The following is a 56780-nucleotide window of genomic DNA, read 5'->3' as shown; positions in this document are numbered from 1 at the left end:
CCGGAGAGCGGTGAATCAGCGTGCACGTCGTACTCGCCGGTGGGGGGACCGCCGGCCATATCGAGCCCGCGCTCGCCCTCGCGGACGCCTTGCGTAGGCAGGACCCGACCGTGGGGATCACGGCCCTCGGTACGGAGCGCGGCCTGGAGACGCGACTCGTCCCGGAGCGTGGATACGAGCTGGAGCTGATCCCGGCCGTACCGCTGCCGCGTAAGCCCACTCCCGAGCTGATCACCGTGCCCGGGCGGCTGCGCGGCACCATCAAGGCCACCGAACAGATCCTGGAACGCACCAAGGCGGACTGCGTGGTCGGCTTCGGCGGCTACGTGGCGCTGCCCGCCTACCTCGCCGCCAAGCGCGCCGGGGTACCCATCGTCGTCCACGAGGCCAACGCACGCCCAGGGCTCGCCAACAAGATCGGTTCGCGGTACGCGCACTCCGTCGCCGTCTCCACCCCCGACAGCAAGCTGCGCGGCGCGCGCTACATCGGCATCCCCCTGCGCCGCGCCATCGCCACCCTCAACCGCGCCGCCGTACGTCCCGAGGCGCGCGCCGCGTGGGGGCTCTCGCCGAACCTGCCCACACTGCTCGTCTCCGGCGGTTCGCAGGGAGCGCGCAGGCTCAACGAGGTGGTGCAGCAGGCGGTTCCGCACCTCCAGCGCGCCGGTATCCAGATCCTCCACGCGGTCGGGCCCAAGAACGAACTCCCGCAAGTGGACCACATGCCCGGAATGCCGCCCTATGTCCCGGTACCGTATGTGGACCGGATGGACCTCGCGTACGCTGCTGCCGACATGATGCTCTGCCGCGCGGGCGCGATGACCGTCGCGGAACTGTCGGCCGTCGGGCTGCCCGCCGCCTACGTCCCGCTGCCCATCGGCAACGGCGAACAGCGGCTGAACGCCCAGCCGGTCGTCAAGGCGGGCGGCGGACTGCTCGTGGACGACGCCGAACTGACGCCGGAGTGGATCCAGGGCAATGTGCTCCCGGTCCTCGCCGATCCGCAACGGCTCACCGGCATGTCCCGCGCGGCAGCCGAGTTCGGCCGCCCGGACGCCGACGAGCTGCTGGTCGGCATGGTGTACGAGGCAATCGCCGCACGCCGTCAGGGCTGACGCAGCGCGGGCGCGGAGCGGCGGCGGAGAGAAGGCAGGGACACCCTGTGATCAAAGCAGCCAGAGCGACCAGAGCGAGCGAGGCCGGCGCACGCGTGAAGAGCGCGGACAGGGGCAGGCGCGAGGGCGGCGCCGGCCCCCGTCCCCCCGCCGACCCGGGCGGCCCCTCACGGCCGGCGCGTAGCCGGCTCAGACCGCGACTGCCGCGCCGCCGCACGCTGGTGATCCTCCTCGTCCTCGCCGTCCTCCTCGGCGGCTTCGGTGTCTGGTCGCTCTACGGCTCGTCCTGGCTCCGCGTCGAGCGCGTCACCGTCAGCGGCAACCGCGTGCTGAAGGAGGGCGAGGTCACCCGCGCGGCCTCGGTCCCCGTCGGGGCGCCGCTCATCACCGTCGACAAGGGCGCGGCCCAACGGCGGCTGCGCGCGGCACTTCCGCGCATCCGGGACGTTCAGGCCGTACGCTCATGGCCGCACGAGATCATCCTGAAAGTGACCGAAAGGCGTGCGGAACTGGCGATGGAAAGCGCTGGAAAATACGTCGAAGTGGACGAGGACGGCGTGCGATTCGCCACAGTGGGCAAGCGACCCAAGAAGGTTCCGCTTCTCGTGATGGAACCGGAGAGAGGTGAGAGTCTGCGGCACTTCGGAGCGGCCAGACTCCGCCGCGAAGCAGCGCGTGCCGCCGCGGCACTTCCGGATTCCGTGCACCGCGACACCCGTACCGTACGGGTCAGCTCCTTCGATGACATCACCATGGAGCTGACCGGTGACCGCACGGTCCGCTGGGGCAGCTCGGAACGCGGCGCGGCCAAGGCGACCTCGCTCAAGGCCCTCATGAAAGCGACCCGGCACGCCACCCACTTCGATGTCACCGTGCCCAGCGCCCCGGCGGCATCCGCCAGTTGACGTCCCCAGCCGCTGGTGAGCACTCTGTACCGCCATGACAGGCCCTCACCGCACAGGGCTTCGCCTCCTCCTGGGGGATAACCTCCGTGTACCGGCCCTGTGTCGGCGAAGGAGTGGCACTCGCGCGATCCGCAGGCCGCGTCAGTTGACGCGTATCAACCCAGGTGAGCACCCTGGATGGCTAGTGCAAGCCCTGATCACATAGGGTGAAAAGAAAAACGGGAGGTTCGGCGTGTTCGTTGAACACCCACCGCTTGTCGACTTAGTGTCCGTTCACGAGAGTCCAAGTAAGACAGGCACTGGTAACCCTAAACTTCACGCTTAGGGTTCGGGTCGGCGTTCGAACCGCCCCACAGGGATACGTAACTCGAGGCGAGAGGCCTTCGACGTGGCAGCACCGCAGAACTACCTCGCAGTCATCAAGGTCGTCGGTATTGGCGGCGGTGGCGTGAATGCCATCAACCGGATGATCGAGGTCGGTCTCAAGGGCGTCGAGTTCATCGCGATCAACACTGACGCGCAAGCCCTGTTGATGAGCGACGCCGACGTCAAGCTCGACGTAGGCCGTGAACTGACTCGCGGCCTCGGCGCCGGCGCCAACCCGGATGTCGGCCGCAAGGCGGCCGAGGACCACCGCGAGGAGATCGAGGAGGTCCTCAAGGGGGCCGACATGGTCTTCGTGACCGCGGGCGAGGGCGGCGGCACCGGCACTGGTGGTGCCCCCGTCGTGGCGAACATCGCCCGCTCTCTCGGCGCCCTGACAATCGGCGTCGTCACCCGGCCGTTCACTTTTGAGGGACGTCGCAGGGCCAACCAGGCAGAGGACGGGATCGCGGGTCTGCGCGACGAGGTCGACACCCTCATCGTCATTCCCAACGACCGGCTTCTCTCCATCTCCGACCGCCAGGTGAGCGTGCTCGACGCGTTCAAGTCGGCGGACCAGGTGCTGCTCTCGGGCGTCCAGGGCATCACCGATCTCATCACCACCCCGGGCCTCATCAATCTCGACTTCGCCGACGTCAAGTCCGTGATGTCCGAGGCCGGGTCAGCACTCATGGGGATCGGCTCGGCACGCGGCGACGACCGCGCGGTGGCCGCTGCGGAAATGGCGATCTCCTCACCGCTCCTGGAAGCGTCGATCGACGGTGCCAGGGGCGTTCTGCTGTCCATCTCAGGTGGCTCCGACCTCGGTCTCTTCGAGATCAATGAGGCCGCCCAACTGGTGAGCGAGGCAGCGCACCCCGAGGCGAACATCATCTTCGGGGCCGTGATCGACGACGCGCTCGGCGACGAGGTGCGGGTCACCGTCATCGCCGCCGGTTTCGACGGCGGTCAGCCGCCTTCGAAGAAGGGCGAAAAGGCGCTCGGTTCGTCGTCCTCGACCTCCTCTTCCTCGTACAAGGAGGAGTCCACCTCCACGCCCAGCGCGGACACCGAGCCCGAGCGCCCTTCGTTCGGCGGCCTGGGCACGGTCGCACCCCGCGAGGAGGAGAAGCCCGCACGTGCCGAGCCCGCGCCCGTGAGCGAGGTCCCGCCGCCCCCGGCCAGCTCGCCGCAGGTGCCGCCGGCCCGTCCGTACCAGGACAGCCAGGCGGAGGAACTGGATGTGCCGGACTTTCTGAAGTGATAGGCCAGCAAGAGACGGTCAGCGGCGCGCACTTCGCTTTCACCGACAGGTGGGGCGGGGTGAGCGCCGCTCCGTATGAGGCGCTCAATCTCGGCGGCGCCGTCAGCGACGAGGCGGACGCCGTACGGACCAACCGCGCGCTGGCGGCGGGAGCACTGGGCCTCTCGCCCGACCGGGTGGTGTGGATGAATCAGGTGCACGGGCGCGACGTCGCCGTCGTGGAAGCGCCGTTCGAGGACGAGGCACCGCCCGTCGACGGCATCGTCACCGCCCGCCGCGGTCTCGCCCTCGCCGTGCTCACGGCCGACTGCACCCCCGTACTTCTCGCCGACCCGGTCGCCGGCGTCACCGGCGCAGCGCACGCGGGAAGGCCGGGAGTGGTCGCCGGGGTCGTGGGCGAGACGGTCGCCGTGATGACGAAGCTCGGCGCCGAGCCGGAGCGGATCATCGCCCGTACGGGGCCCGCCGTTTGCGGTCAGTGCTACGAGGTCCCGGAAACGATGCGGGCCGAGGTCGCGCGCGCCGTGCCCGAGACATACGCAACGACGCGTTGGGGAACTCCCGGCGTGGACATGGCCGCCGGAGTACGGGCCCAGCTCACTCAGGCGGGTGTCACAAGATGGGAACAGTCTTCCGTATGCACCCTGGAATCGAGTGATCACTTCTCGTACAGGCGGGACAACACCACTGGGAGGCTTGCGAGTTATGTCTGGATCGAGGGGAACTGAGCGGTGACGGCTGACATGGCACCCGACTCCCCCGAAGCGGCTCGCAAAGCGGAGCTGACCAAGAACCTCGCCCGGGTGGAGGAGCGCATCCAGAGCGCTTGTGTCGCGGCGGGGCGTAAGCGCGAGGACCTCACGCTCGTCGTCGTCACCAAGACCTACCCGGCCAGCGACGTCCGGCTGCTGGCCGAACTCGGGGTGCGGCACGTCGCGGAGAACCGCGACCAGGACGCGGCGCCGAAGGCGGCTGCCTGCGCCGACCTCCCGCTGGAGTGGCACTTCGTGGGCCAGCTCCAGACCAACAAGGCCCGTTCCGTCGCCGGTTATGCCGACTACGTGCACTCCGTCGACAGGCTCAGGCTCGTCACCGCGCTCTCGGCCGCCGCGCTGCGTACCGAGCGCGAACTCGGCTGCCTGGTGCAGGTCGCTTTTGACGCGGCGTCAGGAACGGTCGGCGAACGGGGCGGCACGGCGCCCGACGGTGTGACCGCTCTGGCCGAAGCGGTGGCCGGGGCCCAAGGGCTGCGCCTGGACGGCGTGATGACAGTGGCTCCGCTGACGGGCCCTTACGCGGGGAGGGCGGAAGAGGTATTCGAGCAACTGAGGGAAATCTCAACCGGCCTGCGAGCGGCGCATCCTGCTGCGAACATGGTCTCGGCAGGGATGAGCTCTGATCTCGAAGAGGCGGTGCGGGCCGGTGCGACACATGTGCGCGTCGGCAGCGCGGTACTCGGAGACCGACCCCGGCTCGGGTAACGTCGCCAAGCAAGTCGGACCACAGCAGAATATATGGTCATTTCCGCCGGGAAAGGCCGAGCGGAGAGACTGCGTGGATCCTGGGGCACCGGTGACGGTGACGGAGTCGATCCACCACAGAGCGGAGGACGCAGAGAATGGCCGGCGCTATGCGCAAGATGGCGGTCTACCTCGGCCTCGTGGAGGACGATGGGTACGACGGCCGGGGGTTCGACCCCGATGACGAGTTCGAGCCCGAGCCAGAGCCCGAACGGGACCGTCGGCGGTACCAGTCGGAACAGTCACACCATTCCCTTCAGAAGACCGATCCCCACGAACCCACTGACTCGGCACGGGTGGTTCACCCCCCGGCGCAGCGGGAACGGGAGCAGACGCCGCCCCCCGCGGTTGTTGCCGAAAGCGGACGAGCCGGGAGAATTGCTCCGGTGTCATCCATCACACCTGACCGTCAGAACGTGGAGAAGAGCGCGCCGGTGATCATGCCAAAGGTCGTGTCCGAGCGAGAGCCGTACCGCATCACCACGCTGCACCCACGGACGTACAACGAGGCCCGTACCATCGGGGAACACTTCCGTGAGGGCACTCCGGTGATCATGAATCTGACGGAGATGGACGACACCGATGCGAAGCGACTTGTCGACTTTGCGGCTGGTTTGGTCTTCGGTCTGCACGGCAGTATCGAGCGAGTGACGCAGAAGGTGTTCCTGCTGTCTCCTGCTAACGTCGATGTCACGGCGGAGGACAAGGCCCGCATCGCAGAGGGCGGGTTCTTCAACCAGAGCTGAGACGCAGGATCAAGGGAACAGGCCGCGAGGCCGCACGAGTACCCAGGGGAGAGGGACGCGCAGATGAGAACCGCACTGGACGTGGTCCAAGTCGCGCTGTACTGCTTCCTACTCGTGCTGATCTTCCGGCTGGTGATGGACTACGTCTTCCAGTTCGCCCGCTCATGGCAACCCGGCAAGGCGATGGTGGTCGTTCTAGAGGCGACCTACACTGTCACCGATCCGCCACTCAAGCTCTTGCGGCGGTTCATCCCGCCGTTGCGCTTCGGGGGCGTGGCGCTCGACCTGTCCTTCTTCGTGCTCATGATCATCGTCTACATCCTGATCAACGTCGTGGCCAGGCTGTGAACGATCGGAATGGTCTTGCCGATATGCCGACGACTTACGTTGAGGTGAAGAGATGCCACTGACCCCCGAGGACGTGCGGAACAAGCAGTTCACGACCGTCCGTCTCCGTGAAGGCTATGACGAGGACGAGGTCGATGCTTTCCTCGATGAGGTCGAAGCCGAACTGACCCGTCTGCTCAGGGAGAACGAAGACCTGCGAGCCAAGCTGGCCGCTGCCACACGCGCTGCCGCGCAGAACCAGCAACAGGGCGGCGGGATGCGAAAGCCACCTGAACCTCAGGATCGGCAGCAGCCTCCGCAGCAGCAACAAGGCGGGGCCCCTGTGCCCGCCGCCATATCAGGACCGCAGCCCGTGCCGCCGCAGCAGCAACAGCAGCAGCAGGGCATGGGTGGTCCGCCGCAGCTTCCTGGTGGACAGCCGGCGCTTCCCGCCGGCCCCGGCGGTCATGGTGGTCCTGGTGGCCCCGGTCCGCAGGGTGGTCCGATGGGCCCTGGTGGCCCTGGTGGCCCTGGTGGTCCCGGTCCGCAGCAGCAGCAGCAACAGGGCGGCCCCATGGGGGGTCCTGGCGGTCCCGGTGGTCCTGGTGGACCGCAGGGTGGCCCGCCGCAGATGCCAGGACAGAACAACGACAGCGCGGCGCGTGTGCTGTCCCTGGCGCAGCAGACCGCCGACCAGGCGATCGCGGAGGCCCGTTCAGAGGCCAACAAGATCGTGGGCGAGGCACGCAGCCGCGCCGAGGGTCTGGAGCGGGACGCGCGTGCCAAGGCCGACGCGTTGGAGCGGGACGCGCAGGAGAAGCACCGTGTGGCGATGGGCTCCCTGGAGTCCGCGCGCGCCACGCTGGAGCGCAAGGTCGAGGACCTGCGCGGTTTCGAGCGCGAGTACCGTACGCGGCTGAAGTCGTACCTGGAGAGCCAGCTGCGCCAGTTGGAGAACCAGGCGGACGACTCGCTGGCTCCGCCGCGTACGCCCGCGACCGCTTCGCTGCCGCCGTCGCCCTCCATGGCACCGGCGGGTGCGGGTGCTCCCGCCGGCGCGAGCAACGGTGGCGGTTCGATGGGCGGCCACCAGTCGATGGGCGGCAACGGGCACTCCATGGGTGCGCCCGCTCCCGCGCAGCACTCGCAGGGTGGGCCCTCCTATGGCGGGCAGCAGCAGATGTCGCCGGCCATGACGCAGCCGATGGCTCCCGTGAGGCCGCAGGGTGGGCCGCAGCCGGCTCAGCAGGCGCCTTCACCGATGCGGGGCTTCCTCATCGACGAGGACGACAGCTGATGCGCTGAGCGTCGCGAAAACGGGCCGGGCCCGAGAGCATTCAGCTCTCGGGCCCGGCCCGTTTTGTGCGGTCTGTCTCTCCCCCGGGGCGAGCCCGGGGGAGAGCGGGCTTCTTACTGCTTGCGCAGGTCGAAGGTCAGGGAGAGCGGCTCGTCGTGGAACGTGGGGGGCTCGGGGGTCGCCTGGGTGAAGGAGGTCGCCAGGACCTCTTCGGCGATCAGGGCCTCGTGTTCGACGAGGGCCAGCGCGACCTCCTCGTCCGCCGACTCCCAGCGCAGGGCGATGCGGTCGGCGACATCGAGGCCGGAGTTCTTACGGGCCTCCTGGATGAGCCGGATCGCGTCGCGGGCGAGGCCGGCGCGGCGCAGGTCCGGGGTGATCTCCAGGTCCAGGGCCACGGTCGCTCCCGGGTCGGAGGCCACGGACCAGCCCTCGCGCGGGGTTTCGGTGATGATGACCTCCTCGGGGGCGAGGGGGATCGTCTGGCCGTTGGCCTCGACCGTGGCGGAGCCCTCGCGGAGGGCGATGGACAGGGCAGCCGCGTCGGCCTCGGCGATGGCCTGGGCGACGGCCTGGGTGTCCTTGCCGAAACGGCGGCCCAGGGCACGGAAGTTGCCCTTCGCCGAGGTGTCCACGAGCGAGCCGCCCACCTCGGAGAGCGAGGCCAGTTCGGCGACGTTCAGCTCCTCGGTGATCTGGTCGCGCATCTCGGGGGAGAGGGTCTCGAAGCCCTGGGTGGCGATCAGTGCGCGGGACAGCGGCTGGCGGGTCTTGACGCCGGACTCCGCACGCGAGGCGCGGCCCAGTTCGACGAGGCGGCGCACCAGCAGCATGTCCTGGGACAGTTCGGGGTCGATCTTCTCCAGGTCGGCCTCGGGCCAGGCGGCGAGGTGGACCGAGTCGGGGGCGCCGGGGGTGACCGGCGCGACGAGGTCCTGCCAGACGCGCTCCGTGATGAACGGGGTGATCGGGGCCATCAGCTTGGTGACCGTCTCGATCACCTCGTGCAGCGTGCGCAGCGCGGCCGGGTCGCCCTGCCAGAAGCGGCGGCGGGAGCGGCGGACGTACCAGTTGGACAGGTCGTCGACGAACGTGGAGAGCAGCTTGCCCGCGCGCTGGGTGTCGTAGCCGTCCATGGCGATCGTCACCAGGTCGACCAGGGCGTGCAGTTCGCTGAGCAGCCAGCGGTCCAGCAGGGGGCGCTTGTGGGGTGCCGGGTCGGACTCGGAGGGTGCCCACTCGGACGTACGGGCGTAGAGGGCCTGGAAGGCGACGGTGTTCCAGAAGGTCAGCAGGGTCTTGCGGACGACTTCCTGGATGGTGCCGTGGCCCACGCGGCGGGCTGCCCAGGGGGAGCCGCCAGCGGCCATGAACCAGCGGACGGCGTCGGCGCCGTGCTGGTCCATGAGCGGGATGGGCTCCAGGGTGTTGCCCAGGTGCTTGGACATCTTGCGGCCGTCCTCGGCGAGGATGTGGCCGAGGCAGACGACGTTCTCGTAGGACGACTTGTCGAAGACGAGGGTGCCGACGGCCATCAGCGTGTAGAACCAGCCGCGGGTCTGGTCGATGGCCTCCGAGATGAACTGCGCGGGGTAGCGCTGCTCGAACAGCTCCTTGTTCTTGTACGGGTATCCCCACTGCGCGAAGGGCATCGAGCCCGAGTCGTACCAGGCGTCGATGACCTCGGGGACGCGGTGTGCCTCCTGCTGGCAGCCCGGGGTGGGGCAGGGGAAGGTGACCGCGTCGATGTAGGGGCGGTGCGGGTCGAGGCCCGACTGGTCGGTGCCGGTCAGCTCGCCCAGCTCGGCCAGGGAGCCGACGCAGGTGAGGTGCTCGTCCTGGCAGCGCCAGATGGGCAGCGGGGTGCCCCAGTAGCGGTTGCGGCTCAGCGCCCAGTCGACGTTGTTGTCGAGCCAGTCGCCGAAGCGGCCCCGCTTGACGGAGTCGGGGAACCAGTTGGTCGCCTCGTTCTCCCGCAGGAGGGCGTCCTTGATCTGGGTCGTGCGGATGTACCAGGAGGGCTGTGCGTAGTAGAGCAGCGGCGTGTGGCAGCGCCAGCAGTGCGGGTAGCTGTGCTCGTACTCGACGTGCGCGAACAGGAGTCCGCGCGCCTCCAGCTCTGCGACCAGGTCCTCGTCGGCCTTCTTGAAGAACTGGCCGCCGATGAGCGGCAGTTCGGGCTCGAAGGTGCCGTCGGCGCGCACCGGGTTCACGACGGGCAGGCCGTACGCGCGGCAGGTGCGCATGTCGTCCTCGCCGAAGGCGGGGGACTGGTGGACCAGGCCCGTGCCGTCCTCGGTCGTGACGTAGTCGGCGTTGACGACGAAGTGGGCGTCCGGGATCTCGACCAGGTCGAAGGGACGGCGGTACGACCACCGCTCCAGCTCGGCGCCGGTGAAGCGCTGCCCGGTGGCCTCCCAGCCTTCGCCGAGGGCGCTTTCGAGCAGGGCTTCGGCGACGACGAGCTTCTCGGTGCCGTCCGTCGCGACGACGTAGGTGACCTCCGGGTGCGCCGCGACCGCGGTGTTGGACACCAGGGTCCACGGGGTCGTCGTCCACACCAGCAGGGACGCCTCGCCGGCCAGCGGGCCCGAGGTGAGGGGGAGGCGGACGTAGACGGAGGGGTCGACGACCGTTTCGTAGCCCTGCGCGAGTTCGTGGTCGGACAGGCCGGTGCCGCAGCGGGGGCACCAGGGGGCGACGCGGTGGTCCTGGGCGAGGAGTCCCTTGTCGAAGATCTGCTTCAGGGACCACCAGACCGATTCGATGTACTCGGGGTTCATCGTGCGGTAGGCGTCGTCGAGGTCGACCCAGTACCCCATGCGCGTCGTCAGCTCGGCGAAGGCGTCGGTGTGCCGGGTCACCGACTCGCGGCACTTGGCGTTGAACTCCGCGATGCCGTAGTCCTCGATGTCCTGCTTGCCGTTGAAGCCCAGCTCCTTCTCGACGGCCAGCTCGACGGGGAGCCCGTGGCAGTCCCAGCCCGCCTTACGGGCCACGTGATAGCCGCGCATGGTGCGGAAGCGGGGGAAGACGTCCTTGAAGACGCGGGCCTCGATGTGGTGCGCGCCCGGCATGCCGTTGGCTGTCGGGGGGCCTTCGTAGAACACCCACTCAGGGCGGCCCTCGGACTGTTCGAGACTGCGGGCGAAAACCTTGCTCTCGCTCCAGAAGCCGAGGACAGCGCGTTCCAGCGCTGGCAGGTCGACCTGTGCGGGCACCTGGTTGTATTGCATCGTCGGGACTTCCTCCGGCGGACCGTTGTGAAGAGGCGCTGACGTCGTCTCTTCGTCTTCCGTCGGAGGGACGAGTGCTTCTGCCTGCCGGCAGCGGACCCGCGGTACCACCCTCCTTGGCAGTGGGCCGTGCCCACCGCCCCCTCATTGAGGTAGCGCTGCCGGGTCTACTCGCTCCGGGGAGCTTTCTTCCGGCGGCTCCGGGGTGATCTTCACGCCGCGCTCGCCCCCGGGCTCTCACCGCCCCCGGGTCGCTCATGGCCGCTCACGGACGTTACTCGTCCCCTTCAACGCCTCTCGCCGCCCCCCAGTGTACGGGGCGGCGCGCGAGGCGGCCGAGCGGTTTTCGAGCCGCCGCGCGGGGCACAACGCTTGCAGATCGGCGTGCCCCGTTGCCGTGCGCTTGAAGTCGATTTATCGTTCCGGACACGTTTCGCGAGCAAGATCACAAAATCTGAAGGGGCCGCGGTCATGGTGGCGGAAGAGAGCGCCGCGAAGAAGACGGCAGCGAAGAAGACCACACACAAGGCCGCGGCAGCGAAGAAGACCACCTCTGCGGCCGGGACGTCAGCCCCCGGGGAGGCGGAGGCACCGGCGAAGAAGGCGGCGAAGAAGGAGCCGGCCAAGAAGGCGGCAGCGAAGAAGGCCCCGGCCAAGAAGGCCGGGGCGAAGAAGTCAGCGGCGAAGGCGTCGGCGGAGAACGCGGCGCCCGCGTCCGAGGACGCAGCGAAGACGACGGGAGCCAACACGGTGGCTGCGAAGAAGACTCCGGAGGCGACACAGGCCGAGGCCGTGCCCCCGGCGCGGGCGGCCGATGGCCAGATGCCCCCGGGGGAGCTGGCCGTACGTCCCGGTGAGGACCCCTGGACCCCTCAGGAGGTCGAGGAGGCGCGGGAGGGGCTGCGCGGTGAAGTGGTGCGACTGCGCCAGGAGATCACGGCCTCCGAGGAGGCACTGACCGGTCTGATGCGGGATTCGGGGGACGGCGCGGGGGACGACGACGCGGACACGGGAACCAAGAACGTCACGCGCGAGCACGAGATGTCCCTGGCGGCCAACGCGCGCGAGATGCTGTACCAGACGGAACGCGCCCTGGAGCGGCTGGACGCGGGAACGTACGGGCTCTGTGAGAACTGTGGCAAGCCGATCGGGAAGGCCAGGATGCAGGCGTTTCCCCGGGCGACGCTGTGCGTGGAGTGCAAGCAGAAGCAGGAGCGCCGCTGACCGTGCTCGTACGTCTGTGTCGTACCCTCAACACGTGACAGAGGTGGAACGGCCCAGCGGAGCACCCGGTGAGAGCGCGGAGGGTGCGGACGGCACGGACGAGGGGCAGCAGGGGGAGACACCGGAGCAGGCGAAGCGCACACGTCGTATCGGTGTGCTGATCCTGGTCGCGGGGTTCGCCTTCGCGCTGGACCTGATCAGCAAGCTGATCATCGTGGCCGAGCTGGAGAACCACGCGCCGATCGACCTGATCGGTTCGTGGCTCCGGCTGCGCGTGATCCGTAACGCGGGCGCCGCCTTCGGTATCGGTGAGGCGCTGACGATTCTGCTGACGGCGATCGCCGTCACGGTCGTCGTCGTGATCGCGCGGATCGCGCGGAAGCTCTACAGCACGCCATGGGCGATCGCGCTCGGGCTGCTGCTGGGGGGCGCGTGCGGCAATCTGACGGACCGGATCTTCCGTTCGCCCGGTGTCTTCCAGGGCGCCGTCGTCGACTTCATCGCACCCAAGGGGTTCGCCGTCTTCAACCTGGCGGACTCCGCCATCGTGTGCGGCGGCATCCTGATCGTGCTGCTGTCCTTCCGGGGCCTCGACCCCGACGGGACCGTTCACCGGGACTGAGCGCCCGGCTCCGGCACGTGGACGCTGACGCGGTAGGAGCCGCCCGCCCCTTTGCCGTGGCCGGTGACCTCGACGCGGGTGCCGCCCTTGAAGGTGTGGCTCTCGCCTGGTGCGAAGGGCGCGTCGGACAGTTCGGCCAGCTCGGTCGGCAGGCGGTCGGCGCAGCCTGCGCCTCCGGCGCTGTGGGGGCGTGAGTCGACGACGCGGACCGGGCCCTCGCCCGTGGGCACGCGCGAGTCGACCCTGTACAGGAGGACGCCCTCGGCGCAGATGTCCCGGTCGAGTCCTGAGCGGGTGCGTGCCTCGGCGACGATCGCGCTGTGGCGTCCCGTACGGATGACGGTGATGCCGGCGCCGGGGGAGCTGACCGGGGCGAGGGTGTGTTCGGTCGTGCCGGGCGTGGTCACGCAGCCGACGCGCGAGGGTGTGAGCCAGCCGAACTTCCACTTGTGCCAGCCGAGCAGGTCCGAGATGCCGGCCATGCTCATGGTGTCCCAGCCGCCCGCGTACTCGACCGAGGCGCCCCCGGCGACGTTGTAGAGGTCCGGAAGCCCGTAGAGGTGGTTGGCCTCGTGGACGAAGTTGCCGCGCTGCCAGAGTGCCGAGTCGTCGGCGCGGCCGAATATCAGCGCGGCCCCGTTGACATGGGCGCCGCCGGCGCGGAGGCCGCCGAAGGTGTGGGCCTGGGAGACGGTCGGGGGAGCGGGGACGTTCGAGTCGGCGACGACGAACACGAGATCGGCGCCGCCCACGTCGGCGCCCTGGGCCTCCGCCGCCTTCAGCGCGTCCCGGACATAACCGCTCATGAGGTTGGTGGGGATGCCGCGGGTTATGCCGTAGGAGGACCACGGCCGCGGCATGCGTATCCACTCGCGGGTGGTGCTGGTCTCCAGGCGGTACTTGCCGAAGGAGGCGCGGTCGAGGAAGCGGTCGCCGTATCCCGTGAAGAAGCCTGCGCGGCGGGCCGCCGGGGTGGCGGCGGGCAGGTCGCTGAAGTCGACCATGAGCATGAGGGCGCGTTTGTTGCCCTGAGGGCGAACGTAGGCCGGGTTGAGCGGGCCCTCGTCGGTGCCGGGGCCCGGCGCTATGGCGCAGGGGCCCGATATGCCTTCCGCCACAGCCGTGTTGACGGGCGTGAGCGTGAGCGCCGCCGTGGTGAGGGCCGTCGCGAGGGCGAGTGCCGGGCGGTGCCTGACGCGGCGGCGGGCGTGTGTGCGGTCGAGAGGGCGCCTGTGGTGCCGGGCGGGGGCCTGAGATGTCCTTCGCGGCGTCATGCTCGGTTCCCTCCGGTTCCCTCGCTCTCCCCCGGACGTAGTCACACCGTCGGGCGGGGAAGGGGGGCGCCGCACCCCGGGGTGGGCCGCGCGGGTGAGGCGGGAGGGCGGCTGTCCGGCATACTCGATCAGGTGAGCACGCTTCCTGAGACACGCACCCTGCCCGTACCGGACGGCCTCGAAGGTGAGCGCGTCGATGCCGCGCTCGCCCGGATGTTCGGTTTTTCACGTACGAAGGCGGCCGAGCTGGCCGCGGGCGGGAAGGTGTTGCTGGACGGGGCCCCCGCCGGCAAGTCCGACCGGGTCCAGGGCGGTCTGTGGATCGAGGTCGAGATGCCTCCAGGACCGCAGCCCGTGCAGATCGTCGCCGAGCCCGTCGAGGGGATGGAGATCATCCACGACGACGACGACATCGTCGTGATCGACAAGCCGGTCGGCGTCGCGGCGCACCCCAGTCCCGGCTGGAGCGGTACGACCGTCATCGGCGGTCTCGCCGCCGCCGGATACCGGATCTCCACCTCGGGCGCCGCCGAGCGCCAGGGCATCGTGCACCGGCTGGACGTCGGTACCTCGGGGCTGATGGTCGTGGCCAAGTCCGAGCGCGCGTACACGCTGCTCAAGCGGCAGTTCAAGGAGCGCGTCGTCGACAAGCGCTACCACGCGCTCGTCCAGGGGCACCCGGACCCGCTCAGCGGCACCATCGACGCGCCCATCGGGCGGCATCCGCAGCACGACTACAAGTGGGCCGTCGTCGCGGAGGGCAAGCCGTCGGTGACGCACTACGACCTGATCGAGGCGTTCCGCGCCGCCAGCCTGCTGGACGTGAAGCTGGAGACGGGGCGTACGCACCAGATCCGCGTGCACATGGCGGCGCACCGGCACCCCTGTGTGGGTGACCTCACATACGGGGCCGACCCGACGCTGGGCAAGCGGCTCATGCTGGAGCGGCAGTGGCTGCACGCGGTACGGCTCGGCTTCGAGCACCCGTCCGACGGGCAGTGGGTCGAGTACGAGAGCGGCTATCCCGCCGACCTTCAGGTGGCGCTGGACAGGGTGCGGGCGGAGAGCGCCTGATCCATGGACCAGCTCGCCCTCTTCTTCGCACTGCTGCTGGCCGCCGTCGTCATGGTCCCCGTCGGGGACAAGATCGGGCTGCCCTCGCCCGTGCTGATGACGATCTTCGGCGGCGTGCTGGCCCTCATCCCGACCATCCCGAATGTCTCGCTCCCGCCGGAGTACATCCTTCCGCTCGTACTGCCGCCGCTGATCTACGCGGCGGCGCAGCGCACGTCCTGGCGGCAGTTCGCGGCGAACAAGCGGCCGATCTTCCTGATGGCGGTCGCGCTGGTCTTCGTGACGACCGCCTGTGTCGCGGCCGTCGCCAACGCGCTGGTGCCGGGGCTCGGGATCGCCGGGGCCGTGGCGCTGGGCGCGCTGGTCGCGCCGCCCGACCCGGTCGCGGCGACCGCCGTCGCGGGCAACGTCGGACTGCCGCGGCGGCTCGTCTCCGCGCTGGAGGGCGAGGGCCTGTTCAACGACGTGACCGCGATCACCCTCTACCACGTGGCCATCGCAGCCGCCGTGACCGGCACCTTCTCGCTGCCCGTCGCCGCGGGTGAGCTGGTGCTCTCCGGGGTCGTCGCCGTCGCCGTCGGGCTCGCGCTCGGGTGGGGGGCCAGCAAGCTGCTGGGGTACCTCGGCGACGCGACGCTCCAGACCGGGCTGACGCTGCTGGTGCCGTTCGCCTCGTATGTGCTCGCCGAGGAGCTGAAGGGTTCTGGCGTGCTCGCCGTGCTGACCACGGCGCTCTACCTCTCCTCCAGCAAGGCCGTGGACGCGGACGACGTACAGGGGCGGCTCGCGGGACAGACGTTCTGGTCGATCGTGGACACGCTCGTCACCGGTGTCGCCTTCGGGCTGATCGGGCTCGAACTGCACACCATCGTCGGCACCATGCGCGAGGACTGGCACCAACTGCTGCCGGCGGCGCTGGCTGTGGTCGCCGTCGTCGTGATCCTCCGGCTGCTGTGGCTGCTGCCCGCCGCGTGGCTGGCGCAGCGGCTGCACAGGCTGAAGGACGTGGACGAGGACATTCCGCGCAACTGGCGCGAGACCGTGGTCGTGTGGTGGTCCGGGATGCGCGGGGTGGCCTCGGTCGCGCTGGCGCTCGCCGTACCGCTGTCCGTCGACCCGGGAGCCGGAGGCGGCGCCTTTCCGGGCCGGGACGCGATCATCTTCATCGCGTTCGCCGTCGTCATAGTGACGCTCATCTTCCAGGGGCTCACCCTGCCGTGGCTCGTACGGCGGCTGAAGGTGCGTGCCGACAGCGCGGTGGAACGGGAGCTGGAGCGCCAGCTCGCCATCCGGGTCGCCAAGGCGTCGCGGCGCAGGCTGAGGGAGATCGAGGAGGTCGAGGACCTTCCCGAGGAGGTCTCCGAAGCGCTGGCGCGGCGCGCGTGGGACGTCAGCGTGCGGATCTCGCCGGAGATCGTCGACGAGGAACGGCGTGCAGCGCACGTACAGCGCGTTGCCCGGCTGAAGAAGATGCGTGAGCTGCAGGGCGAGCTGCTCTCCGCCGCGCGGCACGAGGTGCTGGCGGCGCGCGGCGAGGCGGGCATCGACCCCGAGGTCGTCGACCGGGTGCTCCACCAGCTCGACCTGCGCAGCTACCGGGGCACGTGAACAGGCCGCCCCGGTGGCCAGGGGCCACCGGGGGAGACCTCCGGCAGCCCCGGTCCTGGTGCCTCCTCAGAGGTGCTTGTCGGGGCGGGTGACGCGGATTCCGGGGAGCGCTTCGGGGTGGTGGGTCCTGAGCCAGTCGAGAAGCTGCTCGCGGACGGCGCAGCGCAGCGTCCACAGGTCGTCGGAGGTGCGGGCCGTCATCGCGGCGCGTACCTCGATGGTGGTGGGTGTGGTGTCCGTGACGACGAGGCTCCAGCTGCGGCCGTCCCACTCGTCGCTGGCACGCACCAGTTCCTCGGTCTTGTTACGCAGCTCGGCGACGGGCGCGGCGTGGTCGAGCTGGAGGTAGACCGTGCCGGTCTGCTGGGGGCCGCCGCGTGACCAGTTCTCGAAGGGCTTGCTGGTGAAGTACGAGACCGGCATGGTGATGCGGCGCTCGTCCCAGGTGAGCAGGACGAGGTAGGAGACGGTGATCTCGTCGACCGTTCCCATCTCGCCGTCCACGACGACCTCGTCCCCGATCCGCACCATGTCGCCGAAGGCGATCGAGAGCCCGGCGAAGAGGTTGCCCAGCGTGGACTGGGCGGCGATACCGGCGACGATGCCGAGTACACCGGCCGAGGCCAGCATGGAGGTGCCGAACGTCTTCATGCCGGGGAACTGGAGCAGCACGGCCGCGACGGCGATCACCGTGACGACGGCGGTGACCAGGCGCTGGATCAGCGTGAGCTGGGTCCGTACGCGCCTGCCGCGTGCGGCGTCGTGGGTGGTGCCCGCGAACCGTGTGGCGATCGTCTCCGTTATGGCCGCGACGATTCTCAGGATGAGCCAGGCCGTGGCCCCGATCAGGATGATCGTCAGCCACAGGTTGACGCCGTCCCTGTGGTCCTTGGCCAGGTGTGTGTTGTCGAAGAATGCGCTGACCAGCGCCACGAACAGCAGGGCCTGGAGCGGTACGCGCCAGCGCCGCAGGAGGCCCCACATCGGGGTTTCGGGGTGCCGTGTGTCGAGGCGGACCAGCAGCCGGTCGACGGCCCAGGCGAGGACGTACGCCAGCACGATCGCGCCACCGAAGACGATGACGGGTCGTAGCACGTTCTCCATGGTCGTCTTTCTCCTCGGGGACGGGATGCCGCACGCCCGCCCACCTGGGCGGTCGTGCGGTGGCCGTGTGACGGCCACCGCTGACCGTACCTGGCACCATGTGGGGGAACCGGCTTCAGGCGCTTACCCGAGGCCCTTTGTGAAGGATGTGACACCTGTGGCAGCGGCACCGATCATTCTGTTCCACTCCGTGTACGGCCTGACGCCGGACGTGCACGCGGCGGCCGGGCGGCTGCGTGCCGCGGGGCACGAGGTGCACACTCCGGACCTCTTCGACGGGCGCACGCCGGCCACCGTGGAGGAGGGCAGGGACCTGAAGGACGCGATCGGCAGGGACGCGCTGCTCAAGGCGGCCGTCACGGCCTCGGCCCCGTTCGCCGCGCAGGGTCCCGTCTACGCGGGCTTCTCGCTCGGCGGCTCGATCGCGCAGAACCTCGCCCTGGCGGACGAGAAGGCACGCGGGCTGCTCCTTCTGCACGGCACCTCGGACATCGCCGATGACGCCTCCGTCGACGAGCTGCCCGTACAGCTGCACGTCGCCGACCCCGACCCGTTCGAGTCGCACGACTGGTTGAACGCGTGGTACCTGCGCATGCGGCGCGCGGGCGCCGATGTCGAGGTGCACCACTATCCGGGAGCCGGGCACCTGTACACGCACGCACAGCTGGACGACTACGACGAGGAAGCGGCCGAGCGCACCTGGCACACGGCGCTCGCGTTCCTGGAGAGCCTGTAGAGCGTTCCCGGCGACCGGCAGGGCGCCTTTTCGCGGGGCGGGGGAACGCCCTCGCCGACCAGTAGGACGTCATTTGCGAGCCTGTAGCGCGTCGTCTTTCCTGAGAGCCAGTAGGACGCCGTTCCTGTCGGTGCGCTGGGAGCCGGCGGCTCAGCGTGAGCAGCGGCCGATGACGCGGTCCGTCTTCGGGGCACAGATGTAGACGCGGTCGGCGCTGTTGTGGCTCACGTAGCGGCCCGCGCACTGGTTGGATCCTGTGAGTCCGTTCTTGGAGCACCAGGCCGCGGCCCGGTGGCCGTCGGGGAAGCCGTGGGGCGACACCGAGTGGTAGAACATCCAGTAGCCGGGGCGCAGAGAGGCGAACTTGTCGCTGTCCACATAGCGCACCGCGTCCGTCTTGGCGTTCAGCGCCGCACTCATCTTGTCGCGGGCTTCCGTGCCCTCGCTCTTGGCGACCGAACCGAGCTGCGCCACCCAGGAGTTGGCGAGGCCGATGCCGGGCCTCGCGGTGCCGTTGCCCGGGCCCTTCGTGGGCTGTGAGGGCCCCTTCGTCGGCTTCCCGTCGTTCCCGGGGGAGGCGGAGGAGCCGGGGGAGGCCGGGGCGGAAGTGGCGGGCCCCGCCGAGCCGTCGGCCGCGTCGCCCGTGTCGTCACCCGTGTCGCCGCCGGGGCGCGTCAGCGCGTAGGCGCCGCCCGCGATCAGTGCGGCGACCACGACGACGCCCACGGCGGTGAGTGCCGTACGCCCACGCCGTTTCCCGGGCCCGTCGCCACCTGGCGCCCCGTCGCCTCCCGCTGTTCCGTCGCCTCCCGCTGTTCCGGCGCCGTGCGGCGGTCCGAACGCGGGGTGCGCCTGGCCCTGCGGGGGCGTGCCGGGCTGGAGTTGGCCGTGCGGCGGTGTGCCGGACTGGCGGTGGCCGGGCAGGGCAGGGCCGGCCTGGGACGTTGTGGGGGCCGTGTGGAGCCCCTGAGCGCTCATGTCGACCCGTGTGGGCGTGGCGGGCGCGACAGCGCGGCCTTCCGCCACGTCCGCCAGCATGCGGCTCAGCTCCTCGGCACCGGGCCGCACGGTGGTGTCCCGTACGAGTACGGCCTCCAGGACGGGGGCCAGGGCGCCGCTGCGTACGGGGGGCGGAACGGGGTCGTCCAGTACGGCGGCGAGCGTCGCCAGCGTCGTCGTACGGCGTAGCGGGCTGCGGCCCTCGGTGCACACGTACAGGGTCATGGCCAGTGACCACAGGTCGCTGGCCGGGTCGTCGTCGCTGCTCCTGATGCGCTCGGGCGCGATGTACTCGGGGGAGCCGAGGAACTCTCCGGTCGCCGTGACGCTGGCCGAGCCCTGGAGGGCCGCGATGCCGAAGTCGGTGAGGACGGCCGAACCGTCCTCGCGCAGCAGCACGTTGGCCGGCTTGACGTCCCTGTGCTGGATTCCTGCCGCATGCGAGGTGCGCAGCGCTCCCAGTACCTCAAGGCCCATGCGTGCGGCCTCTCGCGGCTCCAACGGGCGCTCTTCCAGGCGTGCTTCGAGCGAGCCGGGGACCAGCTCCATCACCAGCCACGGATAGGGGCCCTCGTCCACGATGTGGTGGATCGTCACCACATGCGGGTGGCTGAGCCTGGCCAGGGCGCGTGCCTCGCGCAGGACGCGCTCGCGCAGCGCCCGCCTGCCCTGGGAGTCCTGCCGCCGGGGATCGCCCCACCCCGGTTCGCCCGGGGCTGGTTCCTCGCCTTCGGCCAGTGGCGGCCGTACTTCCTTGATGGCCACCTCGCGGTGCAGCGCGGTGTCGCGCGCCCGCCATACCGTGCCCATGCCGCCCGCACCGAGTTTTTCCAGCAGCTCGAAACGGCCGTCGATGATCTGTCCGCGCTCTCCGCGTGCTCCCTGTGTGCCCCCAGCCATGGGGGTCAGCGTACGGGCTGGCCCGTACCGCGGCAGCGGTGACCGCCGGCCCCCGCCGTACGAGGGGCACGGGCGGCGGGGGGCGGCGGTGCCTGCGGTGCGCGGCAACGGGCAGGCCACGAAGGGGAAGTGGCCTGCCCGTGGCGCGTCGGTCACCGCGTGACCGCTACATGTTCGCCTTCTCTACTTCTTCTCTTCCTTCTTCTCCTCCGGCTCGCCGCCCGACTTCAGGTCGACGCCCATCTTCTTCAGCTCGGCCGGGAGGTTCTGCGGTTCGACCTTCTTGCCGTCGATCTTGACGGTGGGCGTGCTCTGGACCTCGGCGCCCTTGAAGCTGGAGATCATGTCTTTGGCCCACTTGTCGTACTTGCTGCTCTTGACGGCCTTCTCGAAGGTCTTGTTGTTCTTCAGCTCGGGGACCTCGTCCGCGACCTTCAGCAGGTACTTGTTGTCGGCGAACTTGTCCTCCTGCTCCGCCGGGTGGAACTCCTTCGAGTACAGGGTCTCGTGGTACTCCGTGAACGCCTTCAGGCTCACGGCCTTCGCCGCGCCCAGTGCACGGGTGGCGTTCTTGGAGCCCTCGCCGCCCATGTTGTCGTCGATGATCGAGCCGAAGTGCAGGCGCAGCTTGTACTTGCCGTCGTCGGCGCCCTGCTTGAGCGTCTCGCCCATGGTCTGCTCCAGCTGTGCGCACGCCGGGCAGCGCAGGTCCTCGTAGAGGTCGATCGTCTTCTTGGCCTTGGCACCGCCGGCCGTGACGGCCATGTCGGTTCCGCTGGAGTCCTTGTCGTTCATGCCGGCGACGAAGACGGTGATACCGGCGACGACGGCGAGCACCGCCACCACCGACGCCGCGACGACGAGCTGCCGCCGGGTCTTCTCCTTCTTCGCCTGCTTCTCCCGCTCGACACGCAGCCTCTCGCGGGCCACGCGCTTGGCTTCCTGGCTGTTGCGCTTGCTCATGACGTTTCTTCTCCGTGTGTACGTACGCGAATGCGGACCGTGTTCAAAGCCGCTCAGGCGGCGAGTACGGGCGGACCGCGGCGCGCTACGGAGTGGGTGAGCAGCGGCAGTGCGAGGGGTGTACGGGCGTCCGCCGTGCGCGGCATACGGGCGGGGATCACGCGCTGGCCCGCCGTACGGCAGACCGCGACCGCGAGGCGGAGCGGGCGGAAGGCGGTCGCGGCGACCGCGCGCATCAGCCGGGCCACGGCGGCCTCGCCCCGCCGCAGCCAGAAGGCCGCCAGCAGGCCGACGCCTATGTGCGCGGCGAGCAGCACCCAGGGGACAGCGGGTCCCGCCGTGCCGTCGGTGCCCAGCGGCAGGGCGCCGCCCCCTCCGCCGCCGGTCGCCATCCGCGCCAGCGGGGTACCCACGCTGCCGCCGCCGCACAGCAGGTCGAAGCCGACCGAGCGCAGGGGCCCGGCGACGGGGCCGCCCGCCTGCCCGTAACAGGCGTGCTGGCCCGTGGTGAAGACCGTGTCGGCCGCCAGCTCCAGCGGGATCAGCAGCGAGGCGATACGCCCGAAACCGCGCTCACGGCCCGCGAGGGCGAAGGCCAGCAGGAAGACGCCGGCCGAGACGGCGAGCAGCGGGGTGAGGGGCACGGGGGAGCCGGAGAGCAGCACATGGGCGCCGGCGGACAGTGTGACGCAGAGCGCGGTGAAGACCGCAGCCCGTGCTGTCCGTATGCCTGCCGCTCCCATGTCCATCGCCGCCCGAGTCTGCCACGGGATCACATAAGTGGTCCCTAAAGGGTGGGCACTCTCTGCTGTCCACTCCGTACGGTGCGCGCTTGTGCGGTACGGCCGGGCTCGGAGGCGCCTCTGTATCCGGGGCGCCCCCAGGCGCCGACTGCTCCGGCGCTGCGCTCTCCGGTGCTGCGCGAAGAGAGTGCCCCTGGTGGTGCTCTCCCGGCCGCCCTGTCCCGTTGTGGCTTGGCGCGTAGTTCCCCGCGCCCCTTTGGGGCGCCGTTGGCTAGACGCCCCGGATGCGGCCGTTGCGGAAGAGGTCGACGAAGATCTGGTGGTCGCGGCGGGCCGTGGCTCCGTAGTCGTGTGCGAAGTCCACCAGCATGGTGGTGAAGCCCTCCTCGTCGGCCCCGATGACCTCGTCGATGGCGCGCTCCGTGGAGAACGGCACCAGGCTGTGCCCCGACTCGGCCTCGTCCGCCGCCGCGTGCATGGCCGCCGTCGCGCGGCCCAGGTCGGCTGTGACCTGCGCGATCTCGGCCGGGTCAGCCAGATCCGACCAGTCCAGGTCGACGGCGTACGGGGAGACCTCGGCCACCAGTTGTCCGGAGCCGTTCAGCTCGGTCCAGCCCAGCCACGGGTCGGCGTGCGCCTGGAGCGCGCGCTGCGAGATCACCGTGCGGTGGCCCTCGTGCTGGAAGTAGTCGCGTACGGCACGGTCGGTGATGTGCTGGGAGACGGCCGGTGTCTGGGCCTGCTTCATGTAGATCACGAGGTCGTTCTCCAGCGCGTCGCTGTGCCCCTCCAGCAGGATGTTGTACGAGGGCAGGCCCGCGCTGCCGATGCCGATGCCCCTGCGGCCGACCACGTCCTTGACCCGGTGCGCTCCGGGCCGGTCGCGTGCCTCGCCGTGCGGGAGCGTCTCCAGATACGCGTCGAAGGCGTCCAGCACGGTCGCGCGGGTGTCCTTGTCCAGCTCGATCGCGCCGCCGCCCGGGGTGAACCTCCGCTCCCAGTCGCGGATCTCGGTCATCGTGCCCAGCAGCCCGAAGCGGGTGTTGGCGCGGGCGTCGCGCAGCGCGTCCAGTACGGGGCCCCGCGCGGTGTCCAGGGTGAGTGCGGGGGGCTCGTTCTCGGGGGCGCCCGAGGCGAGCGCCCGTATCCGCTCGCGGTAGGCCGTGGCGTACGTCGTCACCAGGGTGGTGATCTGCGCGTCGCTGAACGCCTTGCTGTACCCGAGGAGCGCCACGGAGGCGGCGAAGCGCTTGAGGTCCCAGGTGAAGGGGCCCACGTACGCCTCGTCGAAGTCGTTGACGTTGAAGAGCAGGCGGCCGTTGGCGTTCATGTAGGTGCCGAAGTTCTCGGCGTGCAGATCGCCGTGCATCCAGACGCGGCTGGTGCGCTCGTTCTGGAACGGGCCCTCGTTCCGCTCGCCGTCCAGGTCGGCGTAGAAGAGGCAGGCTGTGCCCCGGTAGAAGGCGAAGGCCGAGGCCGCCATCTTGCGGAACTTCGTCTGGAAGGCGGTGGGGTCGGCCTGCAGAAGGGTGCCGAAGGCCGTGTCGAAGACCTCCAGGATCTGCTCGCCGCGTTCTTCTGTCGTGCCCGCCTTGATCATGGGTGCGCTCCGGTGTGCGGTTCGGTTCGTACGGAGGGGCCAACGTGTACGGGTCCAGGGTGGTGCCCGGGGCGCGGGGATTGTCAGTGGCGGGTCGTAGACTCCTCACTCGCCCCAGAAGCCCGTGCCCGGAGGTGGCCTTCGTCGTGAGTGAGCAGCCCTTCACGCATCTGCATGTGCACACGCAGTATTCGCTGCTGGACGGGGCCGCCCGCCTCAAGGACATGTTCAACGCCTGTAACGAGATGGGCATGTCCCATATCGCGATGACCGACCACGGGAACCTCCACGGGGCGTACGACTTCTTCCATTCCGCGAAGGCCGCCGGGGTCACACCGGTCATCGGGATCGAGGCGTATCTGGCGCCCGACCACCGCAGGAACACCCGCCCGGTCAAGTGGGGCACCCCGCACCAGAAGCGCGACGACGTCTCCGGCAACGGCGCCTACACCCACATGACGATGTGGGCGCGGAACTCGACGGGGCTGCACAACCTGTTCAGGGCCCAGTCCCGGGCGAGCCTGGAGGGCTTCTTCCGCAAGCCCCGTATGGACCGCGAGCTGCTCGCTGAGTACGCGGACGGGCTGATGGCGACGACCGGCTGCCCCTCGGGCGAGGTCAGCACGAAGATCCGGCTGGACATGGAGGACGAGGCCCTCCAGGCGGCGGGGGAGTACCAGGACATCTTCGGCAAGGAGAACTTCTTCGTCGAGCTGATGGACCACGACATCCAGATCGACAAGCGGGCGCGTGCCGGCCTGGAGCGGATCGCGCGCAAGATCAACGCCCCGTTCGTGGTCACCAACGACTCGCACTACACGTACGCGAGCGAGTCGGCAGCGCACGACACCCTGCTGTGCATCCAGACGGGCAGCAACCTCTCCGACCCCGACCGCTTCAGCTTCGACGGCTCCGGCTACTACCTCAAGTCCGCGGCCGAGATGTACGCCATCGACTCCTCGGACGCGTGGCAGGAGGGCTGCCGCAACACGCAGCTCCTCGTCGCGCAGCGCGTCGAGACCGAGGGCATGTTCGAGCCGAAGAACCTGATGCCGAAGTTCGACGTCCCCGAGGGGTTCGACGAGGTGTCGTGGTTCCGCGAGGAGGTGCGCCGCGGCATGGCGCGCCGCTACCCCGGCGGCGTCCCGCAGGACCGCCAGGAGCTGGCGGACTACGAGATGAAGGTCATCATCGACATGGGCTTCCCGGGGTACTTCCTCGTGGTCGCCGACTTCATCAACTGGGCCAAGGACAACGGCATCGCGGTGGGTCCGGGCCGTGGTTCTGCGGCGGGCTCGATCGTGTCGTACGCGATGGGCATCACCGACCTCGACCCGGTCGTGCACGGGCTGATCTTCGAGCGGTTCCTCAACCCCGAGCGCATCTCCATGCCGGACGTCGACATCGACTTCGACGAGCGCAGGCGCGGTGACGTGATCCGCTACGTCACGGACAAGTACGGATCCGACAAGGTCGCCATGATCGGCACCTACGGCACCATCAAGGCCAAGGCCGCGATCAAGGACGCCTCCCGCGTGCTGGGTTACCCGTACGCGATGGGTGACCGGATCACCAAGGCCATGCCCGCCGATGTGCTCGGCAAGGGCATCCCGCTCTCCGGCATCACCGACCCGAAGCACCCGCGCTACAGCGAGGCGGGCGAGGTGCGGGCGATGTACGAGAACGAGCCGGACGTCAAGAAGGTCATCGACTCCGCCATGGGCATCGAGGGCCTGGTGCGCCAGATGGGCATGCACGCGGCCGGCGTGATCATGTCCAGCGAGCCCGTCATCGACCACGCTCCGATCTTCTCGCCGAAGAACGACGGCACGGTCGTCACCCAGTGGGACTACCCGAGCTGTGAGTCGCTCGGCCTGCTGAAGATGGACTTCCTGGGGCTGCGCAACCTCACGATCATGGACGACGCGGTCAAGATGATCCAGCGGAACAAGGACATCGACCTCAAGCTCCTCGATCTTCCGCTGGACGACGCCAAGACGTTCGAGCTGCTGTGCCGGGGCGACACCCTCGGCGTCTTCCAGTTCGACGGCGGGCCCATGCGCTCCCTGCTGCGCATGATGAAGCCCGACCACTTCGAGGACATCTCCGCCGTCTCCGCGCTGTACCGCCCGGGCCCGATGGGCATGAACTCGCACATCAACTACGCCCTGCGCAAGAACGGCCAGCAGGAGATCACTCCGATCCACCCGGAGCTGGAGGAGCCCCTCAGGGACGTCCTCGACATCACCCACGGCCTGATCGTGTACCAGGAGCAGGTGCAGAAGGCCGCGCAGGTGCTCGCGGGCTACAGCCTGGGCCAGGCCGACCTGCTGCGCCGTGCGATGGGCAAGAAGAAGAAGGAGGTTCTCGACAAGGAGTTCGTGAACTTCCAGAAGGGCATGCGGGACAACGGCTACTCCGACGAGGCGGTCACGGCCGTCTGGGACGTGCTGGTGCCGTTCGCCGGTTACGCCTTCAACAAGGCACACTCCTCGGCGTACGGCCTGGTCACGTACTGGACCGCGTATCTGAAGGCGAACTACCCGGCCGAGTACATGTCCGCGCTGCTCACCTCCGTGCGCGACGACAAGGACAAGTCGGCCGTCTATCTCAACGAGTGCCGCAAGATGGGCATCCAGGTGCTGCCGCCGAACGTGAACGAGTCGGAGGCCAACTTCACCGCCAGCGACGACTCCACCATCGTCTTCGGTCTGACGGCGGTCAGGAACGTCGGCCAGAACGTGGTCGACTCGATCGTGAAGTCCCGTAAGGCGAAGGGGAAGTACGTCTCCTTCCCCGACTTCCTGGACAAGGTCGAGGCGGTCGTCTGCAACAAGCGCACCGTGGAATCGCTGATCAAGGCCGGCGCCTTCGACGAGATGAAGCACACCCGCAAGGGCCTCACCGCGCAGTTCGAGCCGATGATCGACAACGTCGTGCAGGTGAAGCGGAAGGAGGCCGAGGGGCAGTTCGACCTCTTCGGCGACCTGGGCGGCGACGCCGGTGAGGACTCGGGGCCCGGCTTCGGGCTCGATGTGGAGTTCTCCGAGGAGGAGTGGGACAAGACCTATCTGCTCGCGCAGGAGCGCGAGATGCTCGGTCTGTACGTCTCCGACCACCCGCTGTTCGGGCTGGAGCACGTCCTGAACGACAAGGCGGACGCGGCCATCGCGCAGCTCACGGGCGGCGACTACTCCGACGGTTCGATCGTCACCATCGGCGGCATCATCTCCGGACTCCAGCGGAAGATGACCAAGCAGGGCAACGCGTGGGCCATCGCCACCGTCGAGGACCTGGCCGGTTCCATCGACTGCATGTTCTTCCCCGCGACCTATCAGCTCGTCTCCACCCAGCTGATCGAGGACGCCGTCGTCTTCGTCAAGGGGCGCCTCGACAAGCGCGAGGACGTGCCCAGGCTGGTCGCGATGGAGCTGATGATCCCCGACCTGAGCGAGGCGTCGTCCAACGCGCCGGTCACCATCACCATCCCCACGGTGAAGATCACCCCGCCGCTCGTGGAGAAGCTGGGATACGTCCTCACGCAGCACCGGGGCGCGAGTGAGGTGCGGGTACGGCTGCAAGGCGCCAGCAAAACCACGGTGTTGCGCCTCGACCGGCACAGGGTGACGCCGGACCCCGCACTCTTCGGCGACCTCAAGGAGCTGCTGGGCCCCGCCTGTCTGGCGAGCTGACTCCCGGCCCCGCGGCAGCGGCACCGGCAGGTCCTGGACGCGCCGTACCGGGACGACGGTGCCGTGGTCCGGGTCCGCCTCCGGGACGACGGTGCCGTGGTCCGGCTCCGGCTCCGGCTCCGGGACGACGGTGCTGTGCCCGGCGGGGAGTTGGGCCCGCTTGAGGTGGGCCGGCTCGGGCGCGGCGGCGCGGGAAGTGAAGTGACGAGCAGGGGCACCCCGCGAACCCGGGGTGCCCCTCGTGCTGCCCCTCATGGCGCGTTCACGCGCCGCCGGCCGCCGCGCTGCGGTCAGTTGTGGCCGAAGCGCCGCTGATGCTTGCGTGCCACATCGGCGGGGCTGCCCTGCGCCTTGGTCTGCTCCATGCCCGAATTCCTGACCTGCTCCTGCGTCTGCTCCTCGGCCGAGCGGTTCTGCTGCCGCTGCTGCTGACGGTTCTTGCCCTTGCCCTTGTTCTTGGCCATGATCGCCTCCTGGGGGACTCCGGACATCTGGCCGCGATCAGCGTTACACACCTCGACATACCGCGCATTTCCGACAGTTACCGTGTGTGAGAGGGTGACCGTTCGGCCTTCACGAAGGCGCCGCCACCGACTCGGCAGCGGCTGGAACGCCACGCCGATGATCGAGTTCCGGCTGATAACGCCCGCGCGGTCGGGCAGACTCGAAAGACACGGGGACGAACGGCCAGCACGCGCAGGCACAGCCTCGGCTGTACGTCATGACCGAGAGTGGGTGGAACGTCGTGGACCGCTGCGTCGTCCTTGTGGACGCCGGTTACCTGTTGGGCGCCGCCGCGAGTCTGCTGGCGGGGGAACCGACCCGCTCCCGGATCAGCGTCGACCACGCCGCGCTGATCCAAGCGCTGCGCCGGCAGGCCGAAGCCGATACGGAGCGCGCGCTGCTCCGTATCTACTGGTTCGACGGGGCGCCCGACCGGGTGCCCCAGCCCGAGCACCGCAGGCTGCGCGTCATGCCCCGGGTGACCGTGCGGCTGGGTGCTCTCACCCGTAGTGACGGCCGTTGGGCACAGAAGGGCGTCGACGCGGCCATGCACGCGGAGCTGACCGAACTGGCCCGTAACCGGGCGTGCTCCGACATCGTGCTCGTCACCGGCGACGGCGACCTGCTGCCCGGGCTGATGTCCGCCAAGGAGCACGGCGTCGCCGTCCATCTGTGGGCCGTCCAGGCCGCCGACGGTGACTACAACCAGTCAGAAGACCTCGTCGCCGAGGCCGACGAGCGCCGGGTGCTCGACCGCACCTGGATCACCCCCGTCGTCCACGCCCGCGACCTCACCGGCGTCTGCGCCCCGCAGCCGGCGCCCCGGCCCGAGATCGCCGCGATCCTCTCGGCGCCGCTGCCCGAAACCGCGAAGAACGGCAGCGGCGCCGACCGGCAGCCGTCCCCCGAGTCCCCCGAAGGGGCGCCCCCGCAGAAGGAACGCCTCGCCGAGGGTGTGGACGAGGCGCACGCGACCGGTGGGGCCGCCGAGGGTGCCAGGGGCGCGGCGGACCCCTCGGCCCCGCCGCGTGGCGAGAGCACGGGCGTGCCCACGCCGGGTGTGCCCACGCCCAAGGACCTCGCGGGGCTCGGCCGCCCGGCACCACCGGGGGGAGGGGCCACGGGACCGCCGGGTGCCACCCTGCGCTGGTCTTCCGACAGGGGCTGGGTGGAACGCGGTACGGCCGGCGAGGCGCCCGAGACCGCCGCGCTGCCGATGCTGGCGCAACTGACCACGGCCGAGCAGCGATGGGCCGACCGCGAGGAGGACATCACCGCGGTCAGCGGCGACCCCTTCGAGGTCGGCCAGGTCTTCGCGCGGCGCTGGATCGAACGGCTCACCACCGCCTCCCACCTGGAACAGCTCTCCACCGAGTACCCCCGTATCCCGCACCGCATCGACGGTGAACTCCTGCGCTACGCCGCCAGGTTCGGGCTCCTCGCGCACAAGGACGACCAGATCGACGAGCACGACCGCTACGCGATCAGGGCCGGCTTCTGGCGCGAGGTCGACACCCGTACGGGTACCTCACCGGAACACGCTCCGGCGGGCGACTGACAGGGCCCAGGCGGAGGCACGCAAGCTGGGGCGCGTACCCTCATAGTTCGTGAGAACGGGCACTCGGCAGGCGGTGGACAGCTCGGTGGACAGCGTGGAGACGCCGAACCGGGCCGAGTCACGCGCCGTGAGCGCGGTGAGCGTCGAGGGGCTCGTCAAGACATATCCCCCCGTACGCGCGCGCAGAGGCACCCCCGCCGCTCCGGCCGTACGCGCCAGCGACCGGATCGGCCTCGATGTGCGGCAGGGCGAGATCTTCGGGCTGCTCGGCCCCAACGGCGCGGGCAAGTCCACACTCGTACGCCAGCTCACCGGACTGCTGCGGCCCGACGAGGGCTCCGTCCAGGTGCTGGGGCACGATCTCGTACGCCATCCCGAGCGGGCCTCGCGGCTGCTCGCCTACCTCGGCCAGGAGTCCAGCGCGCTGGACGAGCTGACCGTGGGGCTCGCGGCCGAGACCACCGCGCGGCTGCGCGGACTGGAGACGGCGGCTGCGCGTGCGGCCCGGGACGAGGTGCTCGCCGAACTCGGACTGGAGCCGCTGGCGGGACGGCCCCTCAAGAAGCTCTCGGGCGGCCAGCGGCGGCTGGCGTGCGTCGCCTCGGCGCTGGTGGGCGAGCGGCCACTGCTCGTACTGGACGAGCCGACCACCGGCATGGACCCGCACGCGCGCCGCGCCGTGTGGGCCGCCATCGACCGCAGGCGTGCCGAACAGGGCGCGACCGTACTGCTGGTGACGCACAACGTGATCGAGGCCGAGACGGTTCTCGACCGGGTCGCCGTCCTCGACCGGGGCAGAGTGATCGCCTGCGGCACCCCGGGCGGACTGAAGGCGAAGGTCGGGGACGAGGTACGGCTGGAGCTGGTGTGGCGTGAGAGGGCGCCCGTTGAGATCCCGGAGGTCGCCGCGCTGGGCGTGACGGCGCGGGCCTCGGGCCGCCGCTGGACGCTCCGGCTCTCCCCGCAGGAGGCACGCGAAGCGGTCGCGCTCGTCACCGGCGGCCCCGCCTTCGCCGCGCTGGACGACTTCCGGCTGGCCACGCCGAGTCTGGAGGACGTGTACGTGGCGCTCGGCGGGCGGCCGGAGGGCACGAACGGCGAGCCCGGTGAGCACGGTGAGCCCGGCGGAGACGGAGTCGAGGGCCTGGTGAAGGCGTGAGCGCGTTCGGCACGGAGACCGGCATGGACACCGGGCTGGACGCCGGCATGGAAACGGTCACCGGCACGGGCATGGACCGTCAGCGCAGTACAGGCGTCCCCCGGGGCACGGACGGCCGACGAGGCACCGGCGGCCCCCGAGACGCGGGCCGCCCCCGGCACGCAGGCGCTGTCCGGCGTAGGGGCACGGAAAGCACGCGAGGTACGAGGAACGCGAGGGGCGGGGTCGTGTGAGTACGGCTGCGGAGAACAGAGCGGTGGTCGTGGACGCGCCGCCGGGCGCTGGGGCCGTGACGGTGGAGCGGGCCGCGCCCGCCGGGGCCCGCGGTGCGGGGGCCGGAGTGAACGGGCCCGCCGTGCTGGCGCCCCGCGCGCGGCTGTGGCCCGCGCTGGGCGCCGTCTACCGCGCGCAGCTCTCGCGGGCCCGTGTGGCGCGTATCCCGCTGCTGTTCGTGGCCACGTTCCAGTCGCTCGGCATCATGATCCTCATGCGCGGCGTCGTGGACGGCGGTGCCGAGGCGCGTGCCGTGGTGGCCGGGTCCAGCGTGCTGGTGGTCGCCTTCGTCGCGCTCAACCTGCTCGCGCAGTACTTCGGTCAGCTGCGGGCCAGCGGCGGCCTCGACCACTACGCGACGCTGCCCGTGCCCGCCGCCTCCGTCGTACTGGGGGCCGCAGCCGCCTACGCGTCGTTCACCGTGCCCGGAGTCCTGGTCACCGCCGTCGCCGGGAGCGTGCTCTTCCAGCTGCCGCTGGGCGGGCTGTGGGTGCTCGTCGCCGTCATCCCCCTCGCGGGTGCGGCGCTCGCCGGGCTCGGTGCGGCCCTCGGGCTGCTCGCACCCCGGCCGGAACTCGCCACGCTGTGCGGCCAGTTGGGGATGTCCGCCGCGCTGTTGCTGGGCGTGCTCCCGGCCGGGGGTATGCCCCTGGTCGTCCAGTGGGTGCGGGATCTGCTGCCGTCCACGTACGGCGTCGAAGCCTTCGCCAGGACCTTCGAGGCGCGTCCCGACTGGGGCGCCGTTCTGCTGGATCTCGGGGTGTGCGCGGCTGTCGGGGTGCTCTCGCTGGCCCTGGCCACCCGGGCCTACCGCTGGGCCGCCACGCGCTGAGACGGCGCGTTCCGGCGGCGTGCGGCGCCGGGGTACGGGGCTCACGGCGCCGCCGCCGGGGCCGCCCGAGGGTCGGGGCTCGCGGCGCGGCGGGGGCCTGGCACGATGGCGGAGTGACCGTACCGACGCCCTCCTCACACAACCCGGATTCCTCGCACTCGTCCCCGCGGACGGACGGCGGCTCCGGTGGTCAGTCCGACGCCGGGCAACACGGGGCCGGGTCCCCCCACGCGCAGTCTCCCTACGCGCAGTCCCCCTACATGCAGTCGTCCCACGCGGACCCGTCCGTTCCTGCGGCGCCGCCCTCGTACATGGGTGGCCAGCACGGGGGCGGCGGTGCGGGCGGAGCGATCGTACGGCGCGAGCTGCGGGACGCTGCCCTGTGTGTGCTGGGCGTCGCCGTCCTCGGGGTGCTGTTCGGACTGCTGTGGGTGTGGCTGGCGCCGAAGGTGCCCCTGTTCACGGACGGCAAGGCGGTCTACCTCAAGGATCCCGAGGGCGAAGAGGCGATGGGTGCCGACGGCACCTTCGCGCTGCTCGGGCTCGCCTTCGGGGCCCTGACCGGCGTCCTCGTCTACTTCCTGCGCAGGCACGGCGGAGTCGGCATCGTCGTCGGCCTCGCCGTGGGCGGTCTGCTCGGCTCCCTGCTGGCCTGGCGCACCGGGGTGCTGCTGGGCCCTGAGACGGATGTCGTACGGGCCGCGAAGGAGGCGGGCAGGAACGCGACGTTCGACGCGCCGCTCAAGCTCCAGGCCAAGGGCGTACTCCTCGCCTGGCCCTTCGCAGCCGCCGCGCTCCATCTGCTGTTCACGGCGATCTTCCTGCCCACCGACCTGCCCGCCGAGCGGCAGTCCGCCGTGGTGCAGGCGCCGCCGGAGTGGAACGAGAACACGGAACGCTAGAGGCGGCCATGGCGGCGGTGAGGACTGCCGCGACAGCCGCGGGGACGGCCAGGGGCGTGGTTACGCGGGACGGCGGCCGTGGTTGGCGCGGTTCTTCTTGAGGCGCCAGCGGCGTTTACGCGTTCGTTTCGACATGGGTCAGTCGTAGCGCTGCCCCGCACCCCTGGGAAGCCCCGCGGACGGCGTATTCGGTCCGCGCACGGCGTATGACGGTGTATTCGGCACTGCGTACGGCGTATTCAGGAGCGTGCGACCGGCGCCGTGATCGCCTCGGTGAGGGCCGCGAGGTCCTCGGGGGCCAACTCGATCTCCAGCCCGCGCCGGCCGGCGGAGACACAGATCGTGCGCTGCTCGGCCGCCGAGGCGTCCAGCACGGTGGGCAGCTTCCTGCGCTGCCCGAGCGGCGAGATCCCGCCGCGTACGTATCCGGTGGTGCGTTCGGCAGCCGCGGGGTCCGCCATCGTGGCGCGCTTGCCGCCCGCGGCCGAGGCCAGCGCCTTCAGGTCGAGGGAGGCCGAGACGGGCACGACGGCGACGGTCGGCGCACCGTCGACATCCGCGACGAGTGTCTTGAACACCTGCTCGGGGGCCACACCCAGCGCCTCGGCGGCCTCAGCGCCGTACGAGGCCGCGGCCGGGTCGTGCTCATAGGCGTGGGTGGTGAACGGGATGCCCGCGCGGGTGGCGGCGACGGTGGCGGGCGTCGCCGCCGACTGCTGCCTGGACTTCTTCTTGGCCACGGCTGTGCTGCCTAGCTGCCTGCGTTCCGTACGGTCAGTTGGGGCTGGTCGGCCCCCGGGTCAGCTCCGGGGCCGGAAGCGACGGGAGCTTACCGATGACCGAGGTCTCGCGGCGAAGGATTTTCAGCTCGTCCGCCAGCCGCGTCGCCGTGTCGGGCGCCTGGAGCAGCCGCTGCTTGGCTGGGGTGTCCAGCACGGTCGCGGCGGCGACCAGGTACGAGACCACGGACGGGTCGTCCGGCAGCTCCTGCTCCTGACCGGCGGCGATGGTGCGCTCGCGGGCGCTGGCGAGCCGCTTCTGGTACGCCCTGAAGGCACGCAGCACACCGGAGGCCAGCGCGCCGGCGCCGTCGCCCTCCTCCTCGGGCAGCTCCTCGACCTCACCGGTCAGATACGGGCCCGAGACATCGACGGACAGCAGCCGGAACCGGGAGGTGCCGGTGGCCAGCACCTCGTAGCCCGTGGTGCTCATACGGGGGTCGGCCATGGCTGCCTCCTCCTCGGGCGACTCGGCCGGCCCGATCGAGCCCGTGCTGCGCTCGCGGATCGTCGAGGCGTCCGCGACGCAGCCGACCGTGTAGAAGGAAGCGAGCGGATCCTTGCCGAACCCCGCTGTGGGGTCCGTACCAGGTGGAGGCGCGGATTCCGGCAGGCCGAGCGCGGTGGGCGCGACCTCGCGGCCGTCCCTGATGGCCACGACGCCGAACCTGCGCGGCGCGTCCTCCGGCAGGGCGAGAAGGTCGCGCATAAGCGCGCGGTACCGCGCCTCGAAGATGTTCAGCGGCAGCACCAGGCCCGGGAACAGCACCGAGTTGAGCGGGAAGAGCGGGAGCGCGGTTGTCACAACCGGTAAGCCTAAAGCCTCCGGCGGTGTTGGCGCGTTCCGGTCACAGGAGTCACACCAGACAGCACCCGGCAGGCCACCCGGCAGCCGCCCTGCGGTCCTGCGGCTACCGGCGCCGCAGCGCCCTGCGGCTACTGGCGGCGCAGCAGGCGTGTGGCGCCCGTGGCGACGGTGGTCGCCAGGATCCAGCCCAGCAGGATCATCACGGCAGCGACCCACTGGTAGCGGCCCACCGGGTTCCACGCCGTGTCCTGGCCGAAGGTGATGACGGGCAGCAGCAGGTCGAGGGTGTAGAGCGCCGCGTTCCACTGGGGTGCCTCGTCGCCCTTGAGCGCGGGCGGCCGGTTGGCGTCGAACAGCAGCGTGCCCGTCAGCCAGAGCACGCCCATCCAGACCGCCGCCTGTCCCGGGCGGTAGCCGTAGGCCACCGTCCAGTCCTGGAGGTACCCCCACAACTTGCCCAGCAGCGGCAGCGTCTCGCGGCGGCGGCGCTGTTTGGCCAGCAGCACGACACGCGCGTTGGTGTCCTCGCCGCTGTTGCGGTACATCGCGGCGAGCTGCTCGTAGGGCTCGGGCGCGTACTCGGCGGTGGCCGAGGTGACCCACTGGAGGCGCTCACGGACGTTGAAGTGACCCTCTTTGGGGATCGCGTGCTGGTAGGTGAAGCCCGCCATCCACAGCCGCTCGTCGCGCGGCCAGCTGGAGGTGCGGTCCATCAGCTTCTCGACCGTCGCGCCCGACAGCACCACGAGGCCGCGTTCGGGCAGCTGCGGGGTGAAGGTCAGTTCCGGTGTCGTGAGGCGCCGCAGCGACAGCTCCTGGTCGCGCTGCATGTCCAGGCGGGCGTTGTCGATCACCAGCGAGGAGCCGAACCGCCCGTCGTCGAGCACCATGCCGCCCGTGCACTCGAAGTGCTTGGTGCGCCACCTGGTGCCACCGTGGGTGCTGAAGTCGTAGCGCGTACCGGTCGGCGGGGTCGCGCCGTAGATCTGGGGTGCGCTGCCCCTGTCCGCGTCGGCGAAGCTCGCCACCTGCTCGACGGTCATCTGCGGCGCGTACAGCGCGAAGCGTCCGCGCGGGTTGCGCAGCACGGTGCCGAACATGTGCAGGGAGCTGCCGATCGTCGCGCCGCGCAGGCTGACCTGCCCGTCGGTCACCAGCAGGCTGGCCTGGAGCTCCTGCGAGATGGTGATGCCGTCGGCCGTGATGGCGCGGATACGGCGGCCACTGCCCACGGTCGACTCGTTGAGCAGCAGGTCGCTGCCGATCGTGGCGTCCGTCAGCTTGATGCCTTCGGGCACGCTGCACCGGGGCAGGTGCAGATCGCCCTCGGCCGTGAGCCTGGCCGCCTCCAGGCGCGGCACGTAACAGTCGACGAAGCGCCCGGTGTTGATCCGGGTGTCCGTCATCCGCACCTCCTCCTCGAAGCGGCAGCCGGTGATCTCGAAGTAGGGCTCGACGACACCGCCGGACAGCTCCAGGCAGCCCGTGATGTAGGCGCCGGTCAGGTGGAGCGAGGCGACCCTGCCCATCAGGGGCGGCGGGCCGTGCAGCAGCAGCATGGCGATGACACGGGCACGCAGGGTGCGCTCCGGGCCCCACACGTGATCGCCGTTCGGGTCGTCCAGTTCCGGTTCCCCGGAGGCCAGGTCGTACATGCTGCCGTTCCGGAACGCCTGCCACAGCCCCCACTCGGCGGTGGTCGGTTGCAGCCCCGGAGGCGGCTCACCCGGGTCCGAAGGCTCGCTCACGCGCTCTCCCCCTCAGTTGTCGTGGTCGTGGCGTACGCAGCCGTGGCGTCCGCGCGGATCATCGGCGCGAAGAAGCGGACGCGGTGGCGAACGTGTTCGAACTTGACGGTCGTACGCTTCCCTTTCCCGCTCCGTGACCGGCTGAACGCGCGAGGCGACGATCGTCCTGAGTGACGCGTATCAGCCATTGATACGGACGGCCGGTACGTCCTATGGGTCTGAGAGACTTGGACCTGTGATCTCCCGAATCGATCTGCGTGGTTCCTCCCCGGAGGGAACCCCATCCGCCGACGTGACCTCAGCCCCGGCGAACGGCGTGGTCGACCGCGACCTGCTGCCCCGGGCCGAACTCGACGTGGAGGCAGCGCTCGCCACGGTGCGCCCGCTCTGCGAGGACGTGCGGCATCGTGGCACAGCGGCGGTGATCGAGTACACGGAGAAGTTCGACGGCGTACGTCTGGACCGGGTGCGGGTGCCCGTCGAGGCACTGACCGAGGCACTGGCCGAACTGGACCCGGCCGTACGCTCCGCGCTGGAGGAGTCCATCCGCCGCGCCCGTATCGTCCACCGCGACCAGCGCCGCACCGACTCGACGGTCCAGGTCGTACCTGGCGGTACCGTCACCGAGCGCTGGGTGCCCGTCGAGCGGGTCGGGCTCTACGTCCCCGGCGGCAGGGCCGTCTACCCGTCGTCCGTCGTCATGAACGTCGTTCCCGCGCAGGAGGCCGGCGTCGGCTCGCTCGCCGTCTCGTCGCCGCCGCAGGCCGCGGCGGACAACAGCAGGTGGGCCGGTCTCCCGCACCCCACCATCCTCGCCGCGTGCGCCCTGCTCGGCATCGACGAGGTCTACGCGGCAGGCGGCGCGCAGGCCGTCGCGATGTTCGCCTACGGCACCGACGAGTGCGCCCCCGTGCAGCTCGTGACGGGTCCGGGCAACATCTACGTCGCTGCGGCCAAGCGCCTGCTCAAGGGCGTCATCGGCATCGACTCCGAGGCGGGCCCCACCGAGATCGCGGTGCTCGCCGACGACAGCGCCGACCCCGTGCACGTCGCCGCCGACCTGATCAGCCAGGCCGAGCACGACGTGGTCGCCGCGGCCGTGCTGGTCACCCCGTCCGAGGCGCTGGCCGAGGGCGTCGAGGCCGAGCTGAAGACGCAGGTACCCGCCACCAAGCACAGCGAGCGCATCGCCGAGGCGCTGGCCGGCCGCCAGTCCGGGGTCGTACTGGTCGACTCGCTGGAGCACGGCCTCGCCGTCGTCAACGCGTACGCGGCCGAGCACCTGGAGATCCAGACCGAGGACGCCGCCTCCTGGGCGGCACGGGTACGCAACGCGGGCGCCGTCTTCGTCGGCCCCTACGCGCCCGTCTCACTGGGCGACTACGCCGCCGGCTCCAACCACGTGCTGCCGACCGGCGGTTGCGCCTGCCACTCCTCCGGGCTCTCGGTGCAGTCCTTCCTGCGCGGCATCCACGTCGTGGACTACTCGAAGGAAGCGCTCGCCGACGTCACCCACCACGTCCTCGCGCTCGCCGACGCCGAGGACCTGCCCGCACACGGCGACGCGCTGCGGGCACGTTTTGTCGGAGACGAACGAGAAGGCCGCAGCGGCTGGAAGGCGCCTGAGGGATCGTGAACGACATCGACTCCCTTCCCATCAGGGACGAGCTGCGCGGCAAGTCCCCGTACGGTGCGCCCCAGTTGGACGTGCCGGTGCGGCTGAACACGAACGAGAACCCGTACCCGCTGCCCGATCCGCTCGTCGAGCGGATCGCCCAGCGGGTCACCGAGGCGGCGCGCGACCTCAACCGGTATCCCGACCGGGACGCCGTCGAGCTGCGCGCCGGGCTCGCGCACTACCTCTCACGCACGGCGGGCCACCCCGTCACCCGCGAGCAGGTGTGGGCGGCCAACGGGTCCAACGAGGTGCTCCAGCAGCTCCTTCAGGCGTTCGGCGGCCCGGGACGCACGGCGCTCGGCTTCGAGCCCTCGTACTCGATGCACGCGCTCCTCGCGCGCGGCACCGGCACCGGCTGGCTCTCCGGGCCCCGCAACGAGGACTTCACCATCGACATCGACGCCGCGGTCCGCACCATCGCGGAGCAGCGGCCGGACATCGTCTTCATCTGCTCGCCCAACAACCCCACCGGTACGGCAGTCACCGAGGAGACCGTTCTCGCGCTGTACGAGGCCGCGCAGGCGGCCAGGTCGGACGGCCATGGCGCGCTGGTGGTGCTCGACGAGGCGTACGGCGAGTTCTCGCACCATCCCTCGCTGCTGCCGCTGATCGAGGGCCGCCCGACGCTGGTGCTCTCGCGCACCATGTCCAAGGCGTTCGGCGCCGCCGGGCTGCGGCTCGGCTACCTGGCAGCCGACGCGGCCGTGGTCGACGCCGTACAGCTCGTACGGCTGCCGTACCACCTCTCGGCCGTCACCCAGGCCACCGCGCTCGCCGCGCTGGAGCACACCGATACGCTGCTCGGATACGTGGAGCAGCTCAAGGCGGAACGCGACAGGCTGGTGGACGAGCTGCGTGCCATGGGATGCCAGGTCACCGAGTCCGACGCCAACTTCGTGCAGTTCGGGCGCTTCGACGGCGCCGCCGGCTCCCACGCGGTGTGGGAGGCGCTGCTGGCGCACGGTGTCCTCGTCAGGGACAACGGAGTGCCCGGCTGGCTGCGGGTGTCAGCGGGGACGCCCGAGGAGAACGACACGTTCCTCGACGCGGTGCGAGCCGTGACGAAGGAGCTGAAGGAGAAGAGCGACACATGACGCGCAAGGGCCGCGTGGAGCGGACCACCAAGGAGACGTCGGTGGTGGTCGAGATAGACCTCGACGGCACCGGCAGGGTCGATGTCGGTACGGGTGTCGGCTTCTACGACCACATGCTCGACCAGCTCGGCCGTCACGGCCTGTTCGACCTCACGGTCAAGACCGAGGGCGACCTGCACATCGACAGCCACCACACCATCGAGGACACGTCCCTCGCGCTGGGCGCCGCCTTCAAGCAGGCGCTCGGCGACAAGCGCGGCATCGTGCGGTTCGCCAACGCGTCCGTGCCGCTGGACGAGTCCCTCGCACAGGTCACCGTCGACCTGTCAGGACGCCCCTACCTCGTGCACACCGAGCCCGAGGGCATGGCGCCGATGATCGGCTCCTACGACACGACGATGACCCGGCACATCCTGGAGTCCTTCGTCGCGCAGGCGCAGGTCGCCCTGCACGTCCACGTCCCGTACGGGCGCAACGCGCACCACATCGTCGAGTGCCAGTTCAAGGCCCTGGCACGGGCCCTGCGGTACGCGAGCGAGATCGACCCGCGGCAGACCGGGATCCCCTCGACCAAGGGCGCGTTGTGAGCGACGTCCGAGCGGCTGACGGGCCGCAGACAGGGACGATGCCCGCACGCTGCCGCGCGGGCGGAGAAGCGAACGGAGAAGTGCTGTGACGGGGCTCTCGGCGATCCTCATCTTCGTCGGGCTCTTCCTGGCCGGCGGCGCTTTCTCGTTCTGGAAGCAGAAGCTGCCCACAGGTGTGGTCGTGCTGCTCGGTATCGGGGCCGTCATGGCGCTGCTGGCCGGTGTGCTGCGGCTGGAGTGGTGGTCATGAGCGCGGGCGGCAAGAAGAGCGTCGTCGTCTTCGACTACGGCTTCGGGAACGTCCGTTCGGCCGAGCGCGCCCTCGAACGCGCGGGCGCCGAGGTCGAGATCACCCGTGACTACGACAGGGCCATGAAAGCGGACGGCCTGCTCGTACCCGGCGTCGGTGCCTTCGCCGCCTGTGTGGAGGGGCTGCGCGCCGCGCGGGGTGACTGGGTCATCGGGCGCAGGCTGGCCGGCGGTCGGCCCGTCATGGGGATCTGCGTGGGCATGCAGATCCTCTTCTCGCGGGGCATCGAGCACGGCCAGGAGGCGGAGGGCATGGACGAGTGGCCCGGCACGGTGGGCCCGCTCAAGGCCGAGGTCGTACCGCACATGGGCTGGAACACGGTCGAGGCACCCGAGGGCACCCGCCTGTTCGCGGGCCTGCCGGCCGACGAGCGCTACTACTTCGTGCACTCCTACGCCGTGCACGACTGGGAGCTGGAGTCGGACAACCCGGCCATGGCAGCGCCCAAGGTGAGCTGGACGACACACGGGCAGCCGTTCGTCTCCGCCGTCGAGAACGGTCCGCTGTGGGCCACCCAGTTCCACCCCGAGAAGTCCGGCGACGCCGGAGCGCACCTGCTGACCAATTGGATCGAAACGCTATGAGCCCCAAGAGCGCCGCCGTGAGCAAGCTCGAACTCCTGCCCGCCGTCGATGTCCGTGACGGCCAGGCGGTGCGTCTCGTGCACGGGGAGTCCGGTTCCGAGACCTCCTACGGTGACCCGATGGACGCGGCGCTGGCCTGGCAGCGTGCGGGCGCCGAGTGGCTCCATCTGGTCGACCTGGACGCGGCGTTCGGCACCGGCGACAACCGGGCCCGGATCGCCGAGGTCGCGAACGCCATGGACCTGAAGGTCGAGCTGTCGGGCGGCATCCGGGACGACGCCTCGCTGGCGGCTGCGCTGGCCACCGGCTGCACCCGGGTCAATCTGGGTACGGCGGCGCTGGAGTCCCCCGAGTGGGTCGCGAAGATCATCGCCGAGCACGGCGACCAGATCGCCGTCGGTCTCGACGTACGCGGTACGACCCTGCGCGGACGCGGCTGGACCCGGGACGGCGGTGACCTTTACGAGACGCTGGAGCGGCTCGACGCCGAGGGCTGCGCCCGTTACGTCGTCACGGACATCGCCAAGGACGGCACTCTCCAGGGGCCCAACCTGGAACTGCTGCGCAATGTCTGCGCCGTCACCGACCGGCCGGTTGTGGCCAGTGGCGGAGTCTCGTCCCTTGACGATCTGCGGGCCATCGCGTCCCTTGTACAGGAGGGCGTCGAGGGTGCCATCGTCGGCAAGGCCCTCTACGCCAAGGCGTTCACCTTGGAAGAGGCTTTGGAGGCGGTTGGCTGATGGCCGGAATACACCGGGTCGCGTCCGGGGGTCCCTGGGAGGACTCCTTCGGTTACTCACGGGCAGTGGAACTGCCCAACGGCCTGGTGTTGGTGGCCGGTTGTGCCTCCGTCGAGAACGGCCAGTTCGTCGACGGAGGCCCGTACGAGCAGGCCGTCACCGCGTTCGGGGTCGCCCTGGACGCGCTGAAGGGCCTCGGGCTCGGTGCGGACAGCGTGGTGCGTACGCGGATGTACGTCACCCACGCACGGGACGTGGAGGAGGTCGGCCGCGCCCACAAGGAACTGTTCGACGCGGTCCGCCCGGCCGCCTCGATGGTCATCGTCTCGGGCTTCGTCGACCCCAGCATGGTCGTCGAGGTCGAGGTGGAAGCGTACAGAGGAGCTTGAACAGAATGTCCCTGGCGGTCCGAGTCATTCCCTGCCTGGACGTGGACGGCGGCCGGGTCGTCAAGGGCGTCAACTTCCAGAACCTGCGCGACGCGGGCGATCCGGTCGAGATGGCGAAGGTGTACGACGCCGAGGGCGCCGACGAGCTGACGTTCCTCGACATCACCGCCTCGTCCGGCGACCGCGAGACGACGTACGACGTGGTGCGGCGCACGGCGGAGCAGGTGTTCATCCCGCTGACGGTGGGCGGCGGTGTGCGCACGGCCGAGGACGTGGACAAGCTGCTGCGTGCCGGGGCCGACAAGGTGGGCGTGAACACCGCCGCCATCGCCAGGCCCGAGCTGATCAGGGAGATCGCCGAACGGTTCGGCAGCCAGGTGCTCGTCCTGTCGGTGGACGCGCGGCGTACGTCCGACGGCTCCTTCGAGGTCACCACGCACGGCGGGCGCCGGAGCGCGGGCATCGACGCCGTCGAATGGGCGCACCGTGCCGCCGAGTTGGGCGCGGGAGAGATCCTGCTCAACTCCATGGACGCGGACGGCACGAAGGACGGCTACGACACGGAGATGATCGCCGCCGTGCGCCGCCATGTGTCCCTGCCCGTGATCGCCTCGGGCGGCGCCGGTGGGACGGGGCACTTCCCGCCCGCCGTTGAAGCGGGCGCTGACGCGGTGCTCGCCGCCTCGGTCTTCCACTTCGGCGACCTGCGCATCGGCGAGGTCAAGTCCACCCTGCGCGCGGCAGGCCACCCGGTGCGCTGAGCCTGCTCCTCACGGGGCCCTTCCGCTCTGCGTCTGCCCCTGCCCGTGGTGTGCGGTCCGCGGGCGCGCGTGGGCCGGTGGCGCAGTTCCCCCCCGCCCCTTCGGGCCCCATGTGGTGACGGGGTGGGTGCCGTGCTCAACTCCCGCCCGTCCGGGCAGGGGGCACCGCGCTCAACTACTGCCTCGCTGACTACGATTCGCCACATGAAGCAGATTTCGGCGGGTTCGATGCGGTCGGCGGGGCGCTGGGTCCAGATCACGGCGCTCGCGCACGGGACGATCGGCGCGGTGCTCTACCGCGATGTGCTGGCGGAGACGGTGCGCGCCGGAGTCGGCTCCGTGCCCGAACGGGGTGACAGGGCGGCGGCCTTCTGGTTCATGGCGGCCACGCCGGCGCTCTGGCTGGGCGGACGGCTGCTGCGCTCGGCCGAGGAGAACGGCGATGTCCCGGCGCAGCGCGCCGCGGGCACCGTGCTGACCGGTATCGGCGCCGTGGGCGCTGCGGCGATGCCCACGAGCGGCTTCTGGGCGCTGGCCGGAATCGGCGGTGTCGTGCTGCGCAGGACGCTACGGCGTACCGGCTGACACGGCCTGGTCCGGCAGGTCCGGCAGCTTGGTGGCCAGCACCAGGCGGCAGCGCGGGGAGCCGTCCTCGCGGGAGCCCAGCTCGGGCAGGGGGTGCAGAGTGACGGCGAAGCCGGCCTCGCGCAGTTCCCGCCGTACGCCCGACAGGGGCCAGGTGCGGTAGTACATGACGAACGGTGGCCGCCACACGGCGTTCCGTACCCGCATCGCCGCGTCGAAGGCCAGCAGCGACCAGTACGGGGCCGTTCCGGGGCGCGGGGGAGCGGCCAGCGGGAAGGCCAGGTGGCCGCCCGCGCTGAGCGTGGCCCGTACCTGGGCGAACAGGTGCGGGTGCTCGGCCGGCAGGAAGTGGCCGTGTGCGCCGAAGCTCACGACGAGGTCGAAGGCGCCGGGCGCGAAGGGCAGCGCGTGGGCCTCGCCGCGTACCCAGTCCGCCTCCGGGGCGGCCTCGCGGGCCCGCGCCAGCATGCCCGTACTGAAGTCGACCCCCGCGACCCGTCCACCGCACACCTCACGCAGCACGCGGGTGCCGGCGCCCGTGCCGCAGCACAGGTCGAGCCCGGCGCCGAACGGGCCGTACGGGCGCAGTGCGCGTGCCGTCGCGTCGAGGACGGCGTCGGGGGTGCGGTAGGGCGTGCGGTCGAACTTCGGCGCCAGCAGGTCGTAGCCGTGCTCGACGGAGGACAGCGCCTGTACGGCGAGTTCACGGAAGGTGGGCCCGTTACGGGCCGCGCGCGGTGCGGACACGGCGCCAGCCTAAGCGGGCTCTGCCCCTTTCGATGTACGGGCCGGAGTCGATCTCGTACCGCCCGGCGATGCGGGGACGTGCAGGTCCGTGGTGCCCTGGAGGGGTACAGGAGGTGGACACCATGCCCGCAGACGTCACCGGGGGACACCGGCCGGAGCGCCACGGGACGGGGCAGCGGACGCCCCGGATGCGGGCCTCGGACGCCGAGCGCGAAGCGGTCGTGGAGCGGCTGAGCCAGGCGACGGCCGAGGGCAGGCTGACCCTGGAGGAGCTTGCCGACCGCAGTGAGGCCGCCTTTCTGGCCCGCCACCGCGACGACCTCGACCGCATCGCCGCCGACCTCCCGCAGCCCGGCCAGGAGACGCGGCAGGCCCGGCTCACCAAGGGCCCCGCCGTCTTCCGCGCCACGACAGGCGATGTCACGCACGAGAGCCCCGCGCTCGGAACGTCCGGCGAGGTCGAGGCCACCGCCGTCCTGGGCGACCTCACCCTGAACCTCGCCCACGCCCAGGCCCCGCCCTCGGGTGAACTGCGGGTCACGGCGAAGGCGTGGGCGGGTGACGTGAAACTGATCGTGCCCGAGGGCGTGACGGTGGAGACCTCGGGCTCGGTCCGCGACCGCACCCGCCGCCGCACCCACGACGTACCGCCGGGCGCGCCCCGCGTACATGTGAAGGGCACGGCCTACCTGGGCGAGATCACCGTCGTCCGGCCCCGCGGCAACCGCCGCACCACCTGGCGCGAGTGGATCGACGAGGCCCTGGACACGGCCACGGAGTTCCTCTGAGAGACCCCACGGACGGGCAGCCAACACGCAAGCGGCCCCCCCCGCCCCGCAAGGGGCGCGGGGAACGGCGCGCTGAGCCACGACCGACGGGCACGCAACACACAGGCGGCACCACATAGGCGCCAAAAGCCCAGCGCTCAGCGCACGGCGCGGAGGAACTCCCGGTTCATCGCGGCGATGGAGGGCAGCGGAATCCCCTTGGGGCAAGCGGTGGCGCACTCTCCCGCGAGAGTGCAGCCGCCGAAGCCCTCGGCGTCCATCTGCCCCACCATGTCCAGCACACGCGTCCCCCGCTCAGGCGCCCCCTGCGGCAGCGCGTTGAGGTGGTTGACCTTGGCGGAGGTGAACAGCATCGCCGACCCGTTGGGGCACGCGGCCACACAGGCGCCGCAGCCGATGCACTCGGCGTGCGTGAACGCGTCGTCGGCCGTCGGCTTGGGCACGGGTGTCGCGTGCGCCTCGGGCGCGCTGCCGGTGGGCGCCGTGATGTAGCCGCCGGCGCCGATGACGCGGTCGAGCGCGGAACGGTCGACGACCAGGTCGCGTACGACGGGGAAGGCGGCGGCACGCCACGGCTCGATGTCGATGGTGTCGCCGTCGGCGAAGTGCCGCATGTGCAGCTGGCAGGCGGTGGTGCGTTCGGGGCCGTGTGCCTGGCCGTTGATGACCATGCCGCAGGCACCGCAGATGCCCTCGCGGCAGTCGTGGTCGAAGGCGACGGGTTCCTCGCCCTGGAGGATGAGCGCCTCGTTGAGGGTGTCGAGCATCTCCAGGAACGACATGTCGGGGGAGATGTCCTCCACCTCGTACGTGCGCATCGCGCCGGGCTCGTCCCGGTCCTGCTGGCGCCAGATGCGCAGGGTCAGCCTCATGCTCGGGTCACTCACGTGTAGCTCCGCTGGGTGGGGTGTACGTACTCGAAGGTCAGTTCCTCGCGGTGGAGGACCGGAGGCGTGCCCGTGCCGGTGAACTCCCAGGCGGCGGCGTAGGAGAACTCCTCGTCCTTGCGCGCCGCCTCACCGTCGGGGGTGCGGGACTCCTCGCGGAAGTGGCCGCCGCAGGACTCGGTGCGGTGCAGCGCGTCCAGGCACATCAGTTCGGCCAGCTCCAGGTGGTCGGCCACGCGATTGGCCTTCTCCAGCGACTGGTTGAGGGCCTCGCCCGAGCCCGGCACCTTGATCCGCCGCCAGAACTCGGCGCGCAGCTCCGGGATACGGTCCAGCGCCTTGCGCAGGCCCGCCTCGTTGCGTGACATGCCGCACTCGTCCCACAGCAGGGAGCCGAGTTCGCGGTGGAAGGAGTCGGGGGTGCGGTCACCGTTGTTGGACAGCAGCGCGTAGAGCCGGTCGGTGACGGAGAAGACGGCCTCGTGCACGGCGGGGTGGTCGGGGCCGAGGTCCTCGTGGCCGGTGTGCGGGTGCCGCGCGAGGTAGTCGCTGAGGGTGGCGGGCAGGACGAAGTAGCCGTCGGCGAGCCCCTGCATCAGCGCGGAGGCGCCGAGCCTGTTGGCGCCGTGGTCGGAGAAGTTGGCCTCGCCGATGGCGAACAGCCCCGGCACCGTGGTCTGGAGGTCGTAGTCGACCCACAGGCCGCCCATCGTGTAGTGGATCGCGGGATAGATCCGCATGGGCCGGGCGTACGGGTCCTCGGCCGTGATCCGCGCGTACATCTCGAAGAGGTTGCCGTACTTCTCCTCGACGGCCTTGCGGCCCATACGGTCCAGCGCGTCGGCGAAGTCGAGGTAGACGCCCTGCCCGCCGGGGCCGACGCCGCGGCCCTCGTCGCAGACGTTCTTGGCGGCGCGCGAGGCGATGTCGCGGGGCACGAGGTTGCCGAAGGAGGGGTACTGCCGCTCCAGGTAGTAGTCCCGTTCGTCCTCGGGGATGTCCTGCGGCGCACGGGCGTCGCCGGCCCGCTGGGGCACCCAGATACGGCCGTCGTTGCGCAGGGACTCGCTCATCAGCGTCAGCTTGGACTGGTGCTCGCCGGAGCGCGGGATGCAGGTGGGGTGGATCTGGGTGAAGCAGGGGTTGGCGAAGTAGGCGCCCCTGCGGTGCGCGCGCCAGATGGCGCTGGTGTTGGAGTTCTTGGCGTTGGTGGAGAGGTAGAAGACGTTGCCGTAGCCGCCGGTCGCCAGCACCACGGCATCAGCGAAGTAGGTGTCGATACGCCCGGTGACCAGGTCCCGCGCGACGATGCCACGGGCCCGCCCCTCGACGACGATCAGGTCGAGCATCTCGGTGCGCGGGTGCATCTCGATGTTGCCCGCTGCGATCTGCCGCGAGAGCGCCTGATAGGCGCCGAGCAGGAGTTGCTGGCCCGTCTGGCCGCGCGCGTAGAAGGTGCGCGAGACCTGTACGCCGCCGAACGAGCGGGTGTCGAGCAGTCCGCCGTACTCGCGCGCGAAGGGCACGCCCTGTGCGACGCACTGGTCGATGATCTCGGTGGAGATCTCGGCCAGCCGGTGCACGTTGGACTCGCGGGAGCGGAAGTCGCCGCCCTTGACGGTGTCGTAGAAGAGCCGGTGCACGGAGTCGCCGTCGTTGCGGTAGTTCTTGGCGGCGTTGATGCCGCCCTGCGCGGCGACGGAGTGGGCGCGGCGCGGCGAGTCCTGATAGCAGAACTGCACGACGTGGTAACCCTGTTCGGCCAGCGTGGCGCCCGCCGAGCCGCCCGCGAGCCCGGTGCCGACGACGATGACGGTGTGCTTGCGGCGGTTGGCCGGGTTGACGAGCTTCGCCTCGAAGCGGCGCCGGTCCCAGCGTTCGGCGACAGGCCCGCCGGGTGCCTTGGTGTCGACGAGCGGGTCGCCGGTCGCATAGCTCTCGTACGGGGTGCTCAATTCACTACTCCCGTCATGACGCCGAGGGGTACGGAGAGGAAGCCCAGGGTGAGGACGAGGGCCAGGACGTTCGAGGTGGCCTTCAGTACGCGCGCTGTGCCGGGCTTGGTCACACCGAGGGTCTGCGCCGCGCTCCAGAAGCCGTGCCTGATGTGCAGCCCGACGGCGAGCATCGCGACGATGTAGATGACGTTGGCGTACCACGTGCGGAAGGCGGCGACGATGTTCTCGTACGGGTGCCCCGACTGGCCGCGCGGGTTGACGGTGCCGGTGGTCAGGTCGAGGAGGTGCCAGACGATGAACAGCGTGAGGATGATCCCGCCCCAGCGCATGGTGCGGGTCGCGTAACTGGTCCGCTGCCGTTTGTGCTGGTACTTCACCGGGCGCGCTGCGATGTCGCGGCGGCTGAGCTGGTACGCGCTGACGCCGTGCAGGACCACGGCCGCGAGCAGCACCACGCGTACGACCCACAGGAACCACTCGTAGTGCAGGACCGGTTCGCCGAAGGTGCGCAGCCAGTGCGCGTAGCCGTTCATCTCCCCCGGACCGAAGAAGACCTTGAGGTTCCCGAGCATGTGCGCGACCAGATAGGCGAGCATCACCAGGCCGCTGACGGCCATGACCACCTTCTTGCCGATGGTCGAGCCCCACAGGGTGCGCAGGAAGCCGCCGCCTCCGGGAGGTGCGGGCGGGCGGGCCCGCTGGTTCCGCTGTGCCTGTTTCGCGGTCGGTGCCTGTTGCGCGCCGGGTGACTGCTGCCCCGCCGCTGTCCCCGCCCCCGGAGAGCCCGCGGTCTGCGTCGTTCCCGTCGTCCCGGTCGTAGCCGTCGTCGCCATGACAACTGACCGTAGGTACGCTACCCAGCATCAGTCCAAGACATAGAAATGCTGCGTCCGATAGCGCGCAGCTATCGTATGTCTATGCTGGGGCCCATGCAGCTCCAGCAGCTCCGGTACTTCGCCGCCGTCGCCGACACCCTCCACTTCACGCGCGCCGCGCAGCGCGAACACGTCGCGCAGCCCTCCCTCTCGCAGCAGATCCGTGCGCTGGAACGGGAGTTGGGGGCCGAGCTGTTCCACAGGGCGCGGGGCCACATCTCCCTCACCGACGCGGGCGAGGCCCTGCTGCCGCTGGCACGCCGTGTGCTGGCCGACACGGAAACCGCGCGCCGCGAGGTCCAGGAGGTCGCGCAGCTGCGGCGCGGCCGGGTGCGGCTGGGGGCTCCGCCGAGCCTGTGCGCGAGCATGGTCCCCGATGTGCTGCGTGCCTTCCACGACCGCTACCCCGGCGTTGACCTGGTCGTGCACGAGGACGGCTCGCAGGACCTCGTGCGCGTGCTGGCCTCGGGCGAGCTGGACCTCGCGCTGATCATCACGCCGCTGGCCGCGCAGGGCCCCGCGCTGACCACGTTCGAGCTGCTGCGCGAGGAACTGGTCGTCGTCTCAGCGCCGGACGAACCGCCCCCCGTGCGCCACTCCCGCATCCGCGTGGAGGACCTGCGCTACCGGCCGCTCGCGATGTTCAGGCGCGGCTACGACCTGCGCGAGTTCACCGTCGCCGCCTGCCGCGAGGCCGGGTTCGAGCCGGTCTTCGGGGTGGAGGGCGGCGAGATGGACGCGGTGCTCGGCTTCGTCCGGGCCGGTCTCGGCGTGGCCGTCGTACCCAGCATGGTGGCCTCCCGCTCGGGCCTGCGTACGACCCGCTTCGCCGACCCGGGCCTGCACCGCACGATCTCGGTCGCACACCGAGGCGACGTCTCGCCACCGCGCGCCGCACGCGAGCTGCAGCGCATCCTCACCGAACGGCTGGCTCTGGAGTCGGAAGCGGAGGTGGGGACTGACGCGGGGACGGACGCGGAGGCGGGGGCAGGGACGGAAGCGGGGACAGGGACGGAAGCGGACGCGAGCGCGGATGCGAGCGGGGACGCGATCGGGGACGCGGAACGGGACGCGGAGGCGGGGACCTGACGCGCCCCCGCTGTCGGTTGCGGCGCCCAGTGCCCGGCGCACCCGGCACCCCGCCCCGCCCTACCCCGCCTCACCGCACCACGTGCCGGGAGGTCGCCGCTTTCACGATCCGCCGGCTCATCGGCGAGGGGTCGGCGCCGTGCTGTGTGGGCCCGAACGACCAGACCAGGCGCCGCTGTTGGTCGCGCGTCGCGAACATGCCGGTCGCGTAGCCGTACTGCTCGCCGGTCTTGCCCCAGAAGGTGACCCCGTCGACCGTCGCGGTCTGGAGCCCCGTGCTGTAGCGCGCCGGGCTCCCGTCCAGCATGCGTACGTGCGCCGGGGGGAGCGTGAACATCCGCCGTAGCTGCCGCTCGGGCAGCAGCGCGCCCGAGAAGAGCGCGGCGAGGAAACGGTGCAGGTCGCCCGTTGTGGAGACCAGCTCGCCCTCGGCCCACGCGCCGGACATGTCGAACTCCGTCACGTCCTCGCGCGAGCCGTCCGTCATGTCGAGGTAGCCGTGCATGTGCCGGCCGTGGATACGGCGGTCGGCGCCGGGGAACGAGGTGTCGCCCAGGCGCAGCGGGCGCAGAACGCGCGCGGTGACCTCCTCGCCGTACGGGCGCCCTGTCACCTGCTCGATCACCAGGGCCGCGAGCACGTAGTTGATGCCCCGGTACTCCTGACGCGTGCCCGGTGTGAACTTGAGAGGGCGCCGGGTCGCCGTCGCCACGAGCTGTTGGGGCGTCCACCGGTCGAAGCGGTGGCGCAGCACGGCCTCCGGAGTGTCCAGTTCCGGCAGCCCTACGTGGTCGGGCAGGCCGCTGGTGTGCCCGAGGAGATGGGCGACCGTGAGCGCCTCGAACCCGGGCGGGAGCAGCCCCGGCAGGTAGTGCCGTACCGGTGACTCCAGCCGCAGCCGGCCCTCGTCGGCGAGCTGGAGCGCCACCGTCGCCACGAACGCCTTGGTGACGCTGCCCGCGCGTACCTTGTCGTTCAGGCCGACGGGCCGCCCGGTGCGCAGGTCGGCGACCCCGGAGGTGCCGTACCAGCGCCCGGCCGAGCCGCTGACCCGTAGCTGCGCGCCGGTGGCGCGAGGGTGTTCCAGATCGTCGATGGCGGCGCGCAGCGCACCGGAGTCGGGCGGCGGCAGCGCGCGGGAGCCGGGCCCGGAGCGGGTACCTGGGCCTGTACGGGGCGAGGGGGCGTGCCCCGCGCCCATGGCGACGGGGGTGCCCACGGTGGCCAGCGCCGTACTCGTGGCGACACCGCCCAGCACGGTCCTGCGGGAGGGCCGCACGGTGCGGGGGGCACGGGCGGCGGGGCTGGGGGAGAGCGGAGTGGAAGTCATACGTCCACACTCCAGTGCGCCGGCCCCCGCTCCATCCGGGAACACCCTGAAGCCGCCCCGGACCGGTACTCCGGGCCCCTCGGGGTCCACTCGGGGACACCTCGTCAGGGGAACGGGACCCATGGGGCGAGTGGGTCCGAAGCCGCCTCCGGCCCCGACCACCCACTCCGGCGCACCCCCGCCGAACCGGCCGAACTCGGCGCCGGAACGGCCGAGTTGGGTCGCCGCTGGGCCGCGCACCGCCGCACGACGGAAGCGGCGCGGGGGAGGTGCGGGGGCGGCGGAGAGGTGGCGGAGGCGGCGGAAGCGGAGAGGTGGCGGCACCGGGGAACGGGGCCGCCGAGCGGGGGCGAGCCGTGCCGCCGTGCCGCACCTCTCCGGCTCTACAGCTTCCCGTACCGTCCGTGACAGCGGTGCCGACCGCCGACCGCGAACCGACCGGCGACCGCGAACCGACCGGCGACCGCGAACCGACCGGCGACCGCGAACCGACCGCCGACCGCGAACCGACCGGCGACCGCGAACCGACCGCCGACCGCCGACGCGATCGTCGGCGACCGCCTCAGAGGCCGAGCTTGGCCGCGTACAGCCGGGCGATGTCTTCCTTGTCGCCGTCCAGCTCGACATCCGCCTTCTCCTGGCGCCCCGAGGCGAACAGCAGCAGCTCGGACGGCGACCCCGTGACGGTGACGACCGGGGCGCCCTTGTGGGCCACCGCGGTCTGGCCGTTGGGGCGGCGCAGTACGAGGCCGACGGGTGACCTGCGCCCGTACATCCGCGCCCCGGTCTCCAGGCGCCGCCACAGCGCGTCCTCGAAGACCGAGTCCAGCTCGCGCGGTGTCCAGTCGGGCTGGGCGCGGCGTACGTCCTCGGCGTGGATGAAGAACTCCACCGTGTTCGCCGCCTCGTCCACCTGCTTGAGTGCGAACGGCGACATCTTCGGCGGGCCCGTACGGATGAGCTGGAGCAGCTCCTCGTACGGCTTGGCGGCGAACTCCGCCTGTACGCGCTCCAGTCGAGCGGCGAGTGGCTTGATCAGGATCCCGCCCGCCGCGTCCCCGCGGCGCTCGCGCACCACGATGTGCGCGGCCAGGTCCCGGGTGTGCCACCCCTCACACAGGGTCGCGGCATCGGGGCCGTTGGTCTCCAACAGGTCTGCGAGCAGCAGGCGTTCCCGCTTGGCATGGGTCGACATGCGGCAAGCGTACGGCTCTGGCGCGATGTGTGCCCGGGTGTACGCGGCGCGTGTTCCCGCGGGCCCGCCTCCCGCCCATCCGGGTCCGCATCGTGCCCGCTCCGGGCTCCCGGCCCCGTCCACTCCCCGCGCGCTCCCTGCCCGTTCCCTGTCCGTTCCCGGCGCGGACGGGCCGGGAACGGCGTGCGGGACGGGCCGTTCCGGTGGGCCGAGGCAGGCCGCTTCGGGGTGCGGCACGGTGCAGGGCCTGCGGGAGAGCGGCGTGCGGGACCGTGCAGGGCAGTGCGGGACAATGGACGCATGCCCCAGAACTCCTCCCTCGACCCCGCCGTCGCCGCCCGCCTCAAGCGCGACGCCGACGGGCTCTTCCCGGCCATCGCGCAGCAGTACGACACGGGGGAGGTGCTGATGCTCGGGTGGATGGACGACGAGGCACTCGCGCGGACGCTGGCGTCCGGACGCGCCACGTACTGGAGCCGCAGCCGCTCCGAGTACTGGGTGAAGGGCGACACCTCAGGGCACGTCCAGCATGTGAAGTCCGTCGCGCTGGACTGCGACGCCGACACCGTGCTCGTGAAGGTGGACCAGGTCGGCGCCGCCTGCCACACCGGCACCCGTACGTGCTTCGACGCAGACGAACTGGCACTCGGCTGATCCCTTTCCTCGTCTCCCGGGGTCTCCCGGGCCGGTGGCCCCCGCTCCTTCTGCCCCAACCTCCGGTAGGGAAAGGGCACGTAGAGTGAGCGACCATGACCTGCGCGCCCGACCTCGAAACGTTCCGCACCCTCGCGAAGGACCGCCGGGTCATCCCGGTGACCCGGCGCCTGCTCGCGGACGGTGACACCCCTATCGCCCTGTACCGGAAGCTGGCCGCCGAACGCACCGGCACCTTCCTCCTGGAGTCGGCGGAGAACGGCCGTACGTGGTCGCGCTACTCGTTCATCGGCGTACGCAGCGACGCGGCGCTGACCGTGCGCGAAGGACAGGCGCACTGGCTGGGTACACCCCCGGTGGGCGTACCCACGAGCGGTGACCCGCTCGCGGCGCTGCGGGAGACGGTCGAGGCGCTGCACACACCCCGTGACCTGCACGAGGGCGCGGATCTGCCCCCGTTCACCGGCGGCATGGTCGGCTACCTCGGGTACGACATCGTCCAGCGCCTGGAGAAGGTGGGCCGGAACCCGCACGCCGCGGACGATCTCGGGCTGCCCGAACTGACGATGCTCCTCACCTCCGACCTCGCGGTGCTCGACCACCGCGACGGCACGGTGCTGTTGATCGCCAACGCCATCAACCACAACGACCTCGCCACGGGCGTGGACGAGGCACACGCCGACGCCGTACGGCGCCTGGACGCGATGGCGGACGACCTGGCGCGTCCTGCGCCGGTCGCCCCGGTGGCGCTGCCCGCCTCCGAACTCCCGCGCTACGAGGCGAAGTCGGGCGGCGCGACCTACGAGGCATGGGTGGAGGACATCAAGGAGCGCATCCGCGCGGGTGAGGCGTTCCAGGTGGTGCCCTCCCAGCGGTTCGAGGCGCCCTGCGGGGCGAGCGCGCTGGACGTCTACCGCGTGCTGCGCGCCACCAACCCGAGCCCGTACATGTATCTCCTGCGCTTCGACGGTTTCGACATCGTCGGCTCCAGCCCCGAAGCGCTGGTCAAGGTCGAGAACGGGCGCGCCATGATGCACCCCATCGCGGGCACCAGGCCCCGTGGCGCCACACCGCGCCAGGACAACGAGCTGGCCGACGAGCTGCTGGCCGACCCGAAGGAACGCGCCGAGCACCTGATGCTCGTCGACCTCGGACGCAACGACCTGGGCCGGGTGTGCGAGCCGGGCAGCGTCGAGGTCGTCGACTTCATGTCCATCGAGCGCTACAGCCACGTCATGCACATCGTCTCGACCGTAACGGGGCAGCTCGCCGAGGGCCGCAGCGCCTTCGACGCGCTCACCGCGTGCTTCCCCGCCGGCACCCTCTCCGGTGCGCCCAAGCCGCGTGCCCTCCAGATCATCGAGGAGCTGGAGCCGACCAGGCGCGGGGTGTACGGCGGTTGTGTCGGATATCTCGACTTCGCGGGCGACTCGGACACCGCCATCGCGATCCGTACGGCGCTGCTGCGTGACGGCACCGCCTACGTGCAGGCAGGAGCGGGTGTCGTCGCCGACTCCGACCCCGCGGCCGAGAACGCCGAGTGCGCCAACAAGGCGGCTGCCGTGCTGAGGGCGGTCCGAACGGCCGAGCGGCTCGGCGGTAGCGTGGAGGAGTGACTTCTCGAACTCCCGCCCCCGAAGAGGAAGGCGGGTCAGCCGCGCACGACGTGCACGCTGAGACCGCAGAGCACGCCGAGGCCGCGGGGCCTGCCGGGGCCCCGGGCTCCGTTGAGATCCCGAAGCCTGCCGCGGAGGCCCCGGAGCCTGTAGAGCCTGTTGAGGCTGCGGAGCCCGCTGAGCCTGCGGTGGATGCTGCGGGGCCGCCCGTCGGTGTCGCCGGGGCCGCCGGTGCCGCGCGGTCCCGGGCCGGTCGGCGTGCGCTCGCGCTCGCGCTGCTGTGCGGCGCCGTCGGCGCCGCGCTCGCTCTGGTCGCCGCCGGGCAGACCTGGAGCGGGTCCTCTGCCCAGTTCGCGCAGGGCCAGGTGCCCGTACGGGCCAAGGGCAGCGAGGTCACCGGGCTCCCGAGCGCGCTGGCCCTGGTCGGCCTCGCCGCGCTGGTCGCCGTCTTCGCCGTACGCCGCGCCGCGCGCTTCGTCGTCGCCACGCTGCTCACCGTCTGTGGCGGCGGTGTCCTCGCCTCCGCGCTGCTCGGCGCCGATGACACCGGAGCGCTCAGCGAGAAGGCGGCCAAGGCCAGCGGCCTCGCGGAGAGCGGCGTCGGCTCCGTCGACCTGACGGCCTGGCCGTATGTCTCCGCCGTGGGCGGCGCGCTGCTGGTGATCGCCGGTCTGCTGGCCCTCCGTTACGGCCGCGGCTGGCCCTCGATGTCGGGCAGCGCCCGCTACGAACGCACCCCGCTGCGGCAGCGCGCCGCACGGCCCCAGCGGATCGATCCGGACAGGCCCGAGGACCTGTGGAAGGCACTCGACCGAGGCGAGGACCCCACCCACGGCACCGCATGACGTACCCGAACCGCGTAACGCAGCCGACCCCCGTGCCGGTGGGAACGCGGGGGCGGGGGACAATGTCCATGAGCGGGCCGGGTGGCCCCATTAGGTAGTGACACAAGGAGCATTCATGGCGAACAGCCACGGACACACCCCGGCCGCGTGGACCGGCGTGATCATCGCCTTCGTCGGCTTCTGCGTCGGCTCGGTCTTCATGGTGCTCGCGGAGCCGATCGGAGTGGCGGCCTCTGTAGTGATCATCCTGATCGGTGCCGTCGTCGGTGGGCTGATGCGTGCGGCCGGGCTCGGACAGCCGAAGACCAACGGCCTGACCGAGGCCCAGCTCCAGGCCCATAGGCAGACACACGCGGAAGCACGCTCCTGACCGAGCGGCAGAACGCAGCGACGCTGCGGTACCGCCTGCGCAGAGCGGTGCCGCGCACGGCCGCGCCCATCGGCACCCTCGCCGGTGTGGGCGCGGCCTTCGTGTATGTGGCCTCGTTCGACCCGAACCAGCCAGGCCACTACCCCGCCTGCCCGCTGCTCGCGGTGACCGGCATCTACTGCCCCGGCTGCGGCGGGCTGCGCAGCGCGTACGCGGTCGCACACGGCGACCTCGCCTCGGCGCTGCACGCGAATGTGCTGGCTGTCGTCCTCTTCGTCGCCTTCGCCGCGCTCTGGACCCACTGGTTCCTACGGCGTGCGCGTGGGCTGCCCTACGTGCTGCCGCTGCGCCCGCGTCTCATGGCCTGGCACGGGTGGGCAGCGGGTGCGCTCGTGGTGGCGTTCACGGTTGTCCGGAACACGCCCCTCGGTACCGCGCTCATCCCCTGACCGTGTGTGCCCGCGCTCACATCAGTCCATTGGTTTGTCCCGCTATGTGGGATTACGATCAACCGGATGCGAGTCCTCCGTCCATCGGCGGATACCATCGGAGTGCCCAACCTGACCATCCCCGCACCGCGGCGCGGGGGTCCGCACCCAGCCAAGAAGGGGGCCGCTCGGTGAGTGTGCTCGACGAGATCATCGAAGGCGTACGTGAGGACCTCGCCGTGCGGCAGGAGCGCGTCAGCCTCGACGAACTCAAGGAGCGCGCAGCCAAGGCGCCCCGCGCGAAGGATGGCCTCGCGGCCCTCAAGGGCGACAGCGTGCGCGTGATCTGCGAGGTCAAGCGGTCCAGCCCGTCGAAGGGCGCCCTCGCCGCCATCGCTGACCCCGCGGCGCTTGCCGCCTCCTACGAGGCGGGTGGTGGAGCGGTCATCTCTGTTCTCACGGAGCAGCGGCGGTTCGGCGGGTCCCTCGCCGATCTTGAAGCGGTCCGCGCGAGCGTGGACATTCCCGTGCTGCGCAAGGACTTCATGTTCTCCGCCTACCAGTTGTGGGAGGCGCGTGCGCACGGAGCCGACATCGTGCTGCTGATCGTTGCCGCGCTGGAGCAGGAGGCGCTCGTTTCGCTCATCGAGCGCGCCGAGTCCATTGGTCTGACGCCGCTCGTCGAGGTCCACGACGAGGAGGAGACCGAGCGGGCGCTCGATGCCGGCGCGAAGATCATTGGGGTCAACGCGCGGAATCTCAAGACGCTTGAGGTGGACCGGGGCAACTTCACGCGCATCGCGCCTGAGATTCCCGATCACGTGGTGAAGATCGCGGAATCTGGTGTGCGGGGGCCGCACGATCTCATCGCCTACGCGAATGACGGGGCCGACGCTGTGTTGGTCGGGGAGTCCCTGGTGACGGGGAAGGATCCCCGTACCGCCGTTTCTGATCTTGTCGCTGCTGGGGCGCATCCGGCGTTGCGGCACGGGCGGGGCTGACGCCCCGTGTTTCCCGCCCATTCTTTCGCGGGGTCCGCGGGTGTGGACTACTCCGCCGATGCCGGGTCCGCTGTCGCGGGGTGCGTTGATGTCCGCTCCGCTTTCGCGGGGTCCGTTGATGGCGGCTCCGCTTGCGCGGGTACCGCTTTCGCGGCACTTGCTCGTGGGTGTCGGCCTCGTGGGTGTCGGGCGCCTGCTCGGCGGGTGCGGGGGCGGCGGGTGCGGTACCACATCGGGTGCGAGCCTGGGCAGGTCAACGGGTGTCGATGGCGCTGAGGCGTCTCCTCCGTCTGTGTCTTTCCCATCGTTCCTCTTCTGTTCCTGATGGGGCTTCGCCCCTTGCCCCGTTGGCCTCGCCGGCCGGGCGTTGGGGGGCTCCGCCCCCCAACAGCCC

54 protein-coding genes and 1 pseudogene (1 of these 55 running past the window's edge) are annotated in these 56780 nt (G+C 70.7%); 37 read left to right on the top strand and 18 right to left on the bottom strand.

Annotation, left to right across the window (positions count from 1 at the left end; all coding sequences use genetic code 11):
- From ftsW to NMN56_RS25825, 9 genes are all read left to right on the top strand, one after another.
- On the top strand, positions 1-14 hold the final stretch of the coding sequence (gene ftsW / locus NMN56_RS25865) for a putative lipid II flippase FtsW (protein WP_274041779.1). It extends 1390 nt beyond the left edge of the window; the window shows 14 of its 1404 coding nt (coding positions 1391-1404); its start codon lies beyond the left edge, outside the window; the stop codon is at positions 12-14.
- 6 nt (positions 15-20) lie between these two features.
- Positions 21-1115: an undecaprenyldiphospho-muramoylpentapeptide beta-N-acetylglucosaminyltransferase gene (murG, locus tag NMN56_RS25860; protein WP_274041778.1), complete on the top strand. Its 1095-nt coding sequence runs from the start codon at positions 21-23 to the stop codon at positions 1113-1115.
- A gap of 47 nt (positions 1116-1162) precedes the next feature.
- Positions 1163-2020: a cell division protein FtsQ/DivIB gene (locus NMN56_RS25855; protein ID WP_274041777.1), complete on the top strand. Its 858-nt coding sequence runs from the start codon at positions 1163-1165 to the stop codon at positions 2018-2020.
- A 388-nt stretch (positions 2021-2408) separates the two neighbouring features.
- Positions 2409-3647: a cell division protein FtsZ gene (ftsZ, locus tag NMN56_RS25850; protein WP_274041776.1), complete on the top strand. Its 1239-nt coding sequence runs from the start codon at positions 2409-2411 to the stop codon at positions 3645-3647.
- A complete protein-coding gene (gene pgeF, locus NMN56_RS25845) occupies positions 3644-4375 on the top strand; it encodes a peptidoglycan editing factor PgeF (RefSeq protein ID WP_274041775.1) in 732 nt (243 codons plus the stop codon). Before ftsZ ends, pgeF begins: the two co-directional genes overlap by 4 nt.
- Before the next feature lie 15 nt (positions 4376-4390).
- Positions 4391-5128: a YggS family pyridoxal phosphate-dependent enzyme gene (locus NMN56_RS25840; RefSeq protein ID WP_274041955.1), complete on the top strand. Its 738-nt coding sequence runs from the start codon at positions 4391-4393 to the stop codon at positions 5126-5128.
- A gap of 137 nt (positions 5129-5265) precedes the next feature.
- Positions 5266-5913 carry a cell division protein SepF gene (locus NMN56_RS25835; protein WP_274041774.1) on the top strand — a complete coding sequence of 216 codons (648 nt, stop codon included), beginning with the start codon at positions 5266-5268 and terminating at the stop codon, positions 5911-5913.
- Between the two features lie 63 nt (positions 5914-5976).
- Entirely contained in the window at positions 5977-6261 is a 285-nt protein-coding gene (locus NMN56_RS25830; protein WP_030883572.1) for a YggT family protein, read from the top strand.
- A gap of 52 nt (positions 6262-6313) precedes the next feature.
- Positions 6314-7537, top strand: a complete 1224-nt coding sequence (locus tag NMN56_RS25825) for a DivIVA domain-containing protein (protein WP_274041773.1) — start codon at positions 6314-6316, stop codon at positions 7535-7537.
- A gap of 113 nt (positions 7538-7650) precedes the next feature.
- Here the strand turns inward: NMN56_RS25825 and ileS are convergent, their stop codons facing one another.
- On the bottom strand, positions 7651-10773 hold the full coding sequence (gene ileS, locus NMN56_RS25820; protein WP_274041772.1) for an isoleucine--tRNA ligase: 3123 nt from the start codon (positions 10771-10773) through the stop codon (positions 7651-7653).
- 471 nt (positions 10774-11244) lie between these two features.
- Between ileS and NMN56_RS25815 the strand changes: the two genes are divergently transcribed.
- Positions 11245-11997: a TraR/DksA family transcriptional regulator gene (locus NMN56_RS25815; protein ID WP_274041771.1), complete on the top strand. Its 753-nt coding sequence runs from the start codon at positions 11245-11247 to the stop codon at positions 11995-11997.
- 34 nt (positions 11998-12031) lie between these two features.
- Positions 12032-12619: a signal peptidase II gene (gene lspA, locus NMN56_RS25810; RefSeq protein WP_274041770.1), complete on the top strand. Its 588-nt coding sequence runs from the start codon at positions 12032-12034 to the stop codon at positions 12617-12619.
- Here lspA and NMN56_RS25805 read toward each other — a convergent pair.
- Positions 12607-13893, bottom strand: coding sequence for a metallopeptidase domain-containing protein (locus NMN56_RS25805; protein ID WP_274041769.1), 1287 nt, complete (start codon positions 13891-13893; stop codon positions 12607-12609). The genes lspA and NMN56_RS25805 overlap by 13 nt on opposite strands.
- 132 nt (positions 13894-14025) lie before the next feature.
- On the opposite strand from NMN56_RS25805, the gene NMN56_RS25800 reads away from it, so the two are divergent.
- Together NMN56_RS25800 and NMN56_RS25795 are read left to right on the top strand one after the other, a co-directional pair.
- Entirely contained in the window at positions 14026-14967 is a 942-nt protein-coding gene (locus tag NMN56_RS25800) for an RluA family pseudouridine synthase (RefSeq protein WP_274041768.1), read from the top strand.
- A gap of 3 nt (positions 14968-14970) precedes the next feature.
- Positions 14971-16575: a Na+/H+ antiporter gene (locus NMN56_RS25795; RefSeq protein ID WP_274041767.1), complete on the top strand. Its 1605-nt coding sequence runs from the start codon at positions 14971-14973 to the stop codon at positions 16573-16575.
- Between the two features lie 66 nt (positions 16576-16641).
- Here NMN56_RS25795 and NMN56_RS25790 read toward each other — a convergent pair whose 3' ends face one another.
- Positions 16642-17679 carry a mechanosensitive ion channel family protein gene (locus NMN56_RS25790; RefSeq protein WP_274041766.1) on the bottom strand — a complete coding sequence of 346 codons (1038 nt, stop codon included), beginning with the start codon at positions 17677-17679 and terminating at the stop codon, positions 16642-16644.
- A 148-nt stretch (positions 17680-17827) separates the two neighbouring features.
- On the opposite strand from NMN56_RS25790, the gene NMN56_RS25785 reads away from it, so the two are divergent.
- Complete coding sequence (locus NMN56_RS25785) at positions 17828-18415, top strand: dienelactone hydrolase family protein (protein ID WP_430542703.1); 588 nt, start codon at positions 17828-17830, stop codon at positions 18413-18415.
- A gap of 150 nt (positions 18416-18565) precedes the next feature.
- Here the strand turns inward: NMN56_RS25785 and NMN56_RS25780 are convergent, their stop codons facing one another.
- From NMN56_RS25780 to NMN56_RS25765, 4 genes are all read right to left on the bottom strand, one after another.
- Complete coding sequence (locus NMN56_RS25780) at positions 18566-20314, bottom strand: serine/threonine-protein kinase (protein ID WP_274041764.1); 1749 nt, start codon at positions 20312-20314, stop codon at positions 18566-18568.
- Positions 20315-20497: 183 nt separating this feature from the next.
- Positions 20498-21277: a thioredoxin domain-containing protein gene (locus tag NMN56_RS25775; protein WP_274041763.1), complete on the bottom strand. Its 780-nt coding sequence runs from the start codon at positions 21275-21277 to the stop codon at positions 20498-20500.
- 53 nt (positions 21278-21330) lie between these two features.
- Positions 21331-22026 carry a hypothetical protein gene (locus NMN56_RS25770; RefSeq protein ID WP_274041954.1) on the bottom strand — a complete coding sequence of 232 codons (696 nt, stop codon included), beginning with the start codon at positions 22024-22026 and terminating at the stop codon, positions 21331-21333.
- A gap of 265 nt (positions 22027-22291) precedes the next feature.
- Entirely contained in the window at positions 22292-23620 is a 1329-nt protein-coding gene (locus NMN56_RS25765) for a DUF2252 domain-containing protein (RefSeq protein ID WP_274041762.1), read from the bottom strand.
- A 146-nt stretch (positions 23621-23766) separates the two neighbouring features.
- Between NMN56_RS25765 and dnaE the strand changes: the two genes are divergently transcribed.
- Positions 23767-27312, top strand: a complete 3546-nt coding sequence (dnaE, locus tag NMN56_RS25760; RefSeq protein ID WP_274041761.1) for a DNA polymerase III subunit alpha — start codon at positions 23767-23769, stop codon at positions 27310-27312.
- A gap of 290 nt (positions 27313-27602) precedes the next feature.
- On the opposite strand, the gene NMN56_RS25755 is transcribed toward dnaE, so the two are convergent.
- Positions 27603-27776 (bottom strand): hypothetical protein, encoded by a 174-nt coding sequence (locus NMN56_RS25755; protein WP_274041760.1) that lies wholly within the window; start codon positions 27774-27776, stop codon positions 27603-27605.
- A gap of 281 nt (positions 27777-28057) precedes the next feature.
- Between NMN56_RS25755 and NMN56_RS25750 the strand changes: the two genes are divergently transcribed.
- The 4 genes from NMN56_RS25750 to NMN56_RS25735 all read left to right on the top strand — a co-directional run bounded on the left by NMN56_RS25750 (position 28058) and on the right by NMN56_RS25735 (position 32540).
- Entirely contained in the window at positions 28058-29374 is a 1317-nt protein-coding gene (locus NMN56_RS25750) for an NYN domain-containing protein (protein WP_274041953.1), read from the top strand.
- A 94-nt stretch (positions 29375-29468) separates the two neighbouring features.
- Positions 29469-30533 (top strand): ABC transporter ATP-binding protein, encoded by a 1065-nt coding sequence (locus NMN56_RS25745; RefSeq protein WP_274041952.1) that lies wholly within the window; start codon positions 29469-29471, stop codon positions 30531-30533.
- A 262-nt stretch (positions 30534-30795) separates the two neighbouring features.
- Positions 30796-31638, top strand: coding sequence for an ABC transporter permease (locus NMN56_RS25740; protein ID WP_430542708.1), 843 nt, complete (start codon positions 30796-30798; stop codon positions 31636-31638).
- Between the two features lie 260 nt (positions 31639-31898).
- Positions 31899-32540, top strand: coding sequence for a hypothetical protein (locus tag NMN56_RS25735; protein WP_430542702.1), 642 nt, complete (start codon positions 31899-31901; stop codon positions 32538-32540).
- Positions 32541-32600: 60 nt separating this feature from the next.
- On the opposite strand, the gene NMN56_RS43320 is transcribed toward NMN56_RS25735, so the two are convergent.
- The 4 genes from NMN56_RS43320 to NMN56_RS25720 form a co-directional block, all read right to left on the bottom strand.
- On the bottom strand, positions 32601-32675 hold the full coding sequence (locus NMN56_RS43320; protein WP_430542707.1) for a 50S ribosomal protein bL37: 75 nt from the start codon (positions 32673-32675) through the stop codon (positions 32601-32603).
- A gap of 104 nt (positions 32676-32779) precedes the next feature.
- Positions 32780-33280 carry a Cys-tRNA(Pro) deacylase gene (gene ybaK / locus NMN56_RS25730; RefSeq protein WP_274041758.1) on the bottom strand — a complete coding sequence of 167 codons (501 nt, stop codon included), beginning with the start codon at positions 33278-33280 and terminating at the stop codon, positions 32780-32782.
- A gap of 34 nt (positions 33281-33314) precedes the next feature.
- Positions 33315-34124, bottom strand: a complete 810-nt coding sequence (locus tag NMN56_RS25725) for an LON peptidase substrate-binding domain-containing protein (RefSeq protein ID WP_274041757.1) — start codon at positions 34122-34124, stop codon at positions 33315-33317.
- A gap of 131 nt (positions 34125-34255) precedes the next feature.
- Positions 34256-35875 carry an oxidoreductase gene (locus NMN56_RS25720; protein WP_274041756.1) on the bottom strand — a complete coding sequence of 540 codons (1620 nt, stop codon included), beginning with the start codon at positions 35873-35875 and terminating at the stop codon, positions 34256-34258.
- A 235-nt stretch (positions 35876-36110) separates the two neighbouring features.
- Between NMN56_RS25720 and hisD the strand changes: the two genes are divergently transcribed.
- From hisD to NMN56_RS25675, 9 genes are all read left to right on the top strand, one after another.
- Positions 36111-37511, top strand: coding sequence for a histidinol dehydrogenase (gene hisD / locus NMN56_RS25715; protein ID WP_274041755.1), 1401 nt, complete (start codon positions 36111-36113; stop codon positions 37509-37511).
- Positions 37508-38647 (top strand): histidinol-phosphate transaminase, encoded by a 1140-nt coding sequence (locus NMN56_RS25710; RefSeq protein WP_274041754.1) that lies wholly within the window; start codon positions 37508-37510, stop codon positions 38645-38647. The genes hisD and NMN56_RS25710 overlap by 4 nt, the downstream gene beginning before the upstream one ends.
- A complete protein-coding gene (gene hisB, locus NMN56_RS25705) occupies positions 38644-39234 on the top strand; it encodes an imidazoleglycerol-phosphate dehydratase HisB (RefSeq protein WP_274041752.1) in 591 nt (196 codons plus the stop codon). Before NMN56_RS25710 ends, hisB begins: the two co-directional genes overlap by 4 nt.
- Before the next feature lie 85 nt (positions 39235-39319).
- Complete coding sequence (locus NMN56_RS25700; protein WP_274041751.1) at positions 39320-39484, top strand: hypothetical protein; 165 nt, start codon at positions 39320-39322, stop codon at positions 39482-39484.
- Positions 39481-40128: an imidazole glycerol phosphate synthase subunit HisH gene (gene hisH, locus NMN56_RS25695; protein WP_274041750.1), complete on the top strand. Its 648-nt coding sequence runs from the start codon at positions 39481-39483 to the stop codon at positions 40126-40128. The genes NMN56_RS25700 and hisH overlap by 4 nt, the downstream gene beginning before the upstream one ends.
- Before the next feature lie 17 nt (positions 40129-40145).
- On the top strand, positions 40146-40868 hold the full coding sequence (gene priA / locus NMN56_RS25690) for a bifunctional 1-(5-phosphoribosyl)-5-((5-phosphoribosylamino)methylideneamino)imidazole-4-carboxamide isomerase/phosphoribosylanthranilate isomerase PriA (RefSeq protein ID WP_274041950.1): 723 nt from the start codon (positions 40146-40148) through the stop codon (positions 40866-40868).
- Positions 40868-41257, top strand: a complete 390-nt coding sequence (locus NMN56_RS25685; RefSeq protein WP_274041749.1) for a RidA family protein — start codon at positions 40868-40870, stop codon at positions 41255-41257. The genes priA and NMN56_RS25685 overlap by 1 nt, the downstream gene beginning before the upstream one ends.
- 5 nt (positions 41258-41262) lie before the next feature.
- Entirely contained in the window at positions 41263-42018 is a 756-nt protein-coding gene (hisF, locus tag NMN56_RS25680; RefSeq protein WP_274041748.1) for an imidazole glycerol phosphate synthase subunit HisF, read from the top strand.
- Between the two features lie 204 nt (positions 42019-42222).
- Positions 42223-42603 (top strand): DUF6463 family protein, encoded by a 381-nt coding sequence (locus tag NMN56_RS25675; protein ID WP_274041747.1) that lies wholly within the window; start codon positions 42223-42225, stop codon positions 42601-42603.
- Here the strand turns inward: NMN56_RS25675 and NMN56_RS25670 are convergent.
- Positions 42586-43350 carry a class I SAM-dependent methyltransferase gene (locus NMN56_RS25670; RefSeq protein WP_274041746.1) on the bottom strand — a complete coding sequence of 255 codons (765 nt, stop codon included), beginning with the start codon at positions 43348-43350 and terminating at the stop codon, positions 42586-42588. The genes NMN56_RS25675 and NMN56_RS25670 overlap by 18 nt on opposite strands.
- A 122-nt stretch (positions 43351-43472) precedes the next feature.
- On the opposite strand from NMN56_RS25670, the gene NMN56_RS25665 reads away from it, so the two are divergent.
- Positions 43473-44138, top strand: a complete 666-nt coding sequence (locus NMN56_RS25665; RefSeq protein ID WP_274041745.1) for a DUF1707 domain-containing protein — start codon at positions 43473-43475, stop codon at positions 44136-44138.
- A 137-nt stretch (positions 44139-44275) separates the two neighbouring features.
- On the opposite strand, the gene NMN56_RS25660 is transcribed toward NMN56_RS25665, so the two are convergent.
- The 3 genes from NMN56_RS25660 to NMN56_RS25650 are packed head-to-tail and all read right to left on the bottom strand — an operon-like array spanning position 44276 to position 47600.
- The gene (locus tag NMN56_RS25660; RefSeq protein ID WP_274041949.1) at positions 44276-45010 is read right to left on the bottom strand and encodes a succinate dehydrogenase/fumarate reductase iron-sulfur subunit; all 735 of its coding nucleotides are present in this window, start codon (positions 45008-45010) and stop codon (positions 44276-44278) included.
- 11 nt (positions 45011-45021) lie between these two features.
- Positions 45022-46980, bottom strand: a complete 1959-nt coding sequence (locus NMN56_RS25655) for a fumarate reductase/succinate dehydrogenase flavoprotein subunit (protein WP_274041744.1) — start codon at positions 46978-46980, stop codon at positions 45022-45024.
- Positions 46977-47600, bottom strand: coding sequence for a succinate dehydrogenase cytochrome b subunit (locus NMN56_RS25650; RefSeq protein WP_430542706.1), 624 nt, complete (start codon positions 47598-47600; stop codon positions 46977-46979). The genes NMN56_RS25655 and NMN56_RS25650 overlap by 4 nt, the downstream gene beginning before the upstream one ends.
- Positions 47601-47912: 312 nt before the next feature.
- Between NMN56_RS25650 and NMN56_RS25645 the strand changes: the two genes are divergently transcribed.
- Positions 47913-48947, top strand: coding sequence for a LysR family transcriptional regulator (locus NMN56_RS25645; protein ID WP_274041947.1), 1035 nt, complete (start codon positions 47913-47915; stop codon positions 48945-48947).
- Positions 48948-49017: 70 nt separating this feature from the next.
- On the opposite strand, the gene NMN56_RS25640 is transcribed toward NMN56_RS25645, so the two are convergent.
- Positions 49018-50277, bottom strand: coding sequence for a serine hydrolase domain-containing protein (locus tag NMN56_RS25640; RefSeq protein ID WP_274041743.1), 1260 nt, complete (start codon positions 50275-50277; stop codon positions 49018-49020).
- Between the two features lie 562 nt (positions 50278-50839).
- Positions 50840-51472: a TIGR03085 family metal-binding protein gene (locus NMN56_RS25635; protein ID WP_274041742.1), complete on the bottom strand. Its 633-nt coding sequence runs from the start codon at positions 51470-51472 to the stop codon at positions 50840-50842.
- A gap of 300 nt (positions 51473-51772) precedes the next feature.
- Here NMN56_RS25635 and hisI point away from each other — a divergent pair, with 300 nt between their 5' ends.
- The 7 genes and pseudogenes from hisI to trpM all read left to right on the top strand — a co-directional run.
- Positions 51773-52126 (top strand): phosphoribosyl-AMP cyclohydrolase, encoded by a 354-nt coding sequence (gene hisI, locus NMN56_RS25630; protein ID WP_274041741.1) that lies wholly within the window; start codon positions 51773-51775, stop codon positions 52124-52126.
- 95 nt (positions 52127-52221) lie between these two features.
- The gene (locus NMN56_RS25625) at positions 52222-53742 is read left to right on the top strand and encodes an anthranilate synthase component I (RefSeq protein ID WP_274041740.1); all 1521 of its coding nucleotides are present in this window, start codon (positions 52222-52224) and stop codon (positions 53740-53742) included.
- Between the two features lie 188 nt (positions 53743-53930).
- Positions 53931-54587 (top strand): TIGR02234 family membrane protein, encoded by a 657-nt coding sequence (locus NMN56_RS25620; RefSeq protein WP_274041946.1) that lies wholly within the window; start codon positions 53931-53933, stop codon positions 54585-54587.
- A gap of 115 nt (positions 54588-54702) precedes the next feature.
- Positions 54703-54957: an HGxxPAAW family protein gene (locus NMN56_RS25615; protein ID WP_274041739.1), complete on the top strand. Its 255-nt coding sequence runs from the start codon at positions 54703-54705 to the stop codon at positions 54955-54957.
- Between the two features lie 47 nt (positions 54958-55004).
- A complete protein-coding gene (locus tag NMN56_RS25610) occupies positions 55005-55406 on the top strand; it encodes a DUF2752 domain-containing protein (protein WP_274041738.1) in 402 nt (133 codons plus the stop codon).
- A 170-nt stretch (positions 55407-55576) separates the two neighbouring features.
- Positions 55577-56386, top strand: a complete 810-nt coding sequence (gene trpC / locus NMN56_RS25605; protein WP_274041737.1) for an indole-3-glycerol phosphate synthase TrpC — start codon at positions 55577-55579, stop codon at positions 56384-56386.
- Between the two features lie 150 nt (positions 56387-56536).
- Positions 56537-56662 (top strand): annotated as a pseudogene (trpM, locus tag NMN56_RS43315) (tryptophan biosynthesis modulator TrpM); the annotation flags it as partial.
- Positions 56663-56780: the final 118 nt, after the last annotated feature.

It is taken from the genome of Streptomyces iconiensis, assembly GCF_028657195.3.
Lineage (GTDB): Bacteria > Actinomycetota > Actinomycetes > Streptomycetales > Streptomycetaceae > Streptomyces > Streptomyces iconiensis.
Note: the sequence above shows the minus strand (reverse complement) of the source record. Positions and strands in the feature narration are given on the sequence as shown.

Coding starts and splice junctions, on each gene's coding strand:
- NMN56_RS25840 (WP_274041955.1), top strand. CDS start 4,391: ATGGCACCCGACTCCCCCGAAGCGGCTCGCAAAGCGGAGCTGACCAAG.
- NMN56_RS25835 (WP_274041774.1), top strand. CDS start 5,266: ATGGCCGGCGCTATGCGCAAGATGGCGGTCTACCTCGGCCTCGTGGAG.
- NMN56_RS25830 (WP_030883572.1), top strand. CDS start 5,977: ATGAGAACCGCACTGGACGTGGTCCAAGTCGCGCTGTACTGCTTCCTA.
- NMN56_RS25825 (WP_274041773.1), top strand. CDS start 6,314: ATGCCACTGACCCCCGAGGACGTGCGGAACAAGCAGTTCACGACCGTC.
- ileS (WP_274041772.1), bottom strand. CDS start 10,773: ATGCAATACAACCAGGTGCCCGCACAGGTCGACCTGCCAGCGCTGGAA.
- NMN56_RS25815 (WP_274041771.1), top strand. CDS start 11,245: ATGGTGGCGGAAGAGAGCGCCGCGAAGAAGACGGCAGCGAAGAAGACC.
- NMN56_RS25805 (WP_274041769.1), bottom strand. CDS start 13,893: ATGACGCCGCGAAGGACATCTCAGGCCCCCGCCCGGCACCACAGGCGC.
- NMN56_RS25795 (WP_274041767.1), top strand. CDS start 14,971: ATGGACCAGCTCGCCCTCTTCTTCGCACTGCTGCTGGCCGCCGTCGTC.
- NMN56_RS25790 (WP_274041766.1), bottom strand. CDS start 17,679: ATGGAGAACGTGCTACGACCCGTCATCGTCTTCGGTGGCGCGATCGTG.
- NMN56_RS25780 (WP_274041764.1), bottom strand. CDS start 20,314: ATGGCTGGGGGCACACAGGGAGCACGCGGAGAGCGCGGACAGATCATC.
- NMN56_RS25775 (WP_274041763.1), bottom strand. CDS start 21,277: ATGAGCAAGCGCAACAGCCAGGAAGCCAAGCGCGTGGCCCGCGAGAGG.
- NMN56_RS25770 (WP_274041954.1), bottom strand. CDS start 22,026: ATGGACATGGGAGCGGCAGGCATACGGACAGCACGGGCTGCGGTCTTC.
- NMN56_RS25765 (WP_274041762.1), bottom strand. CDS start 23,620: ATGATCAAGGCGGGCACGACAGAAGAACGCGGCGAGCAGATCCTGGAG.
- NMN56_RS25755 (WP_274041760.1), bottom strand. CDS start 27,776: ATGGCCAAGAACAAGGGCAAGGGCAAGAACCGTCAGCAGCAGCGGCAG.
- NMN56_RS25735 (WP_430542702.1), top strand. CDS start 31,899: ATGCAGTCGTCCCACGCGGACCCGTCCGTTCCTGCGGCGCCGCCCTCG.
- hisB (WP_274041752.1), top strand. CDS start 38,644: ATGACGCGCAAGGGCCGCGTGGAGCGGACCACCAAGGAGACGTCGGTG.
- hisH (WP_274041750.1), top strand. CDS start 39,481: ATGAGCGCGGGCGGCAAGAAGAGCGTCGTCGTCTTCGACTACGGCTTC.
- NMN56_RS25685 (WP_274041749.1), top strand. CDS start 40,868: ATGGCCGGAATACACCGGGTCGCGTCCGGGGGTCCCTGGGAGGACTCC.
- hisF (WP_274041748.1), top strand. CDS start 41,263: ATGTCCCTGGCGGTCCGAGTCATTCCCTGCCTGGACGTGGACGGCGGC.
- NMN56_RS25675 (WP_274041747.1), top strand. CDS start 42,223: ATGAAGCAGATTTCGGCGGGTTCGATGCGGTCGGCGGGGCGCTGGGTC.
- NMN56_RS25665 (WP_274041745.1), top strand. CDS start 43,473: ATGCCCGCAGACGTCACCGGGGGACACCGGCCGGAGCGCCACGGGACG.
- NMN56_RS25660 (WP_274041949.1), bottom strand. CDS start 45,010: ATGAGGCTGACCCTGCGCATCTGGCGCCAGCAGGACCGGGACGAGCCC.
- NMN56_RS25650 (WP_430542706.1), bottom strand. CDS start 47,600: ATGGCCGTCAGCGGCCTGGTGATGCTCGCCTATCTGGTCGCGCACATG.
- NMN56_RS25645 (WP_274041947.1), top strand. CDS start 47,913: ATGCAGCTCCAGCAGCTCCGGTACTTCGCCGCCGTCGCCGACACCCTC.
- NMN56_RS25640 (WP_274041743.1), bottom strand. CDS start 50,277: ATGACTTCCACTCCGCTCTCCCCCAGCCCCGCCGCCCGTGCCCCCCGC.
- NMN56_RS25635 (WP_274041742.1), bottom strand. CDS start 51,472: ATGTCGACCCATGCCAAGCGGGAACGCCTGCTGCTCGCAGACCTGTTG.
- hisI (WP_274041741.1), top strand. CDS start 51,773: ATGCCCCAGAACTCCTCCCTCGACCCCGCCGTCGCCGCCCGCCTCAAG.
- NMN56_RS25625 (WP_274041740.1), top strand. CDS start 52,222: ATGACCTGCGCGCCCGACCTCGAAACGTTCCGCACCCTCGCGAAGGAC.
- NMN56_RS25615 (WP_274041739.1), top strand. CDS start 54,703: ATGGCGAACAGCCACGGACACACCCCGGCCGCGTGGACCGGCGTGATC.